A 56283-nucleotide genomic window follows, 5' to 3' on the forward strand; every position below is an offset into this window, starting at 1 on the left:
CAACCGGTCTGGATGGCATCGGACCCGTGCAGGCCCGGGTCGAGCAGGTGAACTGCCTTGTCGGCGCCCATGGACAGAGCCTTACGGATGGCCTCGGTGGCCTTCTCCGGACCGGCCGACACAACGGTCACCACCGAGTCGCCGCCCTCGCGCTCCTTGATGAGCAGCGCTTCCTCCACGGCACGCTCGTTGATCTCGTCGAGTACCGCGTCGGCGGCTTCCCGGTCGAGCGTGAAGTCACCGTCGGTGAGCTTGCGCTCCGACCAGGTGTCTGGGACCTGCTTGATCAGGACCGCGATATTCGTCATGAGTCTCCGATCGTCCTTCCTCTTCGCTGTCTGCCAGCGGTGTGCTGGCCATCTGCTCTGTGCTTCCGCGCGGCGCCCACGCCCAGCCGGTCGCACTGTCACATTTTCGTGACTAATCCGGCTGATCTTATTACTCACGGGTAACATACGGGGTTCGCCCGTACACCATAGCCGGTTCACCCCTGGTTTCCGGCCTGTGATCTGGGCCACCAGTATTAAGACACGGCGTTCACCCGATAGCCTGCCAAACGATGAACTCGCACCTGACCGACCCGCACCCGGCTGATCCTCTTCGCGCAAGCGACCCATCAGCCGAAGACCCGGACGCCACCCTGGCGCTGACCGGGGAGCGGACCGTGCCCGGCATCGCCGAGGAAAACTACTGGTTCCGACGCCACGAAGTCGTCTACGAGCGGCTCAGCGAGCTGTGCGCGGGCCGCAGGGTACTGGAGGCGGGCAGCGGTGAAGGCTATGGCGCCGACATGTTGGCGCAGGTAGCCCGCCACGTCATCGGGCTGGACTACGACGAATCGGCGATCGCGCACGTGAAGGCCCGTTATCCACGCGTGGACATGCGCGCCGGGAACCTGGCCGACCTGCCGCTTGCCGACGGTTCGGTGGACGTGGTGGTGAATTTCCAGGTGATCGAGCATCTGTGGGATCAGGGCCAGTTCATCCGCGAGTGCGCCCGCGTGCTCAGCCCCGGCGGCACGCTGCTGATCAGCACCCCGAATCGCATCACCTTCTCCCCCGGGCGCGACACTCCGCTGAATCCGTTCCACACCCGCGAGCTCAACGGCGCTGAACTCACCGAGCTCCTTGTGGAGAACGGTTTTTCGGTGCAATCGATGAACGGCGTGTTTCACGGACCGCGGTTGCGCGAACTCGACGCCAAGTACGGCGGCTCGATCATCGACGCACAGATCGAGCGCGCCGTCGCGGGCGCACCCTGGCCGCAAGAACTGCTCGCGGACATCACGGGTCTGACCACCGAAGACTTCGAAATCGTCGACGCGGGGGAACGCGACATTGACCAGAGTCTGGATCTGGTTTCAATAGCGGTGATAGACCGGTGATCCAGTGACGGAGAAGGTTCCCGGGCTCTTCACGCTGGTGCTGCATACGCACCTGCCGTGGCTTGCCAACCACGGTCGCTGGCCGGTCGGCGAGGAATGGCTGTACCAGTCCTGGTCGGCCGCGTACCTGCCACTGTTCAAGGTGCTGCGGACACTGGCGGCCGAGGGCCGGGAAAACCTGATCACCCTCGGTATCACCCCGGTGGTGGCCGCCCAGTTGGACGATCCGCACTGCCTGACCGGGCTGCACAGCTGGTTGGCCAACTGGCAGCTGCGCGCGTTCGAGGCCGCCACCATTGCCGGCACCGACGCCGAACCGGGTACGGCATCGAGCCCGGAAATGCTGCGGGCCTTCGGTGTTCGCGAACACCGAAACGCTACGAACGCACTCAACGAATTCGACGTCTACTGGCGCCACGGCGGCAGCGGCCCGCTGCGCAGCCTCATCGACGCCAAGGCCATCGAACTGCTGGGTGGCCCGCTCGCCCATCCCTTCCAGCCTCTGCTGCATCACCGGCTGCGCGACTTCGCCCTGCGTGAGGGATTGGCCGATGCCGCACAGCGTTTCGGGCATACACCAACCGGCATCTGGGCCCCCGAGTGCGCCTATGCGCCCGGTATGGAGGAAGGCTATGCGGCCGCCGGGGTCAAGCACTTCATGGTGGACGGTCCTTCCCTGCAAGGTGATACGTCACTGGGCCGCCCGGTGGGCGACTCCGACGTGGTGGCCTTCGGCCGCGACCTGACAGTGAGTTACCGCGTGTGGTCGCCGAAGTCCGGATATCCGGGCAATGCCGCGTACCGCGACTTCCACACCTACGACCACGACACCGGGCTCAAGCCCGCCCGCGTCACCGGGCGCAACGTGCCTTCGGAATCCAAGGCGCCGTACGACCCGGAGCGTGCCGACGCCACCATCGACGTCCATGTGCGCGACTTCGTCGACACCGTCCGCCAGCGCCTCATCGCCGAGTCGGACCGCATCGGGCGTCCCGCGCACGTGATCGCCGCCTTCGACACCGAGCTGTACGGCCACTGGTGGTACGAAGGACCGACGTGGCTCGAACGTGTGCTTCGCGCACTGCCCGAGGCCGGTGTCCAGGTAGGCACCCTGGAGCAGGCACGCGAACAGGGATACGTGGGAGAGCCGTTCGACTTGCCTGCCAGCTCATGGGGTTCCGGCAAGGACTGGCACGTATGGAACGGCGAGAAGGTCGCCGATCTGGTGCAGCTGAACAACGAGGTGGTCGATACGGCCCTCACCGCGGTCGACAAGGCACTCAATGAGCAGCCCGCGCCGCACACCCGTAATCGGGTGGCCGATCAGATCTTGCGAGAAGCTCTGCTGACCGTGTCCAGCGACTGGCCGTTCATGGTCAGCAAGGATTCGGCCGCCGACTACGCGCGCTACCGCGCGCACCTTCACGCACACGCCACCCGTGAGATCGCCGCCGCACTTGCCGGCGGACGTCAAGACGCGGCGAGCCGGTTGGCGGAAGGTTGGAACCGCGCGGACGGCCTGTTCGGCGCGCTCGATGCCCGGAGGCTGCCCCGATGAGAATCTTGATGGTCTCCTGGGAGTACCCGCCGGTGGTCATCGGCGGGTTGGGCCGACACGTGCATCACCTGTCCACCGAGCTGGCTGCGGCCGGTCACGATGTGGTGGTGCTGACCCGGCGCCCGTCGGGCACCGACCCGGCAAGTCACCCGACATCCGACGAAATCTCCGAAGGCGTCCGGGTGGTTGCGGCCGCCGAGGATCCGCATGATTTCGACTTCGGTACCGACATGATGGCCTGGACGCTGGCCATGGGCCATGCGATGGTCCGCGCGGGCTTGGCCTTGGGTCTCAAGGGATTCGGCGATTGGCGCCCGGACGTGGTCCATGCGCACGACTGGCTGGTCGCGCATCCGGCGATCACCCTCGCCGAGCATTTCGACGTGCCGCTGGTCTCGACTCTGCACGCCACCGAGGCCGGCCGGCACAGCGGCTGGGTGTCGGGACGCATCAGCCGGCAGGTGCATTCGGTGGAATGGTGGCTGGCGCGCGAATCGGACTCGCTGATCACCTGCTCGGCATCGATGCTCGACGAGGTAGCCCAATTGTTCGGGCCGGAGCTGCCGCAGATCCACGTCATCCGCAACGGAATCGATGTCACCCGTTGGGTGTTCGCTCCGCGCCTACCGGCGGGCGGCTCCCCGCCGGTACTACTTTTCGTCGGACGTCTCGAATACGAGAAGGGCATCCACGACGCGATTGCGGCACTACCCAAGATTCGCCGCGCCCACCCCGGAACGGTGCTGGCGGTAGCCGGCGATGGTACGCAACAGGATTGGCTGCTGGAGCAGGCGCGTAAGTACAAGGTGGTCAAGTCAGTCCAGTTCCTGGGCAACCTGGATCATTCGGAATTGCTGCACTGGTTACATCATGCAGACGCCATCCTGCTGCCCAGCCACTACGAGCCGTTCGGCATCGTGGCACTGGAGGCCGCGGCCGCGGGCACACCCCTGATCACGTCCACCGTCGGCGGTCTCGGCGAGGCCGTCATCGACGGCGAGACCGGATTGTCCTTCGCGCCACGCGATGTGGCGGGCATCGCCGACGCCGTCAAACGCACCCTCGATGACCCTGCCGCCGCAGCAGAACGGGCCGTGGCGGCGCGGGCTCGGCTCACCGCGGACTTCGATTGGGCCACCGTTGCCGACGAGACGGCACAGGTGTATCTGGCCGCCAAGCGTCGCGAACGGGAACCCTTGGGCCGCAGCGTTATCGTCGAGCGCCCGCTGCCGGACCGGTAGACCAGCTATCCCCGAGCTAGAAGAAAGTGAGCCGCAGATGACGGCTGGTGCGGCGGCTCGTGCCGCCGAACTGTTCGAGTCCGACCCCCAGTTCCGGCAGGCCCTACCCGACCCGGAGGTAATGGACTCGCTGCTGGTTCCCGGCCTGCGGCTATCCCAGGTGCTGCATGCCTTGTTGACCGGATACGCAGACCGGCCGGTGATGGGATTCCGGTCCCGTGAGACCGTCATCGATCCTGCCTCCGGCCGTGCGGTCGACCGCTTGCTTCCCGCCTTCGAAACCATCACCTATGGGCGGCTACTCGAGAATATTTCGGCCATTCTCGCCGAGTGGCAGCACGGCACCGATGCCATCGGTGCCGGTGACTTCGTCGCGACCATCGGCTTCTCCAGCCCCGACTACGTCACCCTCGACCTGGCCACCCTGATGAACGGCTCAGTATCGATTCCGTTGCAGCACAACGCATCGGCAACTCAACTGCGGGCGATGCTGGAAGAGACCGACCCGCGGTTGATCGCCGCAAGCGCCGACTGTCTCGACCTCGCGGTGGAGGCGGCGATGGGGCTGTCGAATCTGCGGCGCGTGGTGGTCTTCGACTACCGACCCGACACCGATGATCATCGCGAAAAACTGGCCGCCGCAAGAGCCCGCTTGGACGCGGCCGGCATGGAAGTGGTCATCGAGCCACTTGCTCAGGTGATCGCGAAGGGGCGAGAGCTGCCCGAGCCGGTGCTGTACACCGACGGAGACGATCAACGCACCGCCCTGATCATGTACACCTCCGGTAGCACGGGCGCTCCCAAAGGCGCCATGTTCACGGAGTGGACGGTGACCCGCTTCTGGTCCTCTGGCGCGGCACCCAACCGGGACACCCCGATCATCAACGTCAACTTCCTGCCGCTCAACCACCTCGCCGGCCGCGTGGGACTACTGACCGCCTTCATCCCCGGCGGCACCTGCTATTTCGTTCCGGAAAGCGATCTGTCCACGCTCTTCGAGGACTGGCAATTGGCCCGCCCCACCCACATGGGCGTGGTCCCCAGGGTGGTCGACATGCTTTTCCAGCACTACCAGACCCGGGTGGACGCGCTCGTGGCCGAGGGAGCTGACGCCGACACAGCCGACCGTTTGGCCAAAACCGAACTGCGCGAAGACGTCCTGGGCGGGCGGGTCATCGCCGGCATGCTCGCCACGGCGCCACTGTCGCCCGAGATGAAGACCTTTCTGGAATCCTCACTGAACTTTCACCTGCTCGACCTCTACGGCTTGACCGAGGTGGGCGGCGTCTTCCGGGACGGCAAGATCTCCCGCCCACCGGTGCTCGACTACAAGCTCGTCGACGTCCCCGAGCTGGGCTACTACACCACCGACAAACCCCATCCGCGTGGCGAATTGCTGATCAAGAGCGCCACCGCGACGCCCGGGTATTACAAGCGCCCCGACGTCACCGCCGAGGTGTTCGACGCCGACGGCTACTACCGAACCGGGGACGTCATGGCGGAGATCGCACCCGACGAACTCGTGTACGTGGACAGGCGCAACAACGTCATCAAGCTCGCCCAGGGCGAGTTCGTCGCGGTCGCGAACCTGGAGACGGTGTACGTCGGCGCTCCACCGGTGCGCCAGATCTTCGTCTACGGCAACAGTGAACGCGCCTATCTTCTCGCCGTCGTGGTACCCACCGAGGAGGCGTTGCGCGCTCATCCCGACCCGATCGAATTGAAGAACACGATCCGGGAGTCGCTGCAGCGGACCGCACGTGCCAACCACTTGCACTCGTATGAACTTCCGGCCGACTACATTATCGAGACCACGCCGTTCACCATCGAAAGCGGGATGCTTGCCGCCGTCGGTAAGCCGATACGTCCCAAAATGATCGAGTACTACGGCGATCGGCTGGAACAGCTCTACGTTGATCTTGCCGAGGCTCGCGTACAGGAGCTGCGACAGCTTCGCGATACGGCACAGCTGCGCCCGGTGATCGAAACCGTGACCGAGGCCGCCCAGGCACTTCTCGGCATGGCCGCTGACGCGGTCCGCCCGCAACATCACTTCATCGATCTCGGTGGAGACTCACTGTCCGCGTTGACCTTTTCCAATCTGCTTAGGGATCTGTTCGATGTGGAGGTTCCCGTCGGTGTGATCACCGGTCCCGCAGCAGATCTGCGAAAACTCGCCGCCTACATCGAGCACGAACGCGAGAGCAGCACCGCCACCGCGGCCAGTGTGCATGGACCGGACGCGCCCAACATCAGCGCGGAAGAACTCACCCTGGATAAGTTCATCGACGCCGAAACACTCCGCAACGCTTCGGAACTGGACATTCCCACAGGTGCGGTCAACACGGTCCTGCTCACCGGCGCCAACGGCTACCTCGGAAGATTCCTCTGCTTGGAGTGGCTGCAACGGCTGGCGCCGACCGACGGACGGCTGATATGTCTGGTTCGCGGGGACGACGACGATGACGCACGGGCCCGCCTTGAGGCGGCATACGGAGAAACCGATCAGGCGCTACTCGATGAGTTCCGCAACTTGGCGCGCCGGCATCTGCGGGTGATCGCCGCCGACATCGCGCAGCCACGATTCGGCGTTGACGACGCGACGTGGGAGCAGCTGACTCACGATGTCGACAAGATCGTCCATCCGGCCGCACTTGTGAATCACGTGCTGCCCTACAACCAGCTGTTCGGACCCAATGTCTTTGGCACAGCCGAGGTTATCCGCCTGGCGCTGACCACACGGTTGAAGCCGGTGACCTATCTGTCGACGATGGCTGTCGCCATGACCGTGCCCGATTTCGAGGAGGACGGCGATATTCGGGCGGTGAGCGCCGTGCGCACTGTCGACGACGGGTACGCCAACGGATACGCCAACAGCAAGTGGGCCGGCGAGGTGCTGCTGCGGGAGGCACATGACCTGTGCGGTCTGCCTACCAGCGTCTTCCGCTCCGACATGATCCTGACCCACCGGCGCTACAGCGGCCAGCTCAACGTCACCGACGCCTTCACCCGCATGCTGCTGAGCCTGGTCCTCACCGGGATCGCGCCACGAAGCTTTTATCAGGGCGACGGCAACGGCTCCCGGCCGCGCGCCCACTATGAAGGGCTCCCTGTCGATTTCGTCGCCGAGGCCATCACCACGCTGGGCCTGGCCACTGCCGAGGGGTTCCGGTCGTACAACGTGATGAACCCGCACGATGACGGCATCTCGGTAGATACCTTCGTGGACTGGCTCATCGACGATGGCCACGCGATCGACATCATCGATGGCTATGAGGAATGGCTCTCACGATTCGAGACGGCGCTGCGCGGCTTGCCCGACGAGCAGCGGCGTGCCTCTGTGCTTGCGCTCCTCGACGCCTACCGGGCGCCCGGACATCCGCGCCGCGGAGCCGCGATACCCACCGACGTCTTCCGGAAAGCCGTGCAGGATCACGAGATCGGCGATCACAACGACATACCGCAGATCGACCGGGCCCTGATTGGGAAATATCTGTCAGACCTTCGGGCGCACGGCCTGCTCTGAGCGCGCGTGCAGACCCAGCAGCTGAACAGTGAGCCCCTCTTTCAGATAACTCGCGAACAGGTCCGCTGGGGCCTGTAGTCCCAGCTCCCCCATCACGGTGCAGACGGCGTCCGTGGGGTGCGCGTAAGGCCACATGCCGGCCACCAGGATGTGGACGACGCCGGCGAAATGCGCCGCGTCGTGTACCGACAGCTCCGGCAGCACGTCGCGGACCAGTTCGGCAAGCCGTTCGGCCTTCTCCGACGCGCGACGCTTGAATCCCCGGGCGAACTCCACCGAGATATTGCGCTCGAGGACTGAGGCCATCGCGCTCATCAATTCGCACAGCAGCGGTCGTGCGATGAGCGAGGTCGCCACCACGTCGGCTACCCGCGTTACATCAACGACCCCGGCCGCCTTCAGCTGTTCGAATTGTTCGGCGACCTCGCCGAGCATTGCTTCCTGTTCGCGTTCCAGGATCTCCAGGAAGATCGCCTCACGCGTCTCGAAGTAGCGCAACACGTTCGACTTGGACAGCCCGACTCGCGTGCTCAACTCACGCAGGCTGATGTCGACCACCGGCGCCTCGGCGAGCATCTGTGCCGCCACTTCGAGAATCGCGCGCTTACGCTCCTCGACCTGCTCCGGCCTGCGTGCGCGCTTGAACCCGCAGTCACTGTTAGACACCTCACAACGATAACAGACCGACGGGCTCTTGTTTTAAAGCCCAGTGGTCCGTTATGTTGGCCGCAGGCCCTCGGGACCACTACTCAAGGAGAATCACATGCCACGCACACCGCAAGGGAATGTCATCGTTCCCGACCTCACCGGAAAACTCGCCGTCGTCACTGGAGCCAACAGCGGCCTGGGGTTGGGCCTCACCAAGGCACTTGCCCAAGCAGGAGCCGAGGTCATCCTGGCCGTCCGCAACCCAGAAAAAGGACAGCGCGCCATCGCCGAGATCAAGGACGAAAATCCTTCGGCAACAGTGAGTATGCGCCACCTCGACCTATCCTCGCTGGCGAGCATCGCCGCGCTGGGCGATCAGCTCAATGACGAAGCGCGACCCGTCGACATCTTGATCAACAACGCCGGCATCATGACGCCCCCAAGCCGCGACGTCACCGACGACGGATTCGAATTGCAGTTCGGCAGCAATCATCTCGGACATTTCGCACTCACCGGACACCTCTTGCCGCTCTTACGCTCTGCGGGCACTTCACGAGTGGTAACCATGAGCAGTGGCACCAATCAATTTGGACGCCTCGACTTCGATGACCTGCAGAGCGAACATCGATACAACACCAATCGCGCCTACGGCACATCCAAACTCGCCAATCTGATGTTCGCCCGCGAACTGGACAGACGCAGCAGTGAGGGCCGCTGGGGAATCCTCAGTAACGCAGCACATCCCGGTGCCACCCGGACCAATCTGCAGATAACCGGTCCGACGCACAACGGGGAATCGACATTTGCCTATCACGCAATGCGACTCAGCATGGGGTTCAACTGGATGTGGCAGAACGTCGACCAAGGCATCCTGCCAGCCCTGTTCGCGGCAACCAGCACCGGCGCACAGGGCGGAACCTACTACGGCCCAAGCGGTTTTCTCGAACTGACCGGAGATACAGCGGCACTGGCCCGCGTCCCCAAGCGCGCCAAGAACGAGGCCGACGCTCGGCGCCTATGGGACGCATCTGAAGAGCTGACCGGCGTTCGGTTTCCCGAGTAGACCGGCCGCACCGGCCACAACGTGGGCCTGGCCGGGACCTACTTTCCCCAACTGCTGATGAGCGCGTGCGCCGCGCCGACGCCCGCTCCGACGAATACCGAGGTCAGCTCGGCCGCCATGGCCGAGTCTGCCCCGGTATCCAGCACCGCCTTCATGTTGGCCGATACCGCGGCGGCCACCATCGAGACACTCGTCATCGCGACAATCCCCGCCTTCTCATCCAGCGCAGGTGTCTTCGATGCCATCTCGAGAAGCCCGATACGGATCGTCTCTTTGACGATCGACTGCCCGCCCTGATCACTGTTGGGCCTGTTGGGATCCAAGAGCAATCGCAGGATGTGCGGATGCTCGGCAACATATTCGTAAATGGGAACGATCCGCTTGCGAATGAATGCGGTGGCATCATCTGGGGTGTACGGCGTGCCCTCCACCGCAGCCTCCACCGCCGCCCAGACTCGTCGGTACTCACGGTCGAACAGCTGAGCCAACAATGCGTCCTTGGTGCCAAAATGGGCGTACAGCGTCTGCTTGGTAGTACCCGAACCTTTGGCAATCTGGCTCATCGTCACCGCCCGGAACCCCAGCTCGGCGACCGTGGGCAGCGCAGCATCCAGCAGGTCGTCGACGGTATGTCGCCGACCGTGCTTCTTTGTGTCCGATTTGGTAACAGTAATACCCAAATTATCTTGACTGCGCGGTATGACTGTGCTGGACTCCACGGTGTGACTATAGGTTCGTCAATCGAGACGCGGAGCAGCATCCGCTCGCCAGTTGTCGGACCGACTTGGAGAACCTGTCGGCACACCACCACCGCCCCGCACCTATAAGTCTGCAATCTTAATCAGCAGACAAACCACCTCGTAAAGCAAGGCTTGGTTTTCCAATTAACTGCACTATGCAGAAACTGGAGCCAGTGCCGAGCGTGCTGCCAAAACGATGTCATACAAATCCGGATCGCTATCCGGCAGATCGCTGCGCTACACTAGAATAGTGACAAGCGTGGCATCCATGCCGACAATCGACCGGCACACCTTATTGAACGGTCTGTAGGCATCGATACTGTTGAAAGCAGACAATGGCACAATTGTGAAAGCGCCCTCATCGTTGGTGGAGTGCGAGGCGGTGTCAAAGCTGGCCCGTACGGGCTCCAGTACTCCCGCGACATCCAGTTGCAGCTCAGTCTGGCGACCGAACTCCGCAGCCAAGTCACCCTCCGGCCTTACGTAGGACATCCGAGAAAGCTCCCCTACGGAAATCGGCCGATCGATTCCAAATCTTGCCTTGCAAAGCACCGCGCCCATTTCTTCTTCATGGATCGCCTCACCGAGGAGGCCGGGCGCGCCCAGGGGTGGCCTGATCAACCCGAAGGCCAGCTCTCCACGCCGAACTCCGGTGATGATCTCGCTGCTCAACAGGTGCATTGAGGTGAGTGCGGTGCCGGCGGCACGAACCTCTAGGTCAATTAACCTCTTGCGAACGTCGGGGTGAAGTAGCGGAGGAACGCCATAGAGAACCGAACGCGCGAAATTCCCCATCGGGCGTTCGGCGGCAATCCTGGGCAATTCATCGAAGAGCGAAAGAATGTGCCGCGCGATGGGAACCAGCCGCACGCCATCTCCGGTGAGCTCGACGCGACGAGTATCGCGAATAAACAAGCGCACCTTCAAAGCGTTTTCCATGTCGCGAATTCTTCTGCTCAATGGAGGCAAGGAAACACAGAGTGCCTTCGCAGCCTGGGTGAAGCTTAATCTCTCGGCGACCGCTACAAAGCACCGTAGGTCGTGGATATCTGGGCGACCATGGTTCACCAGATAATGATATGCGAGGTTAGCCATGCCGGCCGCAGTCCACCGCGTTCAACTCTTTCAGTTTCGGAAATACAGTGTTGCTGAATTGGGAATATTGTGCACAAGAAAGTGGCGACCGCCCATGATAGTTTCAGCACCCGAGACGGTTAGCTACACGAACTTGTTGGGTTAGCAGGACCACATAGGGGGGTACTGGCCACGCTCTCCATCCATCTGCTGTTCACCGGATAGTCGCTTTTCAATCGCAGTGCTGTCGTGCCAGTTCCACGCTGATAGAGAACCAGCCTCCCCCAATTCCCGGGGTATTTGAGTTCAGGACATACGAGAAGGGGTAAATAATGACCGATACCGGTACCGCGGTAGAGCCAGAAGATTCGCCGATCAAGCGCTTCGCAAAGAACGCCTGGCTCTACGTCCTAGGGCTTGGAATTGTCGCAATTGCCACCGGCGCCATCGTCCTGGCGTGGCCAGGGCAAACTCTCCTCGTCCTGGGTGTCTTTTTTGGGATCTACCTGCTGCTCAGCGGCCTCGTAGAGATCGTTCTCGCGTTCGCGCCGCACCTGCGTGGCTGGACGCGATTTATCAGCGTCATCACCGGCATCCTGTCGATCGTCCTCGGCGTGATCTGCCTGCGAGATCAACTGGAATCTGTCCTTCTGCTGGCAGTTTGGATCGGAGCTGGCTGGATCATCACCGGTATCGGTCGTGTGGTCGCCGGATTCGCGACGCGGGCTCCGGGCAGTGGCTGGTCCGTGCTCCTCGGCGTGGTGCTCGCTCTCGGCGGCATCGTGCTGATCGTCTATCCCGCCGACTCCATCGCCACGCTCGCCCTGGTCTCCGGGATCTGGCTAATCGCGATCGGCATCGCACAGGTAATCGATGCCTTTCAACTCAAGCGCCGTACCGGCCAGCTCAGGGACTTCATCGAAAGCCGTTTCGAAAACTAGCGCACTCAACCATTCGATCTATCGATACGGACTTTCGACAACTATGAGGAGCGTGTGTAAGTAATGACCTCTGTACCCATCCTTCGCGATCTGACCTCGGCACCGGATATCTTGGCGGATTTCACCAAGCTGCTCGGACACCTGCAGCTGGACATCGCCGACACTGGCGGAGAAGTACTCTTCACCGGTCAAGATCCGATCCTGCCTAGCAACCATAGGTTGGGCGCGATCATGGCCATGGGGATGATGGCGCCGGCAGTGGCGACCCAGATCCTCTATCGCCTGCGCGGCGGCCCGGAGCAGGATCTCGCGGTCGACTTGCGTCGCGCGGTGGCACATATCAACCCCACCTACAACTTCACGCCGACGGTCGGCGGGTATGCGATGCTCCCGGCTGCCGCGACGGCGAATCCGTTCGGCTTCAGCATCTATCCGACCAAGGACGGTCGGTGGTATCTGCCAACCGCGGTCTACCCTAAGGCGCTCCTGCAGTGGCTGGGCCTCCTGAAATCCGGATTCGACGCGAAGTCGGTGGGCCAGGCGATCGGTCGATGGAACGCTCAGGATCTCGAGGATGCAGCCGGTGCCCAAGGCATGATCGGCGCGATGTGTCGCACTCCCGAGGAGTGGTACGCACATCCACAAGGGCAGTACCTCGCCCAGACTCCCATGATCGAAATCGTCAAAATCGGTGACTCCGATCCCGAGTTGCCCGCGCTGACCAACCCCAGCCGCCCGTTGTCGGGCATCAAGGCCGCCGCTATGACGCACGTCATCGCTGGTCCGGTAGTCGGGCGCGTGCTTGCCGAGCAGGGTGCCCAAGTTCTCGACTTATCCAACCCCTCAGTGGAATACGAGGCTTTGGTCGAGGATTGCCATCTGGGCGCACGGTCTACCTGGTCGGACCTAAACCAACAGAAGTACCGGGATCAGGCCATGCAGTTGATCAAGGGCGCCGACGTCTTCATCGAGAACTACCGCGGCCGCAAGATCGCGAACTTCGGGTTCACGCCGGAGTCGGTCGCAGAAGCCAGGCCCGGCATCATCTACACCTCTGTCCGAGGCTTCGGCTGGGAGGGCCCGTGGATCGATCGCGGTGGTTTCGACATGGACGCCAACTGCGTCACTGGTTACACGACACTGGAAGGCTCACCCGAGAAGCCGCTGCTGCCGCCGACCGTGATCCTCAACGACTACCTGGCCGGATACCTAACCAGTGCGGGAGTTCTTGCGGCACTGATACTTCGGGCCAAGCACGGTGGTAGCTACCACGTACGAACATCGCTGTCACGGTTTTCCATGTGGTACTCCGAGCTGGGCGTGTTCAACCCAGAATATGTTGCCGAGTCACTCAAAAAGCCTGAGCACCAGCCGATTCTGCCCGAAGGACTGGAGTTGAGCTCGGCGTTCGGGCGCCACGTACGTCTCGAACCGGGCATCACATACTCGAAAACGCCCGGCCACTGGGAAGGTCTCGGCGGCTACCCCGTGGTCGGCCCGCAGGGCTCTTCCGATCCAGTCTGGGTCTAACTCTCCAACACTTCACCAAATCCGCTACCAACCAAGGAAGAAACATGACATTGAAGAACCGCTTCAACGGCCTCGTCGACCGCGCCAAGCAGGGGCAGGAACACCTGGAGGCCGCACAGGACAAGGCCAAGACCGATCTTCAGAAGGACGTCGATGCCGCCAAGGCCAAGGCCAAGGCCCACCAGGAAAACATCGACGCCAAGGTGGACGCGGCACAGGACAAAGCCAGTTCAGCGTGGTCGGACCTGAAGGACAGCTGGAACAGCCATGTGTCAAAGGTCAAGAGCGACTTCAGCGCCAAAGAAGCCAAGCTCGACGCCAAGCTCGCCGCCCAGGAAGCCGACCTCGCCGAGTCCGACGCCTCGTACGCGATCGATGTCGCACTCTCGGCGATCGAAGAGGCCGAGGACGCCGTTGTCTATGCGATCTATGCCCGCAAATACTCGGACGACCTGGCCTAGACGCCACTAGTCCAGACCAGATCTGCTCGGTGGCAGGCCGACGTCATGCTCGGGCCTGCCACCGAGCGTGAACGAAGAAGAGGCTCTTGAACATGGCGAAGCTTGTAACCGTCACTCTCATCGATGATTTCGACGGTATAGCGCGCGCGGACGAAACCGTGGAGTTCGGGCTCGATGGAGTCAGCTACCGCATCGACCTGTCGGCCGAGAACGCCGATCGGCTTCGCAATGAACTATCGGTATGGATCGAGCGAGCCCGAGAGATGCAGCCTCAGACGAGTCGTCACCCGAAGGCGAGCCCGCGTCACCCGAAGGCGAGCCCATCCGCGAGTGGGCACAGCGCAACGGTCACCCCGTCGCCGCCCACGGTAGGATTTCCACGACGCCTACCAGCGGGACACAGCACCCGCGTAACTGAAAACTACAGTGACGCAACGCTATCTGCGCATGTATGCTGGACCCTCCGGCAGCAGCTGCTTAGCTACGAGCTTGTGCCAACGCCGCTGTCGATAACGAAATATCGCCGCCGCTCCCCTGGCGGCCAGGGCGGTAAGCACCCCCGCGTCGATGTCGATCGAGTCGCTATACCGGCTACGACCGTCGGCGACAGGCTCCACGTGCAGGGTGTGATTCCAGGTACGCAGGACCCCGCCACACTCGTTGGTGCGCACGGTTCGGCTCTGCTCATCGATCTCGACCACGTGAATGGTGTGCCGATACAACGGGATAAGATGCAGCCCCCACAGCCATGCGGTACCGAGCTCGCCCACCCGCATGGGCTCGGTGCGCCCGACCAACGCGGGAATGCCGAACAGCCCCCGGCAGAGGTACAGGAAGGTCCCGGCGTATTGCACGGCTCCCCATACCCGGTCGGCGTCGGTGGGCAATTCGGTTTCCAGATAGACCGTCTTCATCCGCGTTCCCTTCCATATGGCCAGGTCAACCACTATTATGAGTAATTACTCGCTTAAGTGGTACTCGCTTTTGAGGAAGGCACCGGCACCATGTCCAGCATCCGGCTACAACCGCGTAAGCAGCCACGACAGGACCGCGCGGAGGCCACCCGCCGACGCATCCTGGATGCGGCTGCTCACGTTTTCGCGGACTTCGGCTACGCCGCCGGGACCACCAACCGGATCGCCGAACGCGCCGATGTCTCGATCGGGTCGCTATACCAGTACTTCCCCAACAAGGACTCCATCCTCGTCGAGCTCATGACCTCGCACACCGAAGAAGGGTTCGCACTCATCCAGCAGCGCCTCAGCATGGGACTGCCCGATTCGATCGAAGACACCCTGCGGATCTTCGTCAAAGCGGCGATCGACAACCATCGCGACAACCCAAGACTGCACCGGGTGCTGTTCGAAGAGGCACCCCGCCCACCCGATTTCCTGGCGATGCTGCACCGCTCCGAGGATGCCGTCGTCGCCGCCGCCGAAGCGCTGCTGATCGCGCACCCCGAGGTCCGGGTGATCGAAACATCCACGGCGGCAAGGATGGTGGTTGCCACCATCGAGTCCTTGGTGCACCGCCTGGTGGCCGGCCCCCGACCCATCGACCTACAGCCATTCGAGGACGAGTTGGTGAGCATGCTCACGCGTTACCTCACCGGCTGAGGGTCAGTGCACATGATCCGCGATCTGCCCCTGCTCGCCGAACAGAACCGCATTCCACTTCGCGATGAGCTCGGTGTTGTCGACCTCGTCGGGATGAAAATCCTTGCGGCTGTAGGAAGCTAGCCGGCCAAAGACCGCCCGCGAGAAGAACGGGGAACCGAAGAGCCGGGCGACACTGCGAAAGAAGAGCCTGGGGTTGTAGAAGTCCCGGTCCCGAAACAGCGATATAAAGGACGCCAAGACGGCCAATGTGGAGAACCCAAATGTGGTGAACCACATGACGAATACCCGCATGCGATAGGTTCCCCCGACAGCCTGGTAGACATCGAACGCCACCGCACGATGCTCGGACTCCTCCAAGGCGTGCCACAACAACAGGGCACGCACCTCGCCCTCGTCGAGCATGTCCAGGGCCCGCTGATCGGAGAGCAGCGTCTCGGCCAGGATCGCGGTGTAGTGCTCCAGCGCCGCGGTCATCGCAAGGCAGTACTTCGCCGAGGAATAGCGCGTGCGCGCCTCCAATACTCGACGGGTGGCTCGATCGATGAGCGCGGTCGGATACCCCATCTCCTGCAGGCGTTCGTTGAGCTCGCGGTGTTCGCGGCTGTGCGTGGACTCCTGGCCGATGAAACCGGCCACCTGGTTCTTGAGTTCGGGATCGGCGATCTGGTCGGCGACGGCGCGTACCGAGCGGATCATGAACGCTTCACCCTCGGGGAAGGCCGCCGAGAGCACCGACACCATGTGACTCATCGCGAGGTCGTCCTGCACATAGTGGCGTCGCAGTGAACCGACGGGATAGCGGAACTTGATCCGTCGTGTCTTGATTTCCTGCCCCACCGTCGCCCCTAGTGCAGATGGCCGGTCAGCTGCCCGTTCTCACCGAACAGCTCGGCATGCCACTTCTCGATGAGTTCGCTGTTGTCGGAGTCGTTGGGATGGAATCCGGGCCGGTTGTACTCGCCGATGCGGCGACGCACCTCGCGGCTCAGAAATGGCAAATGCCGCAGCGCGGCAATGCTTTTCACCAATCGAACCGGGTTGTAGGCAGCTTTGTCGCGCAACAGTGAAATCACTGTCTCGAAGAACGTGGTGTAGATGAACGCGATGGTGGTGCGGCGCATCACCCAGATACGCAGCCGCTCACTACCACCGACTGCCCGGTACACGTCGAACGTGACACAGCGGTGCTCCGCCTCTTCGAAGGCGTGCCACAGCAGCATGGACCGCACCTCGCCCTCACCCAACATGTCCAGGGCTCGTTGATCGGTCAGCAGGGTCTCGGCGAGCACCGCGGTGTAATGCTCCAGCGCTGCCGTGACCGCCAACGTGTAGATCGGCGGGTAGTTCCGAGTCTGGAAATTGAAGATCCGGCGAGCGAGCCGCTCCACGAATGCGGTGGGATATCCCATCTCCTGCAGGCGCTCGTTGAGCTCCCGGTGTTCGCGCCCGTGGGTCATCTCTTGGCCGATGAAACCGGCCACCTGCTTCTTGAGTTCGGGATCGGTGATCTGGTCCGAGTAGCGCCGAACCGACCGGATGAAGAATTCCTCACCCTCAGGGAACACAGCCGACAGCATCGCCATCATGTGACTTGAGACCAGGTCACCCTGCACAAAATGGCGATCCAGCGAACCTGGCTGGTAGCGAAACTTGATACGGCGGGTCTTGATCGGCCTGTCCATACTCAGCTTCCCACTACCCCGCTACGACTTTGATTCGACTGGCCCCGACTGACGAAGCCAACGTCGCTCAGGGTACCGCAACGAGGTGGCATTCCGATGCTCCAAGGGTTGACATATATCTATATCGGTATATGTTCTCCTCATGGCTCGCACCCCTACGACGGCAGATGCGTTCAATGCGATCGCGGAGGCGAGCCGGCGTGACCTCCTCAGCGCCATCGGCACCGGCGAGGTCACGGTCAACGAACTGGTGTCCCGAACTCAGATGGGCCAACCCCAGGTGTCCAAACACCTCGGCGTGCTCCGTGCCGTCGACCTGGTGCGGGTGCGCTCACATGGGCGAAACCGCTTCTACCGGGTCAACGGTGCTGCCCTACGCCCCATCCACGACTGGGTGGGCGCGTTCGAACGCACCTGGAACGAGCGTCTAGACCGGCTCGATGCCCTGCTCACCGAACTCAAGGAGGAACAACCATGAGCGCCGACACCAATCGATACGGCAGCGCCACCGTCGAATTACCCTCGGATACAACGATCCTCATCACCAGATCGTTCGACGCACCCGCCGCGCTGATCTTTCGGACGCTCACCGAACCCGAGCTGGTCAAGCGCTGGTGGGGATTCGAGACCGCGCAGTGGCAGGTTTGCGAGATCGATCTTCGAGTCGGCGGTCGCTGGCGGTACGTGGTCAGCCAGCCGTGCGAGTCCGAGCCGGACATGGAGGTCGCCTTCCACGGCGAGTACCGCGAGATCGACGCGCCCCACCGGCTGGTGAGCACCGAAGTGTTCGAGGGTGTTCCCGACGGCGAGGCGCTGGTCTCCACCACCCTGGACCAGATCGACGGTGTCACCACGATGCGCGTGCTGGTGCAGCACAGCTGCAAGGAGCACCGCGACGGTCACATCAACTCCGGCATGGAGGCCGGCATGCAGGTCAGCTACGACCGCATCGAGGATCTGCTGCGCGACCTGGGATGACAACCTTCACGCCGAGATGACATCTACGCGGGAGAAACCCGGGTAAACACCCGCGTGAATGTCATCTCAGCGCGAAGGCGGGCGTGAAGGCCGGCGCGCGGCCTCGGCGCGAAGGCCCGAAATAGTGCGCCCACGGCGGGCGTTGCAGCGTCCGTGACCAACCAATTCACGTCCGAGTACATCGCCAAGAACCCGCAATGGGTCGACGAGCAGATCGAGATCTACGAATCCAGCGGCGGAGTGGACGGCACCACCTTCGATGGCATACCCGTGGTGGTGCTCTACACCATCGGGGCGAAGTCGGGCCAGATCCGCAAGGCACCGCTCATGCGCGTGGAACACGAGGGCGTGTACCTGGCGGTCGGCTCGATCGGCGGCGCCCCGAAGAATCCGGCCTGGGTCGCGAACCTGCGGGCCAACCCCGTGATCGAACTGCGCGACGGGGAAAACGTGCAGACCGTCCGTGCCGAAGAGATCACGGACGACACCAAACGCGCGGCGTGGTGGGAACGCGCTGTGGCGTCCTTCCCGCCGTACGCGGAGTACACGACGCGCACCACGCGGGTGTTCCCGCTGTTCACCCTCACTCCGGAGAGTTAGCGGCCGCCTTCTTGCGTTCGATATCGGCCAGTGCCTCGGCCAGCTGCGCACGCTGCGCGGCCGAGGCGTCCCAGGCCACCTTCCGGTTCTTGACCACCTTGGCAGGCGCCCCGACGGCGATCGAGTAGTCCGGGATCACGCCCTTGACCACTGCGTGGGCGCCGAGCACGCAGCCGCGGCCGACGATCGTGTCCCGCAAGATCGTCACCTTGGTGGCGATCCAGGTGTCGGGCCCGATGCGCACCGGCGACTTGATGATGCCCTGGTCCTTGATCGGGTAGGTGATGTCTTCCATCCGGTGGTCGAAATCGCAGACATAGCACCAGTCGGCCATGAGGGCGGAGTCACCGAACTCGATGTCGATATACGCGTTGACGACGTTGTCCTTGCCGAACACGACCTTGTCGCCCAGCCGCAGCGACCCCTCGTGGGCGCGCAGCGAGTTCCCGTCACCGATGTGCACCCATCGGCCGATCTCCATCCGGGCCAGCTCGGGTGTGCAGTGGATCTCGACATTCTTGCCGAGGAACAGCATGCCGCGCGTGACGATGTGCGGGTTGGAGAGCTTGAACTTGAGCAGCCGCCAGTACCGCACCAGGTACCAGGGCGTGTATGCCTTGTTGGCAATCACCCAGCGCAATGAGGCCTTGGTGAGGAATTTGGCCTGTGCCGGGTCCCGCAGACGCTGCCCGCGCCACCGCTTGTGCAGGGGAGCTCCCCACATCGTCGTCATGGCCGCACAGCCTACGGGACGCGGCAGGGCGCGCACGCTACCCTGCGATGGGCCGGACCGCCCCCGAAGGAAGGAGTGCACCACCGTGCTTTCCCGGGCACGAGTACTCGCGAGCACTGCTCTCGCGGCGCTCCTCACCGTCACCGGATGCTCCGGCGACGATTCCTGGATCAACATCAAGGCCGCCCCCGGCTGGTCTGCCACCTACGCTGACGCGCACAACAGCAGCTACACGCCCACTGAAGGGGCGCGCGAGCTGACCCTGGAGTGGAGCCGGAACACCAAGGGCCAGATACGCAGTGCCGCGGCGATCGGCATCGACAACTTCATCGCGGTCAGTGCCGACACCCCCTCCGGCTGCACGCTCATGGAGTGGGAGAACAACCGCGCCGCGCGTCAGCGCTGGTGCACCCGGATGATCACCGGCAGTCCGTGGTCCGGACCGCTTGCCGACGGCTACAACAACCTCTACATGGGCCAGCCCGGGGCCATAGTGTCATTCCCGCCCACCCAGTGGATCCGGTGGCGCAAGCCCGTCATCGGTGCGCCCACCACACCCAAGATCGTCGAGCCCGGCCGACTTCTGGTCGTCACGCACCTCGGTCAGATCCTGGTCTTCAACGCTCAGCGCGGCGAAGTCGTGGGAACCCCCATGGATCTCCTCGAAGGGGTCGACCCGGCCGATCCACGGCGTGGTCTGGAGGATTGCGAAGCGGCGCGGCCCAAATGCCCGGTGGCGGCCTCTCCCGCCTACGACCCGGCGACCGGCACCATCGTCACCACACTGTGGCAGCCGGGCAAGCCGGTGCCGGTGCTGCTGGGCATCACCTACGACGCCGACGGCAACATCACGCTGAAGCACAAGTGGGCCAACAAGATCATCGACGAGGGTGTGATCGGCTCCCCCGTGATGTCGCACGACGGCGAGACGGTCTACATCAACGACCGCAAGGGCTCGCTGCACGCGATGCACACCTTCGACGGCAGCCAAAAATGGTCGTTGCCGCTGGGGTTCAACGCGACCACACCACCGTCTGTGGCACCCGACGGAACGATCATCGCGGGAACCGGCGACAAGGCCACCCTGGTGGGCATCAAGGATTCGGGCAGCAAGGGTGAAATCGCTTGGCGCCGCGACGATCTTGTTCCGCTGTCGACATCGAGCCAGGCCGCCGGAAACGTGGGCTACGCCGTCGTCAAGGATGGGGACAAAGGCCTGGCGCTGGTGGTGTTCAACACCCCGGACGGAGCCACCATCAACCGTTACCCGCTGCCGGACGCCGACGGCTTCCCGGTGGGGATCTCGATCGGACCGGATCAGCGCGTGATCGTCACACTGAGCGAGGGCTTGGTGTACGGGTTCCGCCCGGGGACCTAGCCGCGCAAACGAAGGCTTGTGCGCCACTGCCGATTCGGGTGATGACCGCCGACAGGGCCACACTGCCCCGAAGCTTCAGCCGGGTGCGCAGCACTGCCGGGTCCACGTCGACCCCACGGACGGTGATCTCTAGAGAGCCGCAATCACGGGCGGCCAGCGCCTGCCGCAGCCGCTTCTCGTTGTAGGGCAGTGTATCGAGCACCCGGTAGCCCTGCGTACCGGCGGGCACGGCATCCCCCGACAGGTATGCGATGCGGGAATCCAACTGCCACAAGCCATGTCGCGCGGCGTACTGCCGCACCAGTCCGGCACGCACCACCGCGCCATCGGGATCGATGATCCACTCCCCCGCCTCGCCCACCGCGCAGTCGTCGGGGTCGGCGTCGGTCAGCTGGTACCCCTGCCCGGACGTCACCAGCACGGTGGCACGCCTGCGCGCACGCGCCAACCCGGCTGACCACAGACACGCCTCACGCACACCACCGTCGAGCGAGACCACCTCGATCTCACCGTCGAAACCGGTCTGCTGGCGCAGATCGGTGAAATCCAGTCCCGGAGCACATTTGACCACCAAATCGCGATCGGCATAGGTCCGCAACACCGCGTCCAGCGGTGGCGTGTAGGCGGACGGGTCGAACCGTCGGCGTCCGCCGGAGCGGCGACCCGGGTCGGCGACCACCACCTGTGCGCGACTTGCCGGCGCCAGCGCATCGGCCCGGCAGATCAATACCTGTTCGCCGATGTTGTGGCGCGCCATCGCCGTTCGCACCGGATCGATGTCACTTCCGATGACCGTCGCCGCGACACCGTCGAGGGCGGCAAGCTCGGCCCCGACCGAACACGTGACGTCGTGAACCACCGAGCCCGCCAGCCGGGCCGCCCGGTGTCTGGCCACCGCGGCCGGGGTCGCCTGCTGCAGCGCATCATCGGTGAACAGCCATTGGCCTACATCGCCCAGCTTTGCCGTCGCCTTACGGCGCAGCTGCACCGTCTGCGCCAGGACCGCCGCGCGATCGCCGAACTCGGCGCGCAACGCAGCAGTATCGGCCACCAGGGTGCTGGGCGAGAACGTGTACGCGGAGGCCCGAGCCAGGTCCGTTCTGCCCGCCTCCGACGACAGATAGGTGACGTCGGAAAGGTCGAACACCGGCGGTTATCGAGTGATTAAGACGGCTTGAGCCCGGTGATCATCACGTTGTAGTACCAGCCCTTGGGCACCACGTGACGCCATACGTTCTCGTCCACCCAGCTGAGCGCCTTCCAACCGCCGAAGGCGAACTTCGCCCAGCCCCAGCCCAACTTGCCCGGCGGCACCGTCGACTCGAACGTGCGCACCGGCCAGCCCAGCATGGCGGCGGTGAATTCTTCACTGGCTGTCCGCACCGCGACGGCGCCGGCGTTGGCGGCCATCTTCTCCAGATCAGCCGGGTCAAAGGTATGCAGGTCGACGACCCATTCCAGGGCCGCCGCACGCGAGTTCTCGTCGAGTTCCTCCTGCGGACGCCGCCAGCTCTCCAATCCGGGCAGCTTCATCGCCTGGACGGTGGCCTTCCAGGTCAGATTCGCCAGCGCGCGGGCGTACAAGTTCCCCACGGTGGTGGGCTCACCGGCGAAGATGAACCGTCCACCCGGCTTGAGCACCCGCAGCACCTCACGCAGCGACAGCTCGACATCGGGAATGTGGTGCAACACCGCATGGCCCACCACCAAATCGAAGGTGTTGTCGTCGTAGGGAATCCGCTCGGCATCGGCGACCCGGCCATCGACGTCCAGACCCAGCTCCTTGCCGGTGCGGGTGGCGACCTTGACCATGCCCGGGGACAGGTCGGTGACCGAACCACGACGGGCCACGCCGGACTGCATCAGGTTCAGCAGGAAGAAGCCGGTGCCGCAACCGAGCTCCAGGGCACGGTCGTAGGGCAGCTCGCGCTGATCCTCGACGGGCACGATGGCGTCGAACCGGCCGCGGGCGTAGTCGATGCAGCGCTGGTCGTAGGAGATGGACCACTTCTCGTCGTAGGTTTCTGCTTCCCAGTCGTGATAGAGGATCTGGGCGAGTTTGTTGTCCTCGAAAGCGGCGGCGACCTGCTCGGCGGTGGCCTTCGTGGTCGGCTGGCCGTCCAGCCCCGTAATCTCCGTCATGGCCGTCAGCCTAACGCCTGGTTAGGCTCCCCTGAACCGGGCCGTCCCCGGGCCGATCTCCAGCTGAGCGGCCACCCCGTCCACGCGGTCCTGCGTCGCGAACACCTGGCAAAAGAGCTCACGCTCCCTGTCCAGTCCCCCGGCCAGCGGGCTGTCGAATCCATGATCGATGGCTTGCTTTGCCGCCGCGAGCGCCAGGGGCGGCCCGTCGACGAAGCGTCGGGCCCAGGCCGCGGCCTCGGTGTAGACATCGTCCGGCGCCACGATCTGATCCAACAGGCCCATCCGCAGCGCCTCTTTGGCCTCGACAAAGCGGCCGCTGAAAACCATCTCCTTGGCCCGGCTCAGTCCCACCACCCGCGCCAGCCGCACGGTTCCGCCACCCCCGGGGATCATGCCGACCAGAATCTCCGGCGACCCCACCTTGACGTTGTCCCCGGCTACTCGCCAATCGGCCGCCAGCGCCAGCTCCAGTCCACCGCCCAACGCGTATCCGGTGATCGCGGCCACGGTGGGTTTGGCCAGCTCCGCCACCGCGGTGAGGGCGGCCTGGCGGGCCCCGGCGCTGCGCGCCATCTCGTCGGCGGTCAGCTCCGAAAGTTCTGCCAAGTCGTCGCCGGTGCAGAAGATTTCGTGTCCGCCGTAGACGATGACCACCCGGATGTCCTCGCGCGCGTTCGCTTCGGCCGCGGCCTGGGCGAGTTCGCGGTACATCTGTCGGGTGAGGGCATTGGTGGGCGGTCTAGACAGCGCGATGGTGCCAATGCCGGGGTGCTCGGGCGCGGTGCGTACCGAGACGAATTCGGGCTCGCTCATATCAGTTCCGGCCCCGTCACCTCGGGGATCTCCATGGCGCCCTGCCGGGCGGCCTCGTATCGGTCGACGTCGTCGAACTGGACGAACCACCGGCCGTCCTGCTCGGTCAGGGTCGGCATGATCGGCGCGATACTGCGCGCCACGGCCAGCACCTCGGCGACCGTGGCGCCGGATGAGGACACCGCGTCGAGCTGGGACCAGGTAGGAGGAAGCAAGAAGCTCCGGCGCTCGGTGAAGGCCGTGATCGCGGCGTCGGGGGTCTGCCAGCCCGAGGCGACGGCCTCGGTGTTGTCGCCGTCGGCGTCCTGCCCCGCGGGCAGGGCCGCGACGAAGAAGAACGTGTCATAGCGGCGCGGCTCGGCTTCCGGAGTAATCCAGTTGGCCCACGGCCGCAGCAGGTCCGCCCGTAACAGCAGACCCTCCCGCTGCAGAAACTCGCCGAACGACAGCGTCTTGTCCGACAGATCGTGGCGTGCCTGACGGCAGGCCGCCGCGTCCCCGACGATCTCGGTCTCCGAGGTGCCCGCGAACAACACGCCGCACTCCTCGAAGGTTTCGCGCGCGGCGGCGCACACCAACGCCGACGCCAACTCCGGCGTGACGCCCAGCTGTTGCGCCCACCAGTCGACATCCGGACCCACCCACGGCAGGTCGGCGCGCAGGTCGCGGGAGTCCACACCCCCTCCCGGGAACACGGTCATCCCACCGGCGAAGGCCATGGCGTTGTCGCGGCGCATCAGGAACGCCTCAACGCCGACGGCGCCGTCACGGATGAGTACGACGGTGGCCGCAGGCTTCGGCTCAGGTGGTGTCAACGGGAGCTCCTTCGACTTTGCGCGCTACTGCGCGCGGTGGGCTGCCCGGGCCCGGGCACGTCGCGCGAAGTAACGTCCGTCGATCATCTCAACCACGATCGACTGGCCGAACGCGCGGGACAGGTTCTCGCTGGTCATCACATCCGCCAACAGCCCCTGAGCGACGACCTCTCCCTCCGACAGCAACAAAGCGTGGCTGAAACCGGGCGGGATCTCTTCCACATGGTGAGTCACCAGCACCATCGCCGGCGCATCGGGGTCGGCGGCGAGCTCACCCAGCCGCGCCACCAGTTCCTCACGCCCACCCAGGTCCAATCCGGCAGCCGGCTCATCGAGGAGCAGCAGCTCGGGATCGGTCATCAACGCCCGCGCGATGAGTACTCGTTTGCGTTCGCCCTCGGACAGCGTCCCGTATGTGCGTTCAGCCAGATGTTCGGCGCCAAGGGTTTCGAGCATGTCTACGGCGCGCGCCGTATCGATCTCCTCGTACTCCTCGCGCCAGCGCCCCAACACCGCGTACCCAGCCGACACCACCAGGTCGCGGACAACTTCGTCATCCGGGATCCGCTGCGCGAGTGCGGCAGAGCTCAGGCCGATCCTTGCCTTGAGTTCCGATACGTCGACACGACCCAACCGTTCTCCGAGGATGGCGGCGTGACCCGCCGTGGGGTGCTCCATGGCCGCCGCGATCCGTAGCAATGACGTCTTCCCGGCGCCATTCGGACCGAGAACCACCCACCGCTCGTCCAGCTCGACCGACCAGGTGACCGGGCCCACCAACACCTTGCGGTTGCGGCGCAGCAGCACATCGCGGAAATCGAGCAGAAGGTCCGGATCAATTTCGGCCACGGGGCCATCGTGCCGCATCCCGCCCGGCGAGCGACGGGCGGGAGCCACCTGGAGAGCCATCTCCGACATGCATCCGGACCCATATCGCGTATCCTCACTCATACGTTAGCAATCTCGGAGGGAATCCCAGGCAACCACATGACAAACGACCTTGATCTGGATCCATACCTGGACACGGTGCGCAATATTGGGCTTGCTAACCACCGACTCATCGCGCAGCTCGATGCCGAGGTAAATCAAATTCAGCAACGTGCAGCTCACGGCGAAGATCGCTCGTGGATTTGGGATGACCTCAAGGTGTGGCGTCGCCGGGTTGATGCCTTCCAATCCCAGCTGCGGCGTGACACCACAGCCCTGGGCCGCCTGATAGATGCCAATCGGCGAATCAAAGGTTTCGATCAGGGTGTCGATAACAGCACATCACAACTAGATTCCTCGACAGAGAGCAACCGCGGCACGCTCTATCCCTTCAAGGATGCGCGGGCGCAAGAGGAATTCGTCGCCAGACTTAACCGGGTATTCGCGGTCCTCCACACCCCTGGGCGGGGTCCGTATTCCAACAGCGAATTTCTGATATTCATGCGAACCGGAGGCACCGTGGTCTCGGCGCCTTATCTGTCCCAGCTGCGAAACGGGCAGCGAGGGCGGCCCTCCCTGCAGGCGCTGGAGAGCATCGCGCACGCTTTTCGCATCGACGTCCGTTACTTCACCGATAGTGGCTACGCGGACGAGCTGGAGGCGGATTTGGTCATGCTCGAACTCGCCCAGAACTCCGCGGCGGCAGAGCTGACTGCCAAACTGCTCGACCTCCCAGAGGCCGTTCGTGAACAGCTGCTTGCCGACGCAGAGCAGTTCGACCGGCGCAATCAGACCGCGACGTCCTGAGGCGACGACGCCGCCGGTTCCACGCATAACTTGTCACCGCGCTGCGTGCTCAGCACCGCACCCCAACCGCTGACGGCAAGCAGCCGCCGGGGCAAAATGCGCAACACCACCTGAATGAGGGGCCCGATCCCCAGCGCGTAGAGCACCGTGCCGACTCCCACGTTCCCGCCGAGCAACCAGCCCGTGGCAACCACCAAGACCTCGATGGTGGTCCTGATCAGTCGCACGGAGCGTCCAGTCCGATGAACCAGTCCAGTTGTCAGTCCATCACGGGGCCCCGGCCCCAACCCGGCGCCCACGTAGAGCACCGTCGCGATCGCGTTCAACACCACGCCGCCGACCAGGAACGCCACCCGCACGGCCATCGCGGACGGCGCCGGGAGCCAGGCAAGTGTCGAGTCGACAGCCACCGCAATAACCACGATGTTGGCGATGGTCCCCACACCGGGCTTGTTACGCAAGGGAATCCAGGCGAGCAGCACCACCACGCCGGTGACCGCCGAGGCAAGCCCGATGCTCATCCCGGTGCGCATCGAGAGCCCTTGGTGGAACACGTCCCAGGGATCCAACCCAAGCCCCGCGCGCACCATCAGCGCCATCGAGGCTCCATAGAGGTACAGACCCACCAGCAGCGCGGTGCCGCGCGCACTCCATCCCATCCATTTCCCGGTCACTCGACGATTTTCTCGGCCAACTGGCTTGTATTTCAATAGCCAGTTAAGCCACACTGGCTTTTATGCCTGATCGAGTGGTCACCGCCGACACCCTGGCCCGTCACCTCGGACAATGGCGCACCGCAGGCTCTGCGGGGCCTGCCTACGGCGCGCTGGCCGACGCGATCCGGCTCCTCATCATCGACGGACGACTGCCCCTCGGCGTCCGGATCCCCAGCGAGCGAGCACTCGCGAGCGCGCTGCACGTCAGCCGCACCACCGTCACCGCGGCCTACACCGAATTGCGCGACACCGGATATCTGTGCGGCCGCCAAGGCGCGCGCAGCACCACCGCGCTGCCCGGGCCGGACCGATCACCATCGGCCACAACGGGGTTGATGAACCCGACGATTGACCTACAGAATGCCGCCACCGCCGCGCCGGCCGCAGCGGTGCTCGAGGCCTACCAGGTGGCCCTGACCAAACTGCCCACCCACCTCCGGGGCATCGGCCATGAATTGATCGGCATCCCCGAGCTACGTCCCCGTATCGCCGAGCACTTCTCCCGACGAGGACTGCCCACCACCGAGGACCAGGTCATGGTGACCTGCGGTGCGCAGCAGGCCATCGCGCTTCTGCTCGGCTCCTTCGTGGAGCCCGGTGACCGGGTCCTTGTGGAGCAGCCGACCTATCACGGCGCACTCGACGCGATCGGTCAACGTGGCGGGCGCCCGGTACCGGTACCGCTGCACACGCACGAACGCGAATCCGGCTGGGACATGACCGGGATGGAGACCACCATCCGTCAGACCGCCCCGAACCTGGCATACCTGGTGTTGGACAACCACAATCCCACCGGCCTCACCATGCCACTGGTGCAACGAAAGGCGTTGGCCGAGATCATCTCTCAAACCCGCACCCGCACGGTCGTCGACGAATCACTCGTCGGTGTCTGGCACGAGAACTCCACACCTGCACCGATGGCCTCGCTGGTCTCCCACCCCGACCTGGTAGTCACCATCGGGTCCATGTCCAAGTCGTTCTGGGGCGGGATGCGGGTTGGCTGGATCCGCGCCGACCGCACCACCATCGCGCGCCTGGCCGCGGTGCGCTCGGCCATGGACACCGGAACCCCGATTCTCGAACAGTTGGCTGCTGCCGAACTCTTGGAACGTGCGGACGAGGTGGAGGCCACGCAGCGCGAAAGCCTACGTGCGCGCCGCGCGCTGGTGGTGGCCGAACTTCGCCACCGCCTTCCCGACTGGGAGCTGCAGGAGGCCGAGGGCGGGCTGTGCATCTGGGCCCGACTGCCGGCCCCGATGAGCACCGCGCTGGCCGCCGCCGCGGCACGCCTGGGGGTTCGCATTGCCGCCGGCCCACGGTTCGGTGTGGGCGGATCGCTGGAACGCTTTGTGCGGGTGCCCTTCACCCAGCACGACGACCAGCTGCTGCGGGGTGTCGAGCTGCTCGCTCAGGCGTGGCACACCGTCACCGGCGCGCTGCCGCTGGCCGATTCGGCAATGGTGGGCTGACTGCCACCGCTAGTCCTCGGGGATATCGACGCGGCGCACACCACCGTCGATGGCATCGGCGGCCTCGATCTCGGCGCGCGTGATGCCCAGGATGAACAGCACCACATCCAGATACGGCTGGCTCACCGACGCATCGGCCACCTTCCGCAGCGCCGGTTTGGCGTTGAAGGCCACACCGAGCCCGGCCGCCGAGAGCATGTCGATATCGTTCGCGCCATCTCCTACGGCCACCGTTTGCGCCAGCGGAACGCCGGCCTCATAGGCAAACTGCCGCAGCGCCTTGGCCTTACCGGGGCGGTCCACGACCTCCCCGATCACCCGGCCGGTGAGCTTGCCGTCCACGATCTCCAACATGTTGGCTGCCACGAAATCAAGGGCCAGTTCATGGGCCAGTGGATCGATCACCTGACGGAAGCCACCCGAGACCACCCCACAGGAGTATCCCAGCCTGCGCAGGGTCCGAATGGTGGTACGTGCACCCGGCGTGAGCACCAATTCCTCGGCGACGTCGTCCAGCACCGATTCGGGGAGCCCGGCGAGGGTGGCCACCCGCTGATGCAGCGACTCTGCGAAGTCCAGTTCCCCACGCATGGCGGCCTCGGTGATGGCGGCCACCTGCTCGCGAGCACCGGCCCGGTCGGCCAGCATCTCGATGACCTCACCCTGTATCAGGGTGGAGTCCACGTCGAACACGATGAGCCGCTTGGCGCGCCGGTCCAGGCTGCTGTGCTCGACGGCGATGTCCACTGGCTCGTCGACGGCGACCTGCGCCATGGCCGTATGCAGATCGACATCGGTCAGCTGCGACTGTGGGACGGTGACGCGCAGTTCCAGGCCCGTCACCGGATAGTCGGCGATGCCACGAATCAGGTCGATGTTGATCCCGAGGGCGGCCAGCTCACGGGCCACCGCACCGAATGCACGGGCCGTGACCGGTCGCCCGAGCACCACGATGGTGTGCGTGGACGGGTCCTTGATCACCGAGCTGTCCCCACCGAACTCGACATCCACATCGAATCCGAGAGTGTGCATGGCCTCTTCGAGCTCGTCCTGCAGCGCTTCGACGGCCTCGCTGCGGCCCGGTGCCTTGACCAAGACGCCGAGCGTGAGCTTGCCGCGGATGACGACCTGTTCGACGTTCAGCAGATCGACACCGTGGCGGGACAGTACTCCCATGAGCACCGAGGTGACGCCGGGCTTATCGGCCCCGGTGACGGTGACAAGAACCGTGACGCGGTTATTCACAAGAGGAGTGTCGCGACCTTATTAGTGGCCGCCACCCACATGTGCCTCGGCGCGCATGCGCTCAGACATGTGCGGGTAGTGCAGCTCGAATGCCGGACGCTCCGAACGGATTCGGGGCAGCTCGGAGAAGTTGTGCCGCGGCGGCGGGCAGCTGGTGGCCCACTCCAGGGAGTTGCCGTAACCCCAGGGGTCATCGACCGTGACAACCTCGCCGTAGCGGTAGCTCTTGAACACGTTCCACAGGAACGGCAGCGTCGAGGCGCCCAGGATGAAGGCACCGACCGTCGAGAACGAGTTCAGGAAGGTGAAGCCGTCGGTGGGCAGGTAGTCGGCGTACCGACGGGGCATGCCCTGGTTACCCAGCCAGTGCTGCACCAGGAAGGTGGAGTGGAAGCCGATGAACGTGAGCCAGAAGTGGAACTTGCCCAGACGCTCGTCGAGCAGGCGACCCGTCATCTTCGGGAACCAGAAGTAGATGCCGGCGTAGGTCGCGAACACGATGGTGCCGAAGAGCACGTAGTGGAAGTGCGCGATCACGAAGTACGAGTCGGTGACGTGGAAGTCGACCGGGGGCATGGCCAGCAGCACGCCGGTCAGACCACCGAAGAGGAAGGTCACCAGGAAGCCCACCGAGAAGATCATCGGGGTCTCGAAGGTCAGCTGCCCCTTCCACATGGTGCCGATCCAGTTGAAGAACTTGATGCCGGTCGGGACTGCGATCAGGAACGTCATGAAGGAGAAGAACGGCAGCAGCACGGCGCCGGTGGCGTACATGTGGTGCGCCCACACCGCGATGGACAGCGCCGCGATACCCAACGTCGCATAGATCAGCGTGGTGTAACCGAAAATCGGCTTGCGGCTGAACACCGGGAAGATCTCCGAGACGATGCCGAAGAACGGCAACGCGATGATGTACACCTCGGGGTGTCCGAAGAACCAGAACAGGTGCTGCCACAGCAGAACTCCGCCGTTGGCGGGGTCGAAGACGTGAGCGCCGAGGTGGCGGTCGGCGGCCAGACCGAACAAAGCCGCGGTCAGTAGCGGGAAGGCCAGCAGCACCAGCACGCTGGTCACCAGGATATTCCAGGTGAAGATCGGCATGCGGAACATCGTCATGCCAGGGGCACGCATACACACGACCGTGGTGATCATGTTGACGGCGCCCAGGATGGTGCCCAGACCACCGACGGCCAGACCCATGATCCACAGGTCGGCACCGGCACCCGGTGAGTGGATGGCGTCGGTCAGCGGGGTGTAGGCGGTCCAGCCGAAGTCGGCGGCACCGCCGGGGGTGATGAAGCCCGCGATGCCGATCATGGCGCCGAAGAGGAAGAGCCAGAAGGAGAAGGCGTTCAGACGCGGGAAGGCAACGTCGGGGGCACCGATCTGTAGCGGCAGCACCACGTTCGCGAAGCCGAACACGATGGGCGTCGCGTAGAACAGCAGCATCACGGTGCCGTGCATGGTGAACAGCTGGTTGAACTGCTCATTGGACAAGAACTGCAGCCCCGGCACGGCCAACTCGGCGCGCATGAACAGCGCCATCAAGCCACCGATGAGGAAGAACGCGAAGCACGCGACCAGGTACATGATGCCGATCAGCTTGTGATCGGTGGTCGTGATCAAGCGGTAGATCAGCGTGCCCCGTGCGCCCATACGGGGCGGGAACGGTCGGCTGGCCTGCAATCCACCAATCGGGGGTGCTTCGGCGGTCACGGCTCCTCCGTTTCCTTGTAGCGCGCAGTCGTTCGAGTGACTGCATGTCTGCCGAGAATCCTAGCCCGCGCCAACCCCGATCGCGGAGCGGGTCCTACACAGAGTCGTATTTGGGTCGCGCCGGATCCGTTTCCGAACGGTGCCACGGTCCTGACGGGGGTCTTTGGCGGTCCTACCCGCGTGTTCGCCTCCCCGCCCGGTAAGTTCGAGCGGGTGCAGACGGCGAGGTTTTGGGGCGCTGCCGCGATATCCGCGGCACTCATAGCGGCGACGGTGTCGGGATGTACCGAGAAACCCACCAACGAGACCCCGAGCACGTTGGCCACCAGCACGACCAAGATCGCCGGCGCAGGCGTGTTGGGCAACGCACGCAAGCCCGACGAGTCCTGCGCCAAGGATGCCGCGCCCCTCGACCCGTCGGCACCGCGCGAGGTGCGGCACGAGCAGGGCGAGACGGAAGTACCCGAGGACGCCAAGCGCATCGTGGTGCTCGACGCCGGGGCGATCGACACGCTGTGCGCGCTGGGGCTGCAGGACCGGATCGTCGGGGTGGGGCTGGCCGACGGCGCGACCACTGCCCCGTCCTACCTGGGCACCGTGATCCACAACGCGGCACCGATCGGCCCTATGGCATCTCCGGACCTGGCCAAGATCGGTGCCGCCAAGCCCGATCTCATCCTCAGCTCGCTCGGCGACCAGAACTCCTACCTGGATCTGAGCGCCATCGCACCGACGGTGATCGTCTCCGGCCACGACCTGGCCGAGCACGTCCGCCTGGTGGGTAAGGCAACCCGTCGGACTGCCGACACCGACAAGCTGTGGTCGGGATTCGTGGACGCCGCCAAGAAGGTGGGCCGCGAGAACGACGCGGCGCATTTCCAGGCCTCGATCGTGCAGTTCACCGATCAGACCGTGCGGGTGTACGGCGCCAGCAATTTCCCTGCCTCGGTGTTCGCCACCGTGGGCTTGGATCGTCCTGCCACCCAACGGTTTACCGATACCCCGTTTGTCGAGATCAGTACCGAGGACTTCTCGGCGGCCGAAGGCGACATCGTGTACGTCTCGTTCACCAGCCCGTCGGCCAAGGACCGCGCCGCCCGGATTTTCGGTACCAAGCCTTGGATGGCGCTCGGCGCGGTGCGCGACAATCGGGTCTTCGCGGTCAACAACGAGGTGTGGCAGACCGGAGACGGAATCGTCGCGGCCCGCGGGATTCTCGACGACTTGCAGTGGGTCAACGCACCGATCAACTGAAATCCCCGTCGCTGCCGCTCCCGGCCGACGATCCAACCGTTACGCTCCGGGCATGTACCACGTACTGCAGCTGACCTACACCCAACCGATCGATGTCGTGGACGGTGTCCGACCCGCGCACCTGGAGTGGCTCGACGGCGAGATCGCGGCAGGCAAGCTGCTGATCAGCGGCCGTAACGAGGCCGGCACCGGCGGCGTGCTGATCACCGGCGACATCAGCGTCGAGGACGCCGAGGCGCTGATCGCGGCAGACCCCTACACCGCGGCCGGGGTCGCCGAGTACACCCGAACCGGATTCAACGCCGGCCGCAAGTCGGAGATAATTCCATGAGCGGCAAGGCTTTTCCTGAGAACCGCTGGGGCAATCCCGACAGCGCGCTGTCCCGGATCGCCGCCAAGTTCGCCGCCACCAAACCGGGCTCGTGGACCATTCGCAAGCTGACGCCGCTGGACCGGGCGGTCATGGAGCGCACGGGCAGCCGGTACACCGTGCTCGGCCCGTTGGGTCTGTCGACACTGCTGCTCACCACGACGGGCCGCAAGTCGGGCCAGCCCAGGGTGTCCCCGCTGCTGTACCTGCACGATGGTGATCGGATCGCCCTGGTGGGCAGCAACTTCGGCCAACAGAAGCACCCGGCGTGGACCACCAACTTGCTGGCGGACCCGCGCGCCAAGGTGACGCTGGCGGGGCAGACCATCGATGTCGTCGCCACCCTCGTCGAGGGCCCCGAGCGCGACGACTACTACCGGCGCTTCGAGGCGATGCTGGAGGTCTACTCGGCCTACAAGGGACGCACCGACCGGGAGATCAGGGTGTTCACCCTCGAACACGCAGCCTGAAGCTATCCGTTACATACAGTACCCGTACCTTTAGTACCGGTTCTGAACAGGTATTTTACAATCAATATGGCGCAAATACTCCCGATTGCGTCCTATTTGGGCTAACGTTCCTCGCGAGACCGCGGAAGGATGGAACGTGATCCAGGAACGCATCGACATCGCCGTGGCTGCCCGGCCGGAGACCGTCCTCGAGGTGCTCAAGGACGTCGAATCGGTCGACAGTTGGCTCCGTCCCCACCTGCCGTCGTGGCCACCCGTCACGAGCAACATGACCGTGGTCGAATCGTTCGAGGACGGCTCACCACGCCTGGTGCGCACCATCAGTTCCACACTCGGAATCTCGGACGATTCCCTGACCGAATATGAGTGGTATCCCGACGGCTGCCAGCTCACCCTGCTGGAGAGTAGAACCCTGCGTCACAACGTCAGCCGGTTCACGGTCATCCCCGATGACCCCGAATCCCGACTGACCGCGGAGATCTCCCTCGACCTGAAGATCCGGCTGCCCGGACTGCTGGAGCGCCAGCTCAAGAAGTCCCAGATGGGGTTCGTACGCAGTTTCCAGCAGGCGCTGGCGGCGGAGTCAGCTCGGCGCGAATTGCGTTCCTAGCCATCCGAGCTCAGCGCCCCCCGCGGACCCGCCGCTTCACCGAGCGCAGGATGTGATTGGTCGCCACCACGTGGCCGCGGGTGCCGATCACCAATGCGCGATAGAGCCGGCCACGCAACCCCGGAAAATCCGCGTAGGTCTGTGCGCGCAACTGAGTGCCGCCGTCTCGGGCGTCAGCAAGCTCGAACACCAGCTCGTACCGCGAAAATCGGTGCTGCCCAGCCAAACTCATCCGTTGCCCGGGTTCGACACCTTCGATCGCGAACCCCGCGCGCGGGCGCGTCCCCAGCAGTACGCCGAGCGGACTGTGCTCGGTAGAGCGCAAGAAGGCGTGGACATAGTCCTGCAGGCTCCCCCACACCCGGTGCCGCGGCGCGTCGACGCGGATCGCATGCTCGTCAATATAGGATAGTTGTTCCATATCCCATGGTCTACCAGAATTAGGACGAACATTCCAGATGGCGCCCGAACGCAAACACACCAGCGATGCCATCCTCGACGCAGTGCGCTCACTCCTACTCGACGGCGGTCCGCGCGCCGCGACCATCGCGGCCATCGCCAGTGCCTCGGGTGCGCCGCCCGGCACCCTGAATCACCGCTTCGGCAACCGCGAGGCCATCATGTCGGCGACCTGGCTGCGCGCCGTCGAACGGTTCCACGAGGCCGCTTTCCGGGCGCTGCAGTCCAGTGACGATCCCATTGAAATCGCCGTCGCGCTTGCGCTTTCGGTCCCCACATTCGCACGCGCCTATCCAGATGACGCCCGTCTGCTGTTCTCACTACGCAGCGCCGACGTCCTTGGCGCCGGCGCGGGCGCCAGCCTGGACCAGATGAACGCGCCGCTGTTCACCGCCATGCGAGATCTGACGCGGACCGTCTACGGCCGCGGCGACGCACGGTCTCGTGATCGGCTCATGCGCGCCGTGGTGGACTTGCCCTATGCCGCCGTACGCCGCCATATGCCCGCTCTGCCCGGATGGCTGGAAGATGATCTGGCAGAGGCGGCCCGCATCCTGTTGGCGTCGCGGTGAGTGAGCGTGAGCGTCACCGGCTTGTCGCGCCCGCACTCATGCTTGTCAGCGGTACGTCGCTGTATGTCGGCGCGGCGGCCGGAGTCGGCCTGTTCCGGTGGCTCGACCCGACCAGCGTGGCCTGGCTCCGAATATGCGGTGCGGCGCTGGTGTTCCTTGTCCTCGCCCGCCCCGGACGCGCGGCGTGGCGGGGCCGCCACCTGTGGTGGGCGGGCAGCTTTGGGGTAGTCACCGCACTCATGAACATGTCGTTCTACCTGGCCATCGACCGACTGCCGCTGGGCACCGCGGTGGCGATCGAATTTCTGGGACCGATCAGCGTCGCGGCGGTTGGGTCGCGGTCTCTTCGCGACGGGCTCTCGGTGCTCGCAGCGCTCATCGGCGTGATCCTGATCGCCGATGTCCAGCTCTCTGCCGAGCCCGCGGGAATGGCGTTCGCGCTCCTGGCCGCGCTCTTTTGGGCCGGATACATAGTTCTGGGAAAACGCGTTGCACTACAGGGCAATCCGGCCGACTCGCTGGCGGTCGGCTTCACCGTGGCCATGGTCGTGACGGCCCCGGTATTGGTCTTCGGAATCGCGACCGCCGGTCCAGACATACCGGTCGCCCACATCATTGTCCTGGGCCTGCTGATGGGCGTGCTCTCCAACGTCATCCCGTACGGGCTCGACCAGGTGATCCTGCGACGCGCTGGGCGGAGTTACTTCGCGGTGCTCCTGGCGCTCCTTCCACTCTCGGCCACCGCGATCGGCGTACTGGTCATGCACCAGATTCCCAGCACGCCAGAACTACTCGGCATCCTTGCGATCGTGGTGGCCGTCGCCGTACGCCGCGACTCCAGACCGCGTGGTAACTTGGCCATGTGACCAACTTGGTCGATCGACCTAATTCGGAGCGCGGGGACCGACGGCGTGTACAACTTGTGCAGGCCGGGGTTGAGTTGCTGTGCGAGGGCGGGTGGCCTGCGGTGACCACTCGGGCCGTCGCCACTCGCGCGGGCACCAATCCCGGAGTGATCCATTACCACTTCGGCGGACTGCCGGGCCTGCACTGCGCGGTCGCCCGCGCGACGTGCGAGCTGGTGATCAGTCCGTTGGTGACCACCTTTCTCGACGCGCCCGATACCCGAACCGCCCTGCGCACGATGCGCGACGCGCTCCCCCAGACCGCCAGTGATGACAACGCGATGCGCCTGGCCGTCGAGCTGATCGCCGGTGCGACCCGCGATTCTGTGCTGGGTTCGGCATTGGGCGCCAAGCTCAAAGAGGTACGCGCAGAGATCGCCGATCATGTTCGCCTGCGCAACCCCGGTTGGTCCCGGCGCCGCGCGGCAGGAATGGCGACGCTGCTCATCGCCTTCATGGATGGTCTGGTGCTACACCATTCGGTCGACCCCAATATCGATACCGCCGAGGCATTTTCACTCCTCGAAAGCTTGCTCGACGAGGAATGAGAGCCGAACCTTGTCAATCGAAAGGAGCACGTCATGAAGGAGATCCAGAAGCCGGATCCACCAACCGGGTTCCAGCGCCTGCTCTGGCGCCTACCCATCAGGCTGTTCCAGGCCCACCTGGGATTCCTGGTGAGCAAACGAATCATGTTGCTAACACACATGGGACGTACGTCTGGCCAACCCCGGCAGGCCGCACTCGAAGTCGTCGAACACCGTAACGACGGCAGCATCATCGCGGCGTCGGGCTTCGGTGGTGCCGCGGACTGGTACAAGAATGTTCGCAAGACACCCGAGGTCACCGTGCAGGTAGGCAGCCGCTCCCACCGCGCGCTGGCCGCCACGCTGTCGACGGAAGAAGGCGGCGATCTCATGGCCCACTATGCGATGAAGCGCCCTCGCTCGGCCAAGCAACTGAGCCGCTTGATGGGTTTTGAGGTCGACGGTTCCGCCGACGACTATCGCGAGGTGGGCCGGGCGATCCCGTTCGTGAGGTTCACCCCCACGCCGTAACCCCGTTGCCAGGACGCGCTCAGTCTGTGCCCGTACACTCCGCGATCAACTGGATAGTGACGGATTCGGAGGGCATGACGAATGAAGACGGCCATCGATTGGGGCGATGCGTTACAGAATTCGATTGTCTGGATCGCCTGGGTTTGGCCGCTCACACTCGCGATATTTCTTGTTGTCGCGTTCTTGGTGATCCGGCTGACGACGTGGGGCCGCCAGTTCTGGCGCATTACCAGCGGATTCTTCATTGGGCCGGAGTGGCGCAAATCGTGGCTATTGCTGGCATTACTACTGCTCTCGGTCGTCTGTGGCGTGCGGTTACTGGTCCTCTTCTCGTACTACTCCAACGACTTCTCATCATCAATCCAGTACATCGTTCAGGCGACGGCTCGGCATGGCGAAGGGATGCCCGAGGCGAAGTCGGCCTTCTGGCATGCCATGCTGATGTTCGTTATCCTCGCGACGATCCACGTGATCCGGTCACAGATCGACCTCCTACTTCTTCAGACATTCATCGTTCGGTGGCGCATCTGGCTGACCCAGCGCATCACGACCGACTGGCTGAGCCAGCGAGCGTTCTACCGGTCACGTTTCATCGACAACACGATCGACAACCCAGATCAACGAATTCAGGCCGATATCAACAACTTTGTGGCGATGTCGAGTGCACCAGAGGCGCTGCAGAGTACAACCACTCACCTAGTCTTCGGTTCGATCAACTCAACGATTTCGTTGGTGTCCTTCACGCTGATCCTCTGGGATCTATCTGGACCGGTGCACATCCTCGGCACCGACGTCCCCAGGGCCATGGTGTTTCTCGCATATGTCTACGTCCTCATCGCAACATTTATCGCGTTCCGGGTCGGGCGCCCACTGATCCGGCTGTTCTTCCTGAATGAACGCCTCAACGCCATGTTCCGCTATGCCCTGGTGCGCTTGCGCGACACGGCGGAAAGCGTGGCGTTCTACCGAGGCGAGCGTGCCGAGTCCAGTCAGTTGAAGAGACGATTTGACGGGATCATCGCCAACTTCTGGCACCTGATCTTCTGGACTGTCGGCTTCAATGCATGGAACCTCAGCATTACTCAAGCCGCCCAGGTATTTCCGTACATCGTTCAGATACCTCGACTGATCGCGGGTCAGATCACCTACGGAGATATGACCCAGGCCGCCGGAGCCTTCAACAGCGTCCATGACAATCTGTCCTTCTTCCGCAACGCTTATGACAACTTCGCGGCGTATAGGGCGACGGTGATGCGTCTAGATGGACTACTCCGAGCCAACGAGCAATCCCGCGAGCTGCCCTCGCTGGACCCGGGCAATCAAGAAGAGGGCGTCACGCTGGAGAACGTGTATGTCCGTAAACCCAACGGCGACACACTCATCGACGATGTGAACTTGGAGCTGAATGCCGGGGATGCACTCGTCATCAAGGGATCCTCGGGCGGCGGTAAGACGACCCTGCTGCGTTCCCTGGCCCAGTTGTGGCCCTACGCGGACGGCCATTGGAGCCGTCCTGGCGGCGAACACGAGACCATGTTCATCTCTCAGCTGCCTTACATACCGCTCGGAAATCTGCGCGACGCACTGAGCTACCCCGCCGAATCGGGGACGTTCTCCGATGATCAGCTGCGCCAAACATTGGAAAAGGTCTCGCTGGCGCATCTTGTCGACCGCCTCGACGAGGAGTCCGACTGGATCAAGGTGCTCTCGCCCGGCGAGCAGCAGCGTGTCGCCTTCGCACGCATCCTGCTCATCAAGCCCAAGGTGGTCTTCATGGACGAGTCCACCTCGGCGCTCGACGAGGGATTGGAGTTCGCGCTCTATCGCCTTGTCCGCACCGAGGTGCCCGAATGCACCGTCGTCAGCGTCAGCCATCGCAGCACCGTTGACCAGCATCACACCCAAAAATTGGAGCTGCTGGGCGAGGGGCGTTGGGCGCTCTCTCCGATCGGCGCGGGAATAAGCGGGGCCGAGTAGGCTTTCAATCGGTAGCTACGTTAACTATCGCAAAAGGATGCATATATGGTCTCCGTGTCGGCTTATGCCGCGACTTCCGGTAAGGACCCCCTGGTCCCCACCACAATCGAACGTCGCGAGGTTGGTCCGCACGATGTCTTCATCGACATCAAGTTCGCCGGTATCTGTCACTCCGACATCCACACTGTCCGTGATGAGTGGGGCCGCGCCAACTACCCCATCGTCCCTGGTCACGAGATCGCCGGTGTCATCACCGAGGTCGGCTCCGAGGTAACCAAGTTCAAGCCGGGCGACCACGCCGGCGTCGGCTGCTTCGTGAACTCCTGCCGTGAGTGTCCGAGCTGCCTTGCCGGACTGGAGCAGTTCTGCGAGCGCGGCATGGTCGGCACCTATGGCGCCAAAGATCGCGACGGCACCCAGACACAGGGTGGATACAGCCAGGCCATCGTCGTCGACGAGAACTACGTCCTGCGCATCCCCGACAGCCTGCCGCTGGATGCGGCTGCACCGCTGCTGTGCGCCGGCATCACCACCTTCTCGCCGCTGCGACACTGGAACGCCGGTCCCGGCAAGCGCGTCGCCGTCGTCGGCCTGGGTGGCCTCGGCCACATGGCCGTCAAGCTGGGCAAGGCGATGGGCGCCGAGGTGACGGTGCTGAGCCAGTCGCTCAAGAAGATGGAAGACGGACTGCGCCTGGGTGCCAGCCACTACTACGCCACCGCCGACCCGCACACCTTCAAGTCGCTGCGCAGCAGCTTCGACCTGATCCTCAACACCGTGTCCTCCAACTTGGACATGGGCAAGTACCTGGGCCTGCTCGGTGTCGACGGCACCCTGGTGGAGCTGGGCCTGCCCGAGAACCCGATCGAGGTCCCCGGCTTCCCGCTGCTGACCAACAGGCGCAGCATCTCAGGTTCGTTGATCGGCGGCATCCCGGAAACCCAAGAGATGCTTGACTTCTGCGCTAAGCACGGCATCGGATCCGAGATCGAGGTCATCGACGCCTCGTACATCAACGAGGCCTACGAGCGAGTGGTGGCTAGCGACGTGCGGTACCGCTTCGTCATCGATACCGCCACGCTCTAAGTATCACCCCGAGTACAACCGGTGACTGATGTCGTCGGGGTGCCGATGCTGAGGGGATGACCCGCGTCATCCGTTTCAACGCGTTCGATATGAATTGCGTTGCACACCAATCCCCTGGCCTGTGGCGGCACCCCGACGACCAGTCCTGGCGGTACAAGGATCTGTCCTACTGGACCAACCTGGCCAAGCTGCTGGAGCGCGGCCGTTTCGACGGACTGTTCATTGCCGATGTGCTTGGCACCTACGACATCTACGACGCCAGCGACGAGGCGGCCATCCGCCAGGCAGCGCAAATCCCCGTCGCCGATCCTCTACTGCTGGTCTCGGCGATGGCATTGGTCACCGAGAACCTCGGCTTCGGGGTCACCACGGGCACGGGATTCGAGCACCCATATCCATTCGCGCGCAGGCTATCCACCCTTGATCACCTCACCGGCGGGCGTGTCGGGTGGAATGTGGTCACCGGATATCTGCCCGCCGCGGCACGCAACATGGGCCAGACCGATCAGCCCGCACACGATGCCCGATACGACCACGCCGACGAATACCTGGAGGTGCTCTACAAGCTGTGGGAAGGTTCCTGGGAAGACGACGCCGTCATCCGCGATACGGCGCGCGGTGTCTTCACCGATCCGGACAAGGTGCACCACATCGGTCATGAGGGAACGCATTTCACTGTTCCCGGTGTACATCTGGTGGAGCCTTCCCCACAACGGACGCCGGTGATCTATCAGGCGGGATCCTCCCCGCGCGGGGTACGCTTCGCCGCCGAGAACGCCGAGGCGGTGTTCACCGCGGCTCCCACCAAGGAACTGCTGCGCCAGACGGTCACCACGATTCGCCGCGAACTCGAACTCGCCGGGCGAGATCCTTACTCCGCCAAGATCTTCAACCTCACCACTGTGATCACCGGCGAGAACTCCGAAGCGGCGCACGCCAAGCACCGCGAGCTGCTGAGCTATGGCAGTGCCGAGGGCGCACTGGTGTTCATGTCCGGCTGGATGGGCGTCGACCTGGCTCGTTACGGCCTGGACGAGCCGATCGGAAACGTGGACTCCAATGCCATCCTGTCAGCGGTCGCGGCATTCCAGTCGGCCACCGATGACGGCAGGGAATGGAAGGTGCGCGACATCGCCGAATGGGGCGAGATCGGCGGCATGGGCCCCCGCGTCATCGGTTCCGGTGTCGAGGTCGCCGACACCCTGCAGGAATGGGTGGAGGAAACCGATGTCGACGGGTTCAACCTGGCCTACGCCATCACCCCGGGTACCTTCGAGGACTTCATCGAGCATGTGGTTCCGGTGCTGACCGAGCGCGGCGCCTACCAAAATGCCTATACGCCAGGAACATTGCGCCACAAACTGCTGGGCAACGGCGACCGCCTACCCGAGGAGCACCGCGGCGCCAAGTACCGAATCGGCGGGCCGCTGTCGACGATCATCGATCGGCCCTCCACCGTGCCGTCGTCGTCCGGATCCACCGCACCGACACCGACCCGCGGGCGGTAGATTCCGTGCATGGCGAACCGGGTGATCAGAGGTCTTCTCATCACGTGTACCGCGGCGCTGCTTAGCGCCAGTCCTGCCGCTGCCCAACCGCCATCGGGCTTCCCCGATCTCAGCGGGTTGCCGATCGTCGACGCCCACCAATTCTTCAGCGTCAAGGTCTATCGTTTCGCGACACCGGACGGCGTCGCGTGCGAGAGCGCCGGGTACAACCCATATTTCCAGTGGACCTGCATGGGACCCAAGGGCGCCGGGGCCGCCCAACTGGATCTGGGTGCTTACGCGCGGAACAACGGCAGCCCAGCGACGGTGGGCGAATCACAGGGCACCGCCGATCTGGCCAACATTCCGGTGCTACCGGGCAATCACCGGGTGCAGATTCCCGTCCCCGTCCATAACGACGACGGCAGCCAGACCGTATTGACCTGTGCCACTCCAGCACCCAAGACGACCGCCTGTTTGGTTGACGATGCCCGCGGTGCGCACGGATTCGTGCTGAGCCCAGAACGCAACTGGGCGTTCTAGTTAGGCGTTGAGCGCGGTGGAGTCCACGCCGGCGAGCGGCCAGCCACCGGCCGCGAGTCGCGAGGCGACACGCGAAATGTCTTGAGCGGTCGGCTCATCCTTCGTCACGTCCGCGATGAACTTCTCGATCTCGTCCTTGCTCACCACACCGTCGATCTGCGCAGACGACTCGGGGTCGGTCAGTTTGGCGACCACTTCCTGCACCTGCTCTTCGGTCAGGGTGCGGCGCAGCAGCGCCAACAGGGGGAACCGATCCGTGGGAGGTACACCCTCCGGGTATCCGGCCGACAGCCAGGACAGGATCGAACCGATAATCGATGTGCTCGTCACGGTAATAGTGTCCCCGCAGCAGGTTCACAGCGCGAGGTGACATCAGTACAGTTCACCGGCCGTTCATTTGTCCTGGGCCAACAGACGTGAAAGCCCCCAACACGCCGAGCGCATGGGGGCTTTCACGTCTTCTGGCGAGGCTGGACTAGAAGTCCCAGTCCTCGTCTTCGGTGTTCACGGCCTTGCCGATGACATAGCTGGAGCCCGATCCGGAGAAGAAGTCGTGGTTCTCGTCTGCGTTCGGTGACAGCGCCGACAGGATCGCCGGATTGACGTCGGTCTCCTCGCGCGGGAACAGCGCCTCGTAGCCCAGGTTCATCAGGGCCTTGTTGGCGTTGTACCGCAGGAACTTCTTGACGTCCTCGGTGAGCCCGACCTCGTCGTAAAGGTCTTCGGTGTAGTCGGTCTCGTTCTCGTACAGCTCGTAGAGCAGGTCGTAGGTGTAGTCCTTGATCTCGGCGCGCTTGGCCTCATCAACGCGTTCCAGACCCCGCTGGAACTTGTAGCCGATGTAGTACCCGTGCACGGCCTCGTCACGGATGATCAGGCGAATCATGTCGGCCGTGTTGGTCAGCTTGGCACGGCTGGACCAGTACATGGGAAGGTAGAAGCCGGAGTAGAACAGGAAGCTCTCTAGCAAGGTCGAGGCAACCTTGCGCTTGAGCGGCTCGTCACCCCGGTAGTACTCCATGACGATCTCGGCCTTGCGTTGCAGGTTCGGGTTCTCCTCCGACCAGCGGAACGCGTCATCGATCTCACGCGTAGAGCACAGTGTCGAGAAGATCGAGCTGTAGCTCTTGGCGTGCACCGACTCCATGAACGCGATGTTGGTGTACACCGCCTCCTCGTGCGGAGTGAGCGCATCGGGGATCAGGCTAACCGCGCCCACGGTGCCCTGAATGGTGTCCAGCAGCGTCAGACCCGTGAAAACCCGCATGGTCAACTGCTTTTCATGATCGGTCAGGGTGTTCCACGACGGGATGTCGTTGGACACCGGCACCTTTTCGGGCAGCCAGAAGTTACCGGTGAGCCGGTCCCAGACCTCGGCATCCTTCTCATCGGGAACCCGATTCCAGTTGATCGCCGAGACGCGGCTGACCAGCTTCAGTTTTTCACTCACGAGACCACTCCTGGAGAACGTCGAACAGATTCGCGGGATTCGCTGACTGTGGAACAGACACTACCCCTGGGGGCCGACATCACGGCGCAACACAACGTGTTGTGGTTAAGCGTGTCGAACTCATTCGGCAGAATCCCTAGTGACGCAAACTTGACACGTGTAAAGTCCGTGGTCATGGGCTCATCTAGGGACAATATCCACGGGAAAACTATCGCCATCACCGGTGCCGCACGCGGCATCGGCTACGCCACGGCCACCGCTCTCCTGCGGCGCGGCGCCCGGGTGGTGATCGGTGACCGTGATGTCGAGGCACTCAGTGCAGCCGTTGAGGGCCTCAAGGAAGAGGGCAACGTCGACGCGCATCCCGTGGATGTCACCGATCCGAGCTCCTTCAAGCGATTCCTCGAGGCCGCCAGTGCCGGCGGGCCCGTCGACGTGCTCGTCAACAACGCCGGCGTCATGCCGATCGGCCCGTTCCTGTCGACGAGCGATGGCGCCATCCGCTCGATGCTGGAGGTCAACCTGTACGGCGTCATCAACGGCTGTCGGCTGGCGCTGCCGGAGATGGTGGCCCGCCGCAGTGGCCAGGTGGTCAATATCGCCTCGGTCGCCGGCCTGATGGCGGTGCCCGGAATGGCCGTCTACAACGCGTCGAAGTTCGGGGTGGTGGGCCTCTCCCGCGCCCTGAGCGACGAGTTCGCTCCGCAGGGAGTCCAGGTCAGCGCGGTGCTGCCGACGTTCACCAACACCGAGCTGATCTCCGGCACCGATTCCACCGGTGCACAAAAGCCTGTCGAACCCGAGGACATCGCCGACGCGGTGGTGCGCATCATCGAAAAGCCGCGTGTCCAGCTGACCGTGCCGAAGCCACTGGGTGCGGTCACCACGATCGTCAATTCACTGCCGACGGGAATCCGCCGGTTCATGAGCAAGAAGACCGGCACCGATCGCGTCTTCCTCGATTTCGACACCAGTGCACGCACCGCCTACGAGAACCGCGCCGGCTCGAGCCTGGGCGTGACCAAGCCCGACGGAGAATAGACGCCCTCGCGGCCCCTATTATTTGATACGTGAGCGAGAACCACTACGACATCGCGGTAGTCGGCGGGGGCCCGGCCGGGTCATCTGCGGCCTGGCAGGCCGCCCGCACGGGTGCCCGCGTGGTCCTCGTCGACAAGGCCGAATTTCCCCGGGACAAGCCGTGCGGTGACGGGCTGACTGCCCGCGCGGTGAGCTACCTGCAAAAGATGGGTTTGGCCAACGAGGTCGCACAGTTCCACCGGGTCGACGGGGTGCGCGTCGACAGCGGCAGTCTCTGGGAACTCACCTTCCCCAAGCGTCCCGGCATGCCCGATCACGGACATGTGGTGCGCCGCCCCGAGTTGGACACCCTGCTGCTCAAGCACGCCGAGTCCGCGGGCGTCGAGGTGCGTCAGTCCACCGAGGCGGTGGCACCCATCGGCGACGGCAACGTGGTCAAGGGCATCGAGGTCAAGACCTCCAACGGGTCCCGCGAGACGATCTCGGCTGACGCGGTGATCGTCGCCGACGGCGCCTACTCTCCCATCAAGCGCGCGATGAACCTCGATTCGGAGGTCAAGGGGTACACCGCGATTGCGATCCGGGCCGAGATGGAGGCCAATCGCGAAGACTCGAACATGCTCGACATCGATCTGCGGCTGCACCACAAGAACGACGCGCTGATCGGATACGGATGGGTCTTCCCACTCGGCGCGGGGCGGATCAACGTCGGCATCGGCTACGTCAACAGCTACAAGAAGTGGCAGGACGTCAACGCCGCGCAGGTGCTGGACACCTACATGAAAAAGCTGCCCCGGGAGTGGGAGCTGCCCGATCTTGCCGAACTGCGCAAGAACAAGGGTGTGCGCGCCTGGCGGCTACCGATGGGATTCACCGCGTGGCCGCCCTGGCGCCCCGGTGTGCTGTTCGCCGGTGACGCGTTGGGCGCCGGTAAGCCGGTCAGTGGCGCCGGCATTTCCAAGGCGCTCGAATCCGGTTTGGCCGCAGGCGAATGCGCGGTCGCGGCGTTGCAGAACGCCGGACCGCAGGACTTCACCAACTACGAGCAGCGCATGAACGACGCCTGGGGCCGGGAGTACCGCCGCGGCCGCATCATGCACCGCGCGCTGGGCAACCCGTGGCTGTGCGACAAGGGCATCAAGCTGCTGGACAACGCCACCTTCCGCGACAACATGCTCAAGGCCTTGTACAAGCGGGCTCAGGGCCCCGGCCACAAGCACTGATCCACTGTGTGGTCGATCCGGCGACGGGAAATGGTGCTTGCCACCGGACTGTCCACGGCCGCAGGGTTTCTCGACGCGATCGGGTTCGTCCACCTGGGTGGGTACTTCCTGTCCTTCATGAGCGGCAACACCACCAGAATGGCGGCTTCGGCGGCCATCCAGAACTGGGAATCCGCCTACAAGGCAGCCGGTTTGATCGGCATGTTCTTCATCGGCGTGATGGTCGGTGCGATCGCCTCACGTATCAGCGGTGAACACGAGCGCGTGGCAGTGCTGGCCGTCTCCTCGACCACGGTTGCCGCAGCAGCGATCACCCAGGAGTTGGGCGCCGGGGTGGCGGCGCTGCTCGTCACGGCGTTGGCCATGGGTTCGATGAACTCGGTCTTCCAGCGCTCCGGCGAAGTGCAGGTCGGGCTCACCTACATCACCGGCACAGTCGTCAAGGCCGGTCAACGGCTCGTCGACGCATTCTTCGGCGGCCCCAAATGGGTGTGGCTGCGCTACGTGACCCTGTGGGCGGGCCTGACGGTCGGCGCCGTGCTGGGCGCCGCGACGTATCACCGCATCGGGCTGGACGCGCTGTGGGTCGGACTGGCGCTGCTGGTAATCGCCACGGTCACCACGTGGCTGGTACGCAGGTCTAGCCGTACCCGGCCCGCCTTAGATCCGAACTAGATCCAGTACCCGCTCGACGCGGGCGGCATCCCCGTCGACCGTCAAGCGCGACAACGGAACCCGATGCCAGAGCGCCAGCAGCAGATCGGACGTCGACGCCGTGATGGTGGCGTCCGGAGTGGCGTCGTCATCCACGATGCCGATGCTGTCCGCGTCCGCCCGCAGCAGCCAGACGCCACCTCCATCGTTGGCGTTCAGTAATACTCGCGCGCCCTGCAGATCTGCCGGTGTGCCGCCGTCGCGCCCGATGCGCCGGGGTGTGAAGAGCTCGGACCACTCGCCGATGCCGTCGGCCGCCAGAGCAGTATCGATGGGTTCGGTATCCCATCCGCGATATGCGTGCTCGATGTCCCAACGGTGCACCGCCACCTCGTTTGCCTGCCGCCGGTACCAGAACCGCACCGGCCGCTCGCCGAACGGCGACTTCGTGGGCGCGTCAAGATCCGCGGAGGTCAGTGTCTCGACCAGCTCTTCGGCGTAGCCCGAATACCAACCCAGGACGGCCTGACCTGTCGGAGCCTCCGCGTCGACATCCTGGTATGGAACCTTTTGACCGACAATGACTCCCACCGCCCATCGGTGCACGCCGCCGAGATGGGCCACCAGGTCCCGGGCGGTCCAGCCCGGGCACGACGGCGCGTCCCGATCGAGGGACTCGGGCGGGGTCGCGACGACGGCCGCGATCCCCTTGCGCAGTGCTTCCAACCATTCGTCGGGGGTCACGCGGTCATTAGATCACTGACGAGCCTGAATCTCGCGACGATTTCGGGCTCAGCGTCGACCACGCTTTGGTCGGCCCGGGTCTCGCGCGACCTTGCCCGCCGCGGCGCGGGCGGCCTGCTTCGCGAGGGTCTTTTCTCGCGCGGTGCGCTTCGGGGCCGACTCGGCGCGCCCCCGTGACGAATCGGGTTTGCGTCCCCGCACAATCCCGATGAACTCCTCGACCAGTTCGGGCTGTTGCCCCTCTGGGAAAGCCAGTACCACCGGGCAGGTGGGCGCATCGGTGATCGGGCGATAGGTGAGGTCCTTGCGGTGATACAGCCGAGCCAGTGACTGCGGAACGATGAGCGCGCCCATCCCCGCGGCGACGAGTTCTATTGCGTCCTCGGTGGTCTCGGGCCGGTGATCGACCGGAACGCCGGGAGCCTCGGCCCAGGAGAGGACGTCATCAAGCGGGAGCAGCACTGGCTCGTCGTCGAGGTCCGCGGCCGTGATCGCGTCGACAGCAGTGAGCAGGTGATCGGTCGGCACCACCACCACCGTCGTCTCCTCGTAGAGAGGAATGACGGCCAGCCCCGATGTGTCGGCCGGCAGCCGAAGCAACGCCACGTCAACGGTGCCCGCCCGCACTGCTGCGGCTGCATCTGCCGCAGTGACAGCGTGCAAGTGCAACGGGACCTCTCGATGACGCTCGGCCCAGATCCGGGCCCACTTCGCGGGTGTCCCGCCGGGGACGTACCCGAGGGTGAGGCTGAGCGCGGTCACTGCCTCAGGCTACCGATACGCTGATGCCATGAGCAGGCCGAACGCGCAGTCCATGAAACCCGCCACGGCAGCCAAGAAGCTGGACGTGTACCTGCAAGCGACACCTGCGGAGTTCCAGGAGAACGCGATCACCCGTGCCGAGCTCGCTGCGTTGCAGGAGGATCCACCGCAGTGGCTCAAGGATCTGCGCAAGAACGGACCGCACCCGAAGAACCTCGTGGCGGCCAAGCTGGGCGTCTCGATCTCAGGTCTCTCCCGGGGCGGCGTCGAGGAAGCGCTCACCACCGAGCAGATCAATCAGCTGCTCGAAGAGAAGCCGGAATGGCTGATCGCAGAACGCGAAAGCTATCAGAACGTGTTGCGTGAAGAGCGACGCCTGAAAGCGCTACACGCAGACAAGGCCCGCAAGGAGTGAGCCCTTACACGGAGCGGCGCTGCAGACCAGGCGGTTAGCCTCAGGCCATGGAGCATCGGATTTTTCGCACCCCCGTCGCCTCGGTCTATCCGCACTACCTCTCGAAGATCGAACGCAAGGGCCGCACACAGGCCGAACTCGACGAGGTCGTCCGATGGCTGACCGGCTTCGACGAAGTGACGATGCGCCGCCATCTCGCGGACGGGGCGACGTTCGCGGAGTTCTTTTCCGACGCGTCGCTGAACCCGAATGCCTCGCTCATCACAGGCGTTGTGTGCGGAGTGAAGGTGCAGGAGGTCGACGACCCACTCATGCGAAAGATCCGTTACCTCGACAAGCTCGTAGACGAACTCGCGGGGGGTAAGCCTCTGGCGAAGGTCCTTCGCGGCTCCGGGCCGTAATCGGAAAGACTTCTACAACGGTCGCCCGCGTGTCCCATCTTTTGTTCTACCCCGGGCACAAATCGACTGACACGACGGGTGTGCCTCCGCAGCTGATGCCTTGCGTGCTTGATTAGTGGGCGGCGGGGAAGAGTTCGGGCGGCGCCGAGTAGTCGCGGCTCCATGTCACCCAGGGAACATCGGTCGGCCCTATGCTGCTGGTGATTAGAGTCCACTGCCCTGTGTCGCCGCGCTGCAGAAGCCCCGCGTACTGCTGCGACTTCGCACCGTGCTTGGCGGCTTCGGCGTCCTCCGGATCCAGATACGTAACGGGCCCGCCGTTTGCATTGCGCATCTTGGCATACACAAAAGCCCAGCGGCCATCATCTGAGATGCGGAACGTCTCATATTTAGAACTGATCACCAGTTGAACAGATTGCCCGAATTTGGCATCGAGATCTGTCAGTGCTGGCTTGAGGATTACACAGCCTTCGGGTGATTGTGGATCCACATCCGCCGACGCAAAGGGGGCACTGATCAGGGAACCCGCCAGAACTAACAGAATCGGAGTCAATATCCTCAACATGGAAGCCTCTTTCATTTGCTGCTAGGTTAACGTGATCCCGGCTCAGGACGGGGGCTTTAGATAGGTAATCGCGCTACTCCACGGAGCCTCGAAGCCGACTTTCTGCGGCCCCTCCCCTCCGGGTCCTGTGTTATTTGATCCTATGAGCGTAAGTTTTCCAGCATCGTTGGCGGAAACAAACTCGACGTGCTGGCTGTGCGCGCTGCCGAATATGGCGACTGCTCCGGGCGGAGCTTCAGCTGCCGGGACGGCCTGCCATCCATTTGCTGTTAGGGTCTTGTACAGAGGCAAGACCCCGACTGTCTGAGAACTCGGATCAAGTAGACCGGCTTTGATTAGCACAGCGCTAGCAAAATTTGCGCAGTCCACAGTTGGGTCTATGCCCTTCTGCATCTGCAGATCGCTGTTGTTTGCTAAATCATCAGCCCACTTCCCCAAATACTGTTTGGCGACCTCAGCAGGATTGTTCGATCTCGCGGCTTCCAGAGGGGACGGTGGAGGCGTGCCGGGTGAAGAGGTAGGTGTTGGCGAACTGGTCGGCGCAGGAGCCGGAGTGTTCGGCGGCGGGGTGGTCGGTGCTGGCGGACTTGGCGGCGTGGCTGGCGGCTGCGTGGACTGTGTAGGTGTCGGCGTTGGTGAGGTAGTCGGCGCTGGCGGTTCCGGCGCGGGGCCAGGCGAGGCCGGTGGTGATGACAGATGCGGTACCGAAGATGGTGTTGCAGGGGTCGATGGTTGCAAAGGTGCTGGCAGAGGGTCAGGGGCAGGAGCAGTCTTGAAATCGACTGCTTCGGCGGTGCCACCTTCCGACAGTGCATCACTGGCCGCGCCGGTATCGGGCAACCCACCCGTCCCCAAGCTGGATACCGAATTGACCGCGCCGGCACCTTGAGAGGTCAGTTGTGAGCCCTGCCCAACCATGTCGGTGACCTGGGATGCTTGGTCGTTCAACTGCGTGAACTGTTCAGTTTGCGGTTTCAGCTGTGGGTTGGCGTCACCGACAGCCTGGGCGACTTGATCGGCTTCTCCCTGAGCAGTTTTCACGATCTGACTGCCAGCGTTAACCGCGTCGGCGGTGCCCTGAATGCCTTGTGAGACCCCCTGAACCACGGTGATTGCGTCCTGCGGGTTCACCGCTCCGGATTGTGCCGACGATGCTAGCGAAGCGCCAGCCTGCGCGGCCGAACCGAAGCCTTGAGCGGCCTGCCCCGAAGACTCGCCGATCTGCTGGCCGGATTGGACATAGGTCTGCACATCACCCGGAAGGCCTTGCACCGCTTGCGAAGCATCCTGCCCCAGCGCCTCGGTATCCGGGCCCTGTTGCTCGTCCTGCTTGCGGCGGCGCGTCGAGGCCGCACCCAGCAACAGCGCGGACAGATCGTTATCACCGGACTGCTTATCGCGGTCGTCCTGCTCGTCCTTGTCGTCCTTGTCGTCCTTCTTCTTGTCCTTCGACGGGAACTTCGGCGACTGCTGCTTGCTCTGCTTCTGCTGCTGGAGCTGCTTGGTCAGGTCATCGATACGCTGACGGTCCTGATCCGACTGCTGCTGCCTTTCCTGCAGCTGACGCGTCAGATCATCGATCTTCTGCTGATCCGACGACTGGTTCGGCTGCTGCCCAGAGTTGTTCTGCGGCGGCTGATTCTGCCCAGGCTGCTGCTGGGGTGCTTGCTGCGATTGTTGCACCGGCTGCTGCACGCCCTGATTCGGCTGCCCGCCCTGCGATCCCGGGTTGGCTTGCCCGCCGTTGTACTCGGGGTTCGGGGCACCGGGACCTTGGGTATACGGCGTCGCGTTCTGATAATCCGGGATTTGGGTGCCGTGCGCAGGCTGATCCCACCCCTGCTGAGACCCCTGCTGAGCCCCTTGTAAGCCAGTACTGTTGCCCGCCGAGGGAGCCTGCGTGTTGTAGATGCTGATGCCGCTGTTCTGATCCAGTGGCGGCTGGTTGATACCACCTTGATAGTCCGGCATCTGCGGCCCGCCTTGACTCGGCGGCTGAAACATCTGCCCACCCCCAGGAGGGCCATCACTACCGCCCGGGCCACCACAATCCGGCGGGCAGGCCGCGCGAGCCTCCGGCACCGTCGCCGGAGTGAACCAACCCAAGCCGAGTCCGCTGGCCGAAAACATCAACACCGCAACCACACCGGCGGTCGCAGTTGCCGTCTGGGAGGCATCGCTGGCCCATTTCCACAGACCCACAAGACCTTTCCACCACCCCAGGTTGGAACCGATCGCCCACAGCAGCACTGCGGTGATAGCGGCGACAGCGGGCAGTACATCCGGGCCGGTAATCCACACATACAACCGCGGCGTAATACCAGCGGTCAGCAGCACCAACCCCAAACCACCACCGATCAGCGCGGCCACCAGACCCGGATGCCACAGCCCCTCCGGCGCCCGCCGCCTGCCGGCCGCGCGGTCACGCTCGATGAGTAGACCTGAGTCGGTGAGAGCTTCCTTGGCCAGGCCGGTCACATACCCGCCACCAGTGAAGAGCGCGGCGCCAGCGACCACCGCCACCAACATCTGACCAACCCCCAGCGACAGCGACCACTGACTCTCACCGGTCAGGTGCTGCCACCAGCTGGTGTAGCCGCCGCGGAACGTCCACCACATACCCAGCGCCCCAACGATGACCGCCCCTGACGCAGCCACCGCCTGGACAGGCTCGGCACACAGGTCTTTCGCTCGATCGAAAAGCGCTGTGACCGCTGGTCGGGCACCCCATATCGCAAGCTTTATCCCGCCACCAAGCGCGGTCAAAGCCAACAGCAGCAGCCCCGCCCAGCCAATCAGAGCCGCAGCGTCGTCACCGCTGCGATACAGGTTATGCAGCGCGGCCACCGCGCCGATAACCAGGACACTCCCGCCAGCGAAAGCAGCCAGGCGGCGACCCGGGTCCCGATCGGGGCTGGATTGGGGAGCACGATCACGCACGGGCAACTCCTGCGTCGCCGCACTTGAACGCGCCAAATCGCGGCAATCTGTCACCGCTGTCAGCCGTTCAGTTGATCGTTCATTCCCCGACACATCGCCTCCGTCAAATCCCGCAAATTCCTCAGGGCTTAACACTACGCCCAGAAAACTTCAGCTGTCCATGCGGATAGCAAACATCGCGCCTCGGCTGGTCTATGGCCCTAGTAACCACTTCCGGCGTTGTTCGTGAGCAGCGCTGATCCGCTTCTTGAAACTTGACGGCGGCACCGACGAGAATTTCGGCCCCACTAAAGAGCGTCGCCGGGGAAGCTCATGCCAATCTGAGTGCCGCCTTCGGAAATCACATCGCCGCCGCGATACTCGTTGAGGTACTCGGCGCGCCACCGCGGCCAGTCCATGTAGACGTCACCGACGACGTCGCGGTAACGCCGGTACTGCCCGCGTGCGGTCCGCAGTGACCGTCGCGACTCCCGCGCCGCACGCCGGGCCGCTCGCCTGGCCGAGGATTCCTGTGCGGACGTTAGCTCGACAGGCGGGTCACGGAATATCTTCCGTCGAAACATGTAACACAGCATGGCATGCCGGTGTTGTAACCGCCCGGTACCGCAACCGCCGAAGTTGCCATGCTCCTACTGCTATGGATGCGCCGATCGAGGCATCCGGTGCCGCCTGCGGCCTATGCCCCGAAAAAAGCGGGCCAGGGAGCGTTTCCCTGACCCGCTTTTTGAACAGATATGCCCCTACAGCATGCAGGAAACGCAGCCCTCGACCTCGGTGCCTTCCAGCGCCATCTGACGCAGCCGGATGTAGTACAGCGTCTTGATTCCCTTGCGCCACGCGTAAATCTGCGCCTTGTTGACGTCACGCGTGCTGGCGGTGTCCTTGAAGAACAGCGTCAGCGACAGGCCCTGGTCCACGTGCTGAGTGGCCGCAGCGTACGTGTCGATGATCTTCTCGTAGCCGATCTCGTACGCGTCCTGGTAGTACTCCAGGTTGTCGTTCGTCAGGTACGGCGCCGGGTAGTACGCCCGGCCAATCTTGCCTTCCTTGCGGATCTCGATCTTCGAGGCAACCGGGTGAATCGACGATGTCGAGTGGTTGATGTAGGAGATCGATCCGGTCGGCGGCACCGCCTGCAGGTTCTGGTTGTAGATGCCGTGCTGCTGCACCGACTCCTTCAAACGCAGCCAATCATCCTGTGTCGGAATGCGAATCCCGGCATCCGCGAACAGTTGGCGCACCTTCTCGGTCGCCGGCTCCCACACCTGCTCGGTGTACTTGTCGAAGAACTCGCCGCTGGCATACTTCGACTTCTCGAAGCCACCGAAGGCCTTACCGCGCTCGACGGCGATACGGTTCGATGCCTTCAGCGCGTGGTAGAGCACCGTGTAGAAGTAGATGTTGGTGAAATCCACACCCTCTTCGGAGCCGTAGAAGATCCGCTCACGCGCCAGGTAGCCGTGCAGGTTCATCTGCCCCAGGCCGATGGCGTGAGAGTCGTTGTTGCCCTGCTCGATCGAGGGCACCGACCAGATGTGGGTCTGATCCGACACCGCGGTCAGCGCGCGGATCGACACCTCGATGGTCTGCGCGAAGTCCGGCGAGTCCATCGTCTTGGCGATGTTCAGCGAGCCGAGGTTGCACGAAATGTCCTTGCCCACCTTGGCGTACGACAGATCATCGTTGAACAGCGACGGTGTCGACACCTGCAGGATCTCCGAGCACAGGTTCGAATGCGTGATCTTGCCCTCGATGGGGTTGGCACGGTTCACGGTGTCCTCGTACATGATGTACGGGTAGCCTGACTCGAACTGCAGCTCGGCGAGGGTCTGGAAGAACTCGCGCGCCTTGATCTTCGTCTTCCGGATCTGGCCGTTATCGACCATCTCGTAATACTTTTCGGTGACGTTGATGTCGGCGAACGGCACCCCGTAGGTGCGCTCGACATCGTACGGCGAGAACAGGTACATGTCCTCGTTCTTCTTGGCCAACTCGAAGGTGATGTCCGGGATCACCACACCCAGCGAGAGGGTCTTGATGCGGATCTTCTCGTCGGCGTTCTCGCGCTTGGTGTCCAGGAAGCGGTAGATGTCCGGGTGGTGTGCGTGCAGGTACACCGCACCGGCCCCCTGGCGTGCACCGAGCTGGTTGGCGTAGGAGAAGGAGTCCTCCAGCAGCTTCATGATCGGAATGACACCCGAGGATTGGTTTTCGATGTTCTTGATCGGCGCACCGTGCTCACGAATGTTGGTGAGCAGCAAGGCGACACCGCCACCGCGCTTGGACAGCTGCAGTGCCGAGTTGATGGAGCGCCCAATGGACTCCATGTTGTCCTCGATGCGCAGCAGGAAGCAGGACACCGGCTCGCCGCGCTGCTTCTTGCCCGAGTTCAGGAAGGTCGGGGTGGCCGGCTGGAAACGGCCGTCGATGATCTCGTCGACCAGCTTCTCGGCCAGCTGCAGATCGCCGGCGGCCAGCGTCAGTGCCACCATGACGACGCGGTCCTCGAAGCGCTCCAGGTAACGCTTTCCGTCGAAGGTCTTCAGCGTGTACGAGGTGTAGTACTTGAATGCGCCGAGGAACGTCGGGAACCGGAACTTCTTGGCGTAGGCCCGATCCAGCAGACTCTTGACGAAGTTGCGCGAGTACTGGTCGAGCACCTCGCGCTCGTAGTACTCCTTCTCGATCAGGTAGTCGAGCTTCTCGTCCTGATTGTGGAAGAAGACCGTGTTCTGGTTGACGTGCTGCAGGAAGTACTGCCGCGCCGCCGCCGCATCCTTGTCGAACTGGATCTTGCCGTCGGCGTCATACAGATTGAGCATGGCGTTGAGGGCGTGATAGTCCAGCTCGCCGTGAGCCGAGCCATGCGCAGAGGTCACAGGTTCTGCAGTTGTCGCGGTTGGCGCCACGGTGTGTCCTTCCAAAATTCGTCGAGTCCAGCGAGCACCTGCTGCACGTCTTCAGCGGTACCCATGAGTTCAAAGCGATACAGATACGGCACGTCGCATTTGGCCGAGATGACCTTGCCCGCGTAGCAGTACTCCGCGCCGAAATTGGTATTGCCGGCCGCGATGACCCCGCGGATCAAAGACCGGTTGTGCTCATTGTTGAGAAACTTGATGACTTGCTTGGGGACGTATCCCGCGGCCTGCCCGGGCACCGGGTGCCCGCCGCCATAGGTCGGCAGGATCAGGACGTAAGGGTCATCGACCGTGATGTCGCCACGCAGCGGGATCCGGGTGGCGGGAACACCCAGCTTCTGGACGAAGCGGTGGGTGTTCTCCGACACGCTGGAGAAATAGACCAGATGGGCCATGCCCGGCTCCCGTACTACTTACTACTTATTAGGCAGAGACGGCGACTGCGCCGGCGAGCGCCTTGATGCGGTCCGGACGGAAACCCGACCAGTGATCGTCACCGGCCACAACCACGGGCGCCTGCAGGTAGCCGAGCGCCATGACGTAGTCACGCGCCTCGGGGACCTCGGT

Annotated in this window: 59 protein-coding genes and 1 pseudogene (2 of these 60 only partly in view); 33 read left to right on the forward strand and 27 right to left on the reverse strand. The window is 63.8% G+C overall.

The genetic code is table 11. The features are described 5' to 3' along the window. Positions 1-308: the 5' end (the start) of an electron transfer flavoprotein subunit beta/FixA family protein gene (locus tag MYCSP_RS15625; protein WP_070909843.1), read on the reverse strand. Its footprint begins 484 nt before the window's first position; 308 of the gene's 792 nt are visible here — the first part of the coding sequence; the start codon lies at positions 306-308; its stop codon lies beyond the left edge, outside the window. A gap of 251 nt (positions 309-559) precedes the next feature. Here MYCSP_RS15625 and MYCSP_RS15630 point away from each other — a divergent pair, with 251 nt between their 5' ends. Genes MYCSP_RS15630 through car form a run of 4 tightly spaced genes read left to right on the forward strand, consistent with a single transcriptional unit; the run spans position 560 to position 7709 of the window. Beyond that, positions 560-1384 carry a class I SAM-dependent methyltransferase gene (locus tag MYCSP_RS15630; protein ID WP_088414241.1) on the forward strand — a complete coding sequence of 275 codons (825 nt, stop codon included), beginning with the start codon at positions 560-562 and terminating at the stop codon, positions 1382-1384. 4 nt (positions 1385-1388) lie between these two features. Beyond that, positions 1389-2942 carry a 1,4-alpha-glucan branching protein domain-containing protein gene (locus MYCSP_RS15635; protein WP_070909841.1) on the forward strand — a complete coding sequence of 518 codons (1554 nt, stop codon included), beginning with the start codon at positions 1389-1391 and terminating at the stop codon, positions 2940-2942. Then, positions 2939-4183: a glycosyltransferase family 4 protein gene (locus tag MYCSP_RS15640; RefSeq protein ID WP_070909840.1), complete on the forward strand. Its 1245-nt coding sequence runs from the start codon at positions 2939-2941 to the stop codon at positions 4181-4183. The genes MYCSP_RS15635 and MYCSP_RS15640 overlap by 4 nt, the downstream gene beginning before the upstream one ends. A 37-nt stretch (positions 4184-4220) precedes the next feature. Further along, entirely contained in the window at positions 4221-7709 is a 3489-nt protein-coding gene (gene car, locus MYCSP_RS15645) for a carboxylic acid reductase (protein ID WP_088414243.1), read from the forward strand. On the opposite strand, the gene MYCSP_RS15650 is transcribed toward car, so the two are convergent. Further along, complete coding sequence (locus MYCSP_RS15650; RefSeq protein WP_070909838.1) at positions 7680-8375, reverse strand: TetR/AcrR family transcriptional regulator; 696 nt, start codon at positions 8373-8375, stop codon at positions 7680-7682. The two genes, car and MYCSP_RS15650, sit on opposite strands and share 30 nt — an antisense overlap. 97 nt (positions 8376-8472) lie before the next feature. On the opposite strand from MYCSP_RS15650, the gene MYCSP_RS15655 reads away from it, so the two are divergent. Beyond that, positions 8473-9420 (forward strand): SDR family oxidoreductase, encoded by a 948-nt coding sequence (locus MYCSP_RS15655; RefSeq protein WP_088414245.1) that lies wholly within the window; start codon positions 8473-8475, stop codon positions 9418-9420. A gap of 38 nt (positions 9421-9458) precedes the next feature. Here MYCSP_RS15655 and MYCSP_RS15660 read toward each other — a convergent pair whose 3' ends face one another. Then, on the reverse strand, positions 9459-10139 hold the full coding sequence (locus MYCSP_RS15660) for a TetR/AcrR family transcriptional regulator (RefSeq protein ID WP_088414247.1): 681 nt from the start codon (positions 10137-10139) through the stop codon (positions 9459-9461). A gap of 258 nt (positions 10140-10397) precedes the next feature. Next, the gene (locus MYCSP_RS15665; RefSeq protein ID WP_088414249.1) at positions 10398-11255 is read right to left on the reverse strand and encodes a LysR family transcriptional regulator; all 858 of its coding nucleotides are present in this window, start codon (positions 11253-11255) and stop codon (positions 10398-10400) included. Between the two features lie 311 nt (positions 11256-11566). Here MYCSP_RS15665 and MYCSP_RS15670 point away from each other — a divergent pair, with 311 nt between their 5' ends. From MYCSP_RS15670 to MYCSP_RS23640, 4 genes and pseudogenes are all read left to right on the forward strand, one after another. Next, the gene (locus tag MYCSP_RS15670) at positions 11567-12175 is read left to right on the forward strand and encodes an HdeD family acid-resistance protein (RefSeq protein WP_083015507.1); all 609 of its coding nucleotides are present in this window, start codon (positions 11567-11569) and stop codon (positions 12173-12175) included. 63 nt (positions 12176-12238) lie between these two features. Then, on the forward strand, positions 12239-13705 hold the full coding sequence (locus MYCSP_RS15675) for a CoA transferase (protein ID WP_083015510.1): 1467 nt from the start codon (positions 12239-12241) through the stop codon (positions 13703-13705). A gap of 44 nt (positions 13706-13749) precedes the next feature. Further along, entirely contained in the window at positions 13750-14166 is a 417-nt protein-coding gene (locus tag MYCSP_RS15680) for a hypothetical protein (protein WP_070909832.1), read from the forward strand. Positions 14167-14258: 92 nt separating this feature from the next. Further along, positions 14259-14584, forward strand: a pseudogene (locus MYCSP_RS23640) (histone-like nucleoid-structuring protein Lsr2). Between the two features lie 19 nt (positions 14585-14603). Here MYCSP_RS23640 and MYCSP_RS23645 read toward each other — a convergent pair. Further along, on the reverse strand, positions 14604-15080 hold the full coding sequence (locus tag MYCSP_RS23645; RefSeq protein ID WP_083015514.1) for a hypothetical protein: 477 nt from the start codon (positions 15078-15080) through the stop codon (positions 14604-14606). Positions 15081-15170: 90 nt separating this feature from the next. On the opposite strand from MYCSP_RS23645, the gene MYCSP_RS15695 reads away from it, so the two are divergent. Next, positions 15171-15782 (forward strand): TetR/AcrR family transcriptional regulator, encoded by a 612-nt coding sequence (locus MYCSP_RS15695; RefSeq protein WP_070910092.1) that lies wholly within the window; start codon positions 15171-15173, stop codon positions 15780-15782. Positions 15783-15785: 3 nt separating this feature from the next. On the opposite strand, the gene MYCSP_RS15700 is transcribed toward MYCSP_RS15695, so the two are convergent. After that, entirely contained in the window at positions 15786-16622 is an 837-nt protein-coding gene (locus MYCSP_RS15700; protein ID WP_088414250.1) for a metal-dependent hydrolase, read from the reverse strand. Between the two features lie 8 nt (positions 16623-16630). After that, a complete protein-coding gene (locus tag MYCSP_RS15705; protein WP_030097129.1) occupies positions 16631-17467 on the reverse strand; it encodes a metal-dependent hydrolase in 837 nt (278 codons plus the stop codon). Positions 17468-17609: 142 nt separating this feature from the next. Between MYCSP_RS15705 and MYCSP_RS15710 the strand changes: the two genes are divergently transcribed. The 3 genes from MYCSP_RS15710 to MYCSP_RS15720 all read left to right on the forward strand — a co-directional run bounded on the left by MYCSP_RS15710 (position 17610) and on the right by MYCSP_RS15720 (position 19045). Continuing rightward, positions 17610-17945 carry an ArsR/SmtB family transcription factor gene (locus MYCSP_RS15710; protein WP_070909828.1) on the forward strand — a complete coding sequence of 112 codons (336 nt, stop codon included), beginning with the start codon at positions 17610-17612 and terminating at the stop codon, positions 17943-17945. Beyond that, on the forward strand, positions 17942-18445 hold the full coding sequence (locus tag MYCSP_RS15715) for an SRPBCC family protein (RefSeq protein ID WP_083015521.1): 504 nt from the start codon (positions 17942-17944) through the stop codon (positions 18443-18445). The genes MYCSP_RS15710 and MYCSP_RS15715 overlap by 4 nt, the downstream gene beginning before the upstream one ends. A 153-nt stretch (positions 18446-18598) precedes the next feature. Next, positions 18599-19045 (forward strand): nitroreductase family deazaflavin-dependent oxidoreductase, encoded by a 447-nt coding sequence (locus MYCSP_RS15720; protein WP_088414252.1) that lies wholly within the window; start codon positions 18599-18601, stop codon positions 19043-19045. Here the strand turns inward: MYCSP_RS15720 and MYCSP_RS15725 are convergent. After that, positions 19029-19778 carry an acyltransferase gene (locus MYCSP_RS15725; RefSeq protein WP_070909825.1) on the reverse strand — a complete coding sequence of 250 codons (750 nt, stop codon included), beginning with the start codon at positions 19776-19778 and terminating at the stop codon, positions 19029-19031. The two genes, MYCSP_RS15720 and MYCSP_RS15725, sit on opposite strands and share 17 nt — an antisense overlap. Before the next feature lie 85 nt (positions 19779-19863). On the opposite strand from MYCSP_RS15725, the gene MYCSP_RS15730 reads away from it, so the two are divergent. Next, positions 19864-21156, forward strand: coding sequence for an outer membrane protein assembly factor BamB family protein (locus MYCSP_RS15730; protein ID WP_088414254.1), 1293 nt, complete (start codon positions 19864-19866; stop codon positions 21154-21156). On the opposite strand, the gene MYCSP_RS15735 is transcribed toward MYCSP_RS15730, so the two are convergent. Genes MYCSP_RS15735 through MYCSP_RS15755 form a run of 5 tightly spaced genes read right to left on the reverse strand, consistent with a single transcriptional unit; the run spans position 21110 to position 25796 of the window. Then, positions 21110-22303 carry a THUMP-like domain-containing protein gene (locus tag MYCSP_RS15735; RefSeq protein WP_088414256.1) on the reverse strand — a complete coding sequence of 398 codons (1194 nt, stop codon included), beginning with the start codon at positions 22301-22303 and terminating at the stop codon, positions 21110-21112. The genes MYCSP_RS15730 and MYCSP_RS15735 overlap by 47 nt on opposite strands. A 17-nt stretch (positions 22304-22320) precedes the next feature. After that, complete coding sequence (locus tag MYCSP_RS15740) at positions 22321-23298, reverse strand: class I SAM-dependent methyltransferase (protein ID WP_070909822.1); 978 nt, start codon at positions 23296-23298, stop codon at positions 22321-22323. Positions 23299-23319: 21 nt separating this feature from the next. Next, positions 23320-24114: an enoyl-CoA hydratase gene (locus MYCSP_RS15745; RefSeq protein ID WP_088414258.1), complete on the reverse strand. Its 795-nt coding sequence runs from the start codon at positions 24112-24114 to the stop codon at positions 23320-23322. After that, the gene (locus MYCSP_RS15750) at positions 24111-24929 is read right to left on the reverse strand and encodes an NUDIX hydrolase (RefSeq protein ID WP_088414260.1); all 819 of its coding nucleotides are present in this window, start codon (positions 24927-24929) and stop codon (positions 24111-24113) included. Before MYCSP_RS15750 ends, MYCSP_RS15745 begins: the two co-directional genes overlap by 4 nt. Before the next feature lie 24 nt (positions 24930-24953). Continuing rightward, positions 24954-25796: an ABC transporter ATP-binding protein gene (locus tag MYCSP_RS15755; RefSeq protein WP_070909819.1), complete on the reverse strand. Its 843-nt coding sequence runs from the start codon at positions 25794-25796 to the stop codon at positions 24954-24956. Positions 25797-25916: 120 nt separating this feature from the next. On the opposite strand from MYCSP_RS15755, the gene MYCSP_RS15760 reads away from it, so the two are divergent. Then, positions 25917-26663, forward strand: coding sequence for a helix-turn-helix transcriptional regulator (locus MYCSP_RS15760; RefSeq protein WP_088414264.1), 747 nt, complete (start codon positions 25917-25919; stop codon positions 26661-26663). Here the strand turns inward: MYCSP_RS15760 and yczE are convergent. Then, on the reverse strand, positions 26645-27337 hold the full coding sequence (gene yczE, locus MYCSP_RS15765) for a membrane protein YczE (RefSeq protein ID WP_088414266.1): 693 nt from the start codon (positions 27335-27337) through the stop codon (positions 26645-26647). The genes MYCSP_RS15760 and yczE overlap by 19 nt on opposite strands. A gap of 62 nt (positions 27338-27399) precedes the next feature. Between yczE and yczR the strand changes: the two genes are divergently transcribed. After that, a complete protein-coding gene (yczR, locus tag MYCSP_RS15770; RefSeq protein ID WP_088414268.1) occupies positions 27400-28848 on the forward strand; it encodes a MocR-like transcription factor YczR in 1449 nt (482 codons plus the stop codon). A gap of 9 nt (positions 28849-28857) precedes the next feature. Here yczR and serB read toward each other — a convergent pair whose 3' ends face one another. Both serB and ctaD read right to left on the reverse strand, forming a co-directional pair. Beyond that, on the reverse strand, positions 28858-30093 hold the full coding sequence (gene serB, locus MYCSP_RS15775; protein ID WP_088414270.1) for a phosphoserine phosphatase SerB: 1236 nt from the start codon (positions 30091-30093) through the stop codon (positions 28858-28860). A 21-nt stretch (positions 30094-30114) separates the two neighbouring features. Beyond that, positions 30115-31809 (reverse strand): aa3-type cytochrome oxidase subunit I, encoded by a 1695-nt coding sequence (ctaD, locus tag MYCSP_RS15780; protein ID WP_070909815.1) that lies wholly within the window; start codon positions 31807-31809, stop codon positions 30115-30117. A gap of 180 nt (positions 31810-31989) precedes the next feature. On the opposite strand from ctaD, the gene MYCSP_RS15785 reads away from it, so the two are divergent. The 4 genes from MYCSP_RS15785 to MYCSP_RS15800 all read left to right on the forward strand — a co-directional run bounded on the left by MYCSP_RS15785 (position 31990) and on the right by MYCSP_RS15800 (position 34513). Beyond that, entirely contained in the window at positions 31990-33063 is a 1074-nt protein-coding gene (locus MYCSP_RS15785) for an ABC transporter substrate-binding protein (RefSeq protein WP_083015551.1), read from the forward strand. 52 nt (positions 33064-33115) lie between these two features. Next, a complete protein-coding gene (locus tag MYCSP_RS15790; protein WP_088414272.1) occupies positions 33116-33394 on the forward strand; it encodes a YciI family protein in 279 nt (92 codons plus the stop codon). Further along, complete coding sequence (locus MYCSP_RS15795) at positions 33391-33903, forward strand: nitroreductase/quinone reductase family protein (RefSeq protein WP_083015557.1); 513 nt, start codon at positions 33391-33393, stop codon at positions 33901-33903. Before MYCSP_RS15790 ends, MYCSP_RS15795 begins: the two co-directional genes overlap by 4 nt. A gap of 136 nt (positions 33904-34039) precedes the next feature. Further along, positions 34040-34513, forward strand: a complete 474-nt coding sequence (locus MYCSP_RS15800; RefSeq protein ID WP_083015560.1) for an SRPBCC family protein — start codon at positions 34040-34042, stop codon at positions 34511-34513. Between the two features lie 10 nt (positions 34514-34523). Here MYCSP_RS15800 and MYCSP_RS15805 read toward each other — a convergent pair whose 3' ends face one another. Then, a complete protein-coding gene (locus MYCSP_RS15805; protein ID WP_088414274.1) occupies positions 34524-34934 on the reverse strand; it encodes a hypothetical protein in 411 nt (136 codons plus the stop codon). A 37-nt stretch (positions 34935-34971) separates the two neighbouring features. On the opposite strand from MYCSP_RS15805, the gene MYCSP_RS15810 reads away from it, so the two are divergent. The 8 genes from MYCSP_RS15810 to MYCSP_RS15845 all read left to right on the forward strand — a co-directional run bounded on the left by MYCSP_RS15810 (position 34972) and on the right by MYCSP_RS15845 (position 42600). Further along, on the forward strand, positions 34972-35544 hold the full coding sequence (locus MYCSP_RS15810) for a TetR family transcriptional regulator (RefSeq protein ID WP_083015567.1): 573 nt from the start codon (positions 34972-34974) through the stop codon (positions 35542-35544). Then, a complete protein-coding gene (locus MYCSP_RS15815) occupies positions 35541-36410 on the forward strand; it encodes an EamA family transporter (RefSeq protein ID WP_088414276.1) in 870 nt (289 codons plus the stop codon). Before MYCSP_RS15810 ends, MYCSP_RS15815 begins: the two co-directional genes overlap by 4 nt. Then, positions 36407-36997 (forward strand): TetR/AcrR family transcriptional regulator, encoded by a 591-nt coding sequence (locus MYCSP_RS15820; RefSeq protein ID WP_088414278.1) that lies wholly within the window; start codon positions 36407-36409, stop codon positions 36995-36997. The genes MYCSP_RS15815 and MYCSP_RS15820 overlap by 4 nt, the downstream gene beginning before the upstream one ends. A gap of 33 nt (positions 36998-37030) precedes the next feature. After that, on the forward strand, positions 37031-37507 hold the full coding sequence (locus MYCSP_RS15825; protein WP_088414280.1) for a nitroreductase family deazaflavin-dependent oxidoreductase: 477 nt from the start codon (positions 37031-37033) through the stop codon (positions 37505-37507). A gap of 81 nt (positions 37508-37588) precedes the next feature. After that, the gene (locus MYCSP_RS15830) at positions 37589-39484 is read left to right on the forward strand and encodes an ABC transporter ATP-binding protein/permease (RefSeq protein WP_088414282.1); all 1896 of its coding nucleotides are present in this window, start codon (positions 37589-37591) and stop codon (positions 39482-39484) included. Positions 39485-39529: 45 nt separating this feature from the next. Beyond that, positions 39530-40570, forward strand: a complete 1041-nt coding sequence (locus MYCSP_RS15835; RefSeq protein WP_088414287.1) for an NAD(P)-dependent alcohol dehydrogenase — start codon at positions 39530-39532, stop codon at positions 40568-40570. Between the two features lie 56 nt (positions 40571-40626). Further along, positions 40627-42078 (forward strand): LLM class flavin-dependent oxidoreductase, encoded by a 1452-nt coding sequence (locus MYCSP_RS15840; protein ID WP_088414289.1) that lies wholly within the window; start codon positions 40627-40629, stop codon positions 42076-42078. Positions 42079-42087: 9 nt separating this feature from the next. Further along, positions 42088-42600, forward strand: coding sequence for a hypothetical protein (locus MYCSP_RS15845; RefSeq protein WP_088414291.1), 513 nt, complete (start codon positions 42088-42090; stop codon positions 42598-42600). On the opposite strand, the gene MYCSP_RS15850 is transcribed toward MYCSP_RS15845, so the two are convergent. Together MYCSP_RS15850 and nrdF are read right to left on the reverse strand one after the other, a co-directional pair. After that, positions 42601-42930, reverse strand: coding sequence for a DUF3349 domain-containing protein (locus MYCSP_RS15850; RefSeq protein WP_005077192.1), 330 nt, complete (start codon positions 42928-42930; stop codon positions 42601-42603). 145 nt (positions 42931-43075) lie between these two features. Further along, positions 43076-44038: a class 1b ribonucleoside-diphosphate reductase subunit beta gene (gene nrdF, locus MYCSP_RS15855; RefSeq protein ID WP_083015641.1), complete on the reverse strand. Its 963-nt coding sequence runs from the start codon at positions 44036-44038 to the stop codon at positions 43076-43078. A gap of 186 nt (positions 44039-44224) precedes the next feature. On the opposite strand from nrdF, the gene MYCSP_RS15860 reads away from it, so the two are divergent. From MYCSP_RS15860 to MYCSP_RS15870, 3 genes are read left to right on the forward strand one after another with little or no spacing between them, the layout of a single operon-like run. Further along, positions 44225-45091, forward strand: a complete 867-nt coding sequence (locus MYCSP_RS15860) for an SDR family oxidoreductase (RefSeq protein ID WP_070909803.1) — start codon at positions 44225-44227, stop codon at positions 45089-45091. 29 nt (positions 45092-45120) lie between these two features. Then, complete coding sequence (locus MYCSP_RS15865) at positions 45121-46314, forward strand: geranylgeranyl reductase family protein (RefSeq protein WP_070909802.1); 1194 nt, start codon at positions 45121-45123, stop codon at positions 46312-46314. A gap of 30 nt (positions 46315-46344) precedes the next feature. Next, entirely contained in the window at positions 46345-46989 is a 645-nt protein-coding gene (locus MYCSP_RS15870) for a YoaK family protein (RefSeq protein WP_083015594.1), read from the forward strand. Here the strand turns inward: MYCSP_RS15870 and MYCSP_RS15875 are convergent. Further along, complete coding sequence (locus MYCSP_RS15875) at positions 46975-47712, reverse strand: maleylpyruvate isomerase family mycothiol-dependent enzyme (RefSeq protein ID WP_083015598.1); 738 nt, start codon at positions 47710-47712, stop codon at positions 46975-46977. The genes MYCSP_RS15870 and MYCSP_RS15875 overlap by 15 nt on opposite strands. A 48-nt stretch (positions 47713-47760) precedes the next feature. Then, positions 47761-48474 (reverse strand): LysR family transcriptional regulator substrate-binding protein, encoded by a 714-nt coding sequence (locus MYCSP_RS15880; RefSeq protein ID WP_070909799.1) that lies wholly within the window; start codon positions 48472-48474, stop codon positions 47761-47763. Between the two features lie 28 nt (positions 48475-48502). Between MYCSP_RS15880 and MYCSP_RS15885 the strand changes: the two genes are divergently transcribed. Continuing rightward, positions 48503-48889: a DUF5997 family protein gene (locus MYCSP_RS15885; protein ID WP_088414295.1), complete on the forward strand. Its 387-nt coding sequence runs from the start codon at positions 48503-48505 to the stop codon at positions 48887-48889. A 47-nt stretch (positions 48890-48936) separates the two neighbouring features. Then, complete coding sequence (locus tag MYCSP_RS15890) at positions 48937-49290, forward strand: DUF2200 domain-containing protein (RefSeq protein ID WP_088414297.1); 354 nt, start codon at positions 48937-48939, stop codon at positions 49288-49290. A 112-nt stretch (positions 49291-49402) separates the two neighbouring features. On the opposite strand, the gene MYCSP_RS15895 is transcribed toward MYCSP_RS15890, so the two are convergent. The 6 genes from MYCSP_RS15895 to MYCSP_RS15920 all read right to left on the reverse strand — a co-directional run. Next, positions 49403-49870 carry a hypothetical protein gene (locus MYCSP_RS15895; RefSeq protein ID WP_088414299.1) on the reverse strand — a complete coding sequence of 156 codons (468 nt, stop codon included), beginning with the start codon at positions 49868-49870 and terminating at the stop codon, positions 49403-49405. 27 nt (positions 49871-49897) lie between these two features. Continuing rightward, entirely contained in the window at positions 49898-52888 is a 2991-nt protein-coding gene (locus tag MYCSP_RS15900; protein WP_235629489.1) for a YIP1 family protein, read from the reverse strand. 194 nt (positions 52889-53082) lie between these two features. Then, complete coding sequence (locus MYCSP_RS15905; RefSeq protein ID WP_088415644.1) at positions 53083-53358, reverse strand: hypothetical protein; 276 nt, start codon at positions 53356-53358, stop codon at positions 53083-53085. A gap of 177 nt (positions 53359-53535) precedes the next feature. Next, positions 53536-55617, reverse strand: coding sequence for a class 1b ribonucleoside-diphosphate reductase subunit alpha (nrdE, locus tag MYCSP_RS15910; RefSeq protein ID WP_070910088.1), 2082 nt, complete (start codon positions 55615-55617; stop codon positions 53536-53538). Between the two features lie 53 nt (positions 55618-55670). After that, positions 55671-56111 (reverse strand): class Ib ribonucleoside-diphosphate reductase assembly flavoprotein NrdI, encoded by a 441-nt coding sequence (gene nrdI, locus MYCSP_RS15915; protein WP_088414303.1) that lies wholly within the window; start codon positions 56109-56111, stop codon positions 55671-55673. 28 nt (positions 56112-56139) lie between these two features. Beyond that, positions 56140-56283 carry the 3' portion of a redoxin NrdH gene (locus MYCSP_RS15920; protein ID WP_070909795.1) on the reverse strand. It continues 99 nt past the right edge of the window, so the window shows 144 of its 243 coding nt (coding positions 100-243); the start codon falls outside the window, past its right edge; it ends in the stop codon at positions 56140-56142.

Source organism: Mycobacteroides saopaulense (assembly GCF_001456355.1).
In the GTDB taxonomy this organism is placed as follows: Bacteria; Actinomycetota; Actinomycetes; order Mycobacteriales; family Mycobacteriaceae; genus Mycobacterium; species Mycobacterium saopaulense.

What these genes read in the sequence shown, in the direction of transcription:
- MYCSP_RS15905 (WP_088415644.1), bottom strand. Translation starts at nt 53,358, where the DNA reads ATGTTTCGACGGAAGATATTCCGTGACCCGCCTGTCGAGCTAACGTCC.
- MYCSP_RS15715 (WP_083015521.1), top strand. Translation starts at nt 17,942, where the DNA reads ATGAGCGCCGACACCAATCGATACGGCAGCGCCACCGTCGAATTACCC.
- MYCSP_RS15860 (WP_070909803.1), top strand. Translation starts at nt 44,225, where the DNA reads ATGGGCTCATCTAGGGACAATATCCACGGGAAAACTATCGCCATCACC.
- MYCSP_RS15725 (WP_070909825.1), bottom strand. Translation starts at nt 19,778, where the DNA reads ATGACGACGATGTGGGGAGCTCCCCTGCACAAGCGGTGGCGCGGGCAG.
- nrdI (WP_088414303.1), bottom strand. Translation starts at nt 56,111, where the DNA reads ATGGCCCATCTGGTCTATTTCTCCAGCGTGTCGGAGAACACCCACCGC.
- MYCSP_RS15760 (WP_088414264.1), top strand. Translation starts at nt 25,917, where the DNA reads ATGACAAACGACCTTGATCTGGATCCATACCTGGACACGGTGCGCAAT.
- nrdE (WP_070910088.1), bottom strand. Translation starts at nt 55,617, where the DNA reads ATGCTCAATCTGTATGACGCCGACGGCAAGATCCAGTTCGACAAGGAT.
- MYCSP_RS15795 (WP_083015557.1), top strand. Translation starts at nt 33,391, where the DNA reads ATGAGCGGCAAGGCTTTTCCTGAGAACCGCTGGGGCAATCCCGACAGC.
- MYCSP_RS15895 (WP_088414299.1), bottom strand. Translation starts at nt 49,870, where the DNA reads ATGAAAGAGGCTTCCATGTTGAGGATATTGACTCCGATTCTGTTAGTT.
- MYCSP_RS15710 (WP_070909828.1), top strand. Translation starts at nt 17,610, where the DNA reads ATGGCTCGCACCCCTACGACGGCAGATGCGTTCAATGCGATCGCGGAG.
- MYCSP_RS15810 (WP_083015567.1), top strand. Translation starts at nt 34,972, where the DNA reads ATGGCGCCCGAACGCAAACACACCAGCGATGCCATCCTCGACGCAGTG.
- MYCSP_RS15870 (WP_083015594.1), top strand. Translation starts at nt 46,345, where the DNA reads ATGGTGCTTGCCACCGGACTGTCCACGGCCGCAGGGTTTCTCGACGCG.
- MYCSP_RS15680 (WP_070909832.1), top strand. Translation starts at nt 13,750, where the DNA reads ATGACATTGAAGAACCGCTTCAACGGCCTCGTCGACCGCGCCAAGCAG.
- yczR (WP_088414268.1), top strand. Translation starts at nt 27,400, where the DNA reads ATGCCTGATCGAGTGGTCACCGCCGACACCCTGGCCCGTCACCTCGGA.
- MYCSP_RS15790 (WP_088414272.1), top strand. Translation starts at nt 33,116, where the DNA reads ATGTACCACGTACTGCAGCTGACCTACACCCAACCGATCGATGTCGTG.
- MYCSP_RS15755 (WP_070909819.1), bottom strand. Translation starts at nt 25,796, where the DNA reads ATGCGGCACGATGGCCCCGTGGCCGAAATTGATCCGGACCTTCTGCTC.
- MYCSP_RS15845 (WP_088414291.1), top strand. Translation starts at nt 42,088, where the DNA reads ATGGCGAACCGGGTGATCAGAGGTCTTCTCATCACGTGTACCGCGGCG.
- MYCSP_RS15825 (WP_088414280.1), top strand. Translation starts at nt 37,031, where the DNA reads ATGAAGGAGATCCAGAAGCCGGATCCACCAACCGGGTTCCAGCGCCTG.
- MYCSP_RS15740 (WP_070909822.1), bottom strand. Translation starts at nt 23,298, where the DNA reads ATGACGGAGATTACGGGGCTGGACGGCCAGCCGACCACGAAGGCCACC.
- MYCSP_RS15665 (WP_088414249.1), bottom strand. Translation starts at nt 11,255, where the DNA reads ATGGCTAACCTCGCATATCATTATCTGGTGAACCATGGTCGCCCAGAT.
- MYCSP_RS15655 (WP_088414245.1), top strand. Translation starts at nt 8,473, where the DNA reads ATGCCACGCACACCGCAAGGGAATGTCATCGTTCCCGACCTCACCGGA.
- MYCSP_RS15835 (WP_088414287.1), top strand. Translation starts at nt 39,530, where the DNA reads ATGGTCTCCGTGTCGGCTTATGCCGCGACTTCCGGTAAGGACCCCCTG.
- MYCSP_RS15745 (WP_088414258.1), bottom strand. Translation starts at nt 24,114, where the DNA reads ATGAGCGAGCCCGAATTCGTCTCGGTACGCACCGCGCCCGAGCACCCC.
- MYCSP_RS15840 (WP_088414289.1), top strand. Translation starts at nt 40,627, where the DNA reads ATGACCCGCGTCATCCGTTTCAACGCGTTCGATATGAATTGCGTTGCA.
- MYCSP_RS15675 (WP_083015510.1), top strand. Translation starts at nt 12,239, where the DNA reads ATGACCTCTGTACCCATCCTTCGCGATCTGACCTCGGCACCGGATATC.
- MYCSP_RS15805 (WP_088414274.1), bottom strand. Translation starts at nt 34,934, where the DNA reads ATGGAACAACTATCCTATATTGACGAGCATGCGATCCGCGTCGACGCG.
- MYCSP_RS15630 (WP_088414241.1), top strand. Translation starts at nt 560, where the DNA reads ATGAACTCGCACCTGACCGACCCGCACCCGGCTGATCCTCTTCGCGCA.
- MYCSP_RS15640 (WP_070909840.1), top strand. Translation starts at nt 2,939, where the DNA reads ATGAGAATCTTGATGGTCTCCTGGGAGTACCCGCCGGTGGTCATCGGC.
- MYCSP_RS15695 (WP_070910092.1), top strand. Translation starts at nt 15,171, where the DNA reads ATGTCCAGCATCCGGCTACAACCGCGTAAGCAGCCACGACAGGACCGC.
- MYCSP_RS15890 (WP_088414297.1), top strand. Translation starts at nt 48,937, where the DNA reads ATGGAGCATCGGATTTTTCGCACCCCCGTCGCCTCGGTCTATCCGCAC.
- car (WP_088414243.1), top strand. Translation starts at nt 4,221, where the DNA reads ATGACGGCTGGTGCGGCGGCTCGTGCCGCCGAACTGTTCGAGTCCGAC.
- MYCSP_RS15670 (WP_083015507.1), top strand. Translation starts at nt 11,567, where the DNA reads ATGACCGATACCGGTACCGCGGTAGAGCCAGAAGATTCGCCGATCAAG.
- MYCSP_RS15885 (WP_088414295.1), top strand. Translation starts at nt 48,503, where the DNA reads ATGAGCAGGCCGAACGCGCAGTCCATGAAACCCGCCACGGCAGCCAAG.
- MYCSP_RS15830 (WP_088414282.1), top strand. Translation starts at nt 37,589, where the DNA reads ATGAAGACGGCCATCGATTGGGGCGATGCGTTACAGAATTCGATTGTC.
- MYCSP_RS15705 (WP_030097129.1), bottom strand. Translation starts at nt 17,467, where the DNA reads ATGGACAGGCCGATCAAGACCCGCCGTATCAAGTTTCGCTACCAGCCA.
- MYCSP_RS23645 (WP_083015514.1), bottom strand. Translation starts at nt 15,080, where the DNA reads ATGAAGACGGTCTATCTGGAAACCGAATTGCCCACCGACGCCGACCGG.